At 70.4% G+C, this 57,136-nt stretch carries 53 protein-coding genes, 3 tRNA genes and 1 pseudogene (2 of these 57 running past the window's edge); 31 read left to right on the top strand and 26 right to left on the bottom strand.

Features of this window, described 5'->3' with window-relative positions:
* The 6 genes from murJ to trxA all read left to right on the top strand — a co-directional run.
* Positions 1–581 carry the 3' end of a murein biosynthesis integral membrane protein MurJ gene (gene murJ, locus ACIPM1_RS12460; protein WP_402432663.1) on the top strand. The gene continues 1,759 nt to the left of window position 1, outside the view, so only the last 581 of its 2,340 coding nucleotides appear in the window; its start codon lies off the left edge, out of view; it ends in the stop codon at positions 579–581.
* A gap of 118 nt (positions 582–699) precedes the next feature.
* Positions 700–2,424 (top strand): protein kinase family protein, encoded by a 1,725-nt coding sequence (locus tag ACIPM1_RS12455; protein WP_402432660.1) that lies wholly within the window; start codon positions 700–702, stop codon positions 2,422–2,424.
* Between the two features lie 26 nt (positions 2,425–2,450).
* Positions 2,451–3,188 carry an RNA polymerase sigma factor SigM gene (sigM, locus tag ACIPM1_RS12450; RefSeq protein ID WP_402432657.1) on the top strand — a complete coding sequence of 246 codons (738 nt, stop codon included), beginning with the start codon at positions 2,451–2,453 and terminating at the stop codon, positions 3,186–3,188.
* Positions 3,185–4,141 (top strand): hypothetical protein, encoded by a 957-nt coding sequence (locus ACIPM1_RS12445; protein WP_402432654.1) that lies wholly within the window; start codon positions 3,185–3,187, stop codon positions 4,139–4,141. The genes sigM and ACIPM1_RS12445 overlap by 4 nt, the downstream gene beginning before the upstream one ends.
* A gap of 169 nt (positions 4,142–4,310) precedes the next feature.
* The gene (trxB, locus tag ACIPM1_RS12440) at positions 4,311–5,282 is read left to right on the top strand and encodes a thioredoxin-disulfide reductase (protein WP_402432651.1); all 972 of its coding nucleotides are present in this window, start codon (positions 4,311–4,313) and stop codon (positions 5,280–5,282) included.
* A 44-nt stretch (positions 5,283–5,326) separates the two neighbouring features.
* Positions 5,327–5,659, top strand: coding sequence for a thioredoxin (trxA, locus tag ACIPM1_RS12435; protein ID WP_030049453.1), 333 nt, complete (start codon positions 5,327–5,329; stop codon positions 5,657–5,659).
* Positions 5,660–5,760: 101 nt separating this feature from the next.
* On the opposite strand, the gene ACIPM1_RS12430 is transcribed toward trxA, so the two are convergent.
* The 3 genes from ACIPM1_RS12430 to ACIPM1_RS12420 all read right to left on the bottom strand — a co-directional run bounded on the left by ACIPM1_RS12430 (position 5,761) and on the right by ACIPM1_RS12420 (position 8,870).
* Positions 5,761–6,378: a GNAT family N-acetyltransferase gene (locus ACIPM1_RS12430; protein ID WP_356181405.1), complete on the bottom strand. Its 618-nt coding sequence runs from the start codon at positions 6,376–6,378 to the stop codon at positions 5,761–5,763.
* 327 nt (positions 6,379–6,705) lie between these two features.
* Positions 6,706–7,800, bottom strand: a complete 1,095-nt coding sequence (locus ACIPM1_RS12425; RefSeq protein ID WP_402432646.1) for a ParB/RepB/Spo0J family partition protein — start codon at positions 7,798–7,800, stop codon at positions 6,706–6,708.
* Positions 7,797–8,870: a ParA family protein gene (locus ACIPM1_RS12420; protein ID WP_356181670.1), complete on the bottom strand. Its 1,074-nt coding sequence runs from the start codon at positions 8,868–8,870 to the stop codon at positions 7,797–7,799. Before ACIPM1_RS12420 ends, ACIPM1_RS12425 begins: the two co-directional genes overlap by 4 nt.
* Before the next feature lie 401 nt (positions 8,871–9,271).
* On the opposite strand from ACIPM1_RS12420, the gene ACIPM1_RS12415 reads away from it, so the two are divergent.
* Positions 9,272–9,619 carry a hypothetical protein gene (locus ACIPM1_RS12415; protein ID WP_402432643.1) on the top strand — a complete coding sequence of 116 codons (348 nt, stop codon included), beginning with the start codon at positions 9,272–9,274 and terminating at the stop codon, positions 9,617–9,619.
* 71 nt (positions 9,620–9,690) lie between these two features.
* Here ACIPM1_RS12415 and rsmG read toward each other — a convergent pair whose 3' ends face one another.
* From rsmG to rpmH, 6 genes are all read right to left on the bottom strand, one after another.
* Positions 9,691–10,407, bottom strand: coding sequence for a 16S rRNA (guanine(527)-N(7))-methyltransferase RsmG (rsmG, locus tag ACIPM1_RS12410; protein ID WP_356181414.1), 717 nt, complete (start codon positions 10,405–10,407; stop codon positions 9,691–9,693).
* A gap of 187 nt (positions 10,408–10,594) precedes the next feature.
* On the bottom strand, positions 10,595–11,107 hold the full coding sequence (locus ACIPM1_RS12405) for a R3H domain-containing nucleic acid-binding protein (RefSeq protein ID WP_356181421.1): 513 nt from the start codon (positions 11,105–11,107) through the stop codon (positions 10,595–10,597).
* Between the two features lie 15 nt (positions 11,108–11,122).
* Complete coding sequence (yidC, locus tag ACIPM1_RS12400; protein ID WP_402432639.1) at positions 11,123–12,415, bottom strand: membrane protein insertase YidC; 1,293 nt, start codon at positions 12,413–12,415, stop codon at positions 11,123–11,125.
* Positions 12,416–12,418: 3 nt separating this feature from the next.
* Positions 12,419–12,772, bottom strand: coding sequence for a membrane protein insertion efficiency factor YidD (gene yidD, locus ACIPM1_RS12395; RefSeq protein ID WP_356181426.1), 354 nt, complete (start codon positions 12,770–12,772; stop codon positions 12,419–12,421).
* Positions 12,769–13,140, bottom strand: coding sequence for a ribonuclease P protein component (gene rnpA / locus ACIPM1_RS12390; RefSeq protein ID WP_356181429.1), 372 nt, complete (start codon positions 13,138–13,140; stop codon positions 12,769–12,771). The genes yidD and rnpA overlap by 4 nt, the downstream gene beginning before the upstream one ends.
* Before the next feature lie 21 nt (positions 13,141–13,161).
* Positions 13,162–13,299 carry a 50S ribosomal protein L34 gene (gene rpmH / locus ACIPM1_RS12385; RefSeq protein WP_003956500.1) on the bottom strand — a complete coding sequence of 46 codons (138 nt, stop codon included), beginning with the start codon at positions 13,297–13,299 and terminating at the stop codon, positions 13,162–13,164.
* A 376-nt stretch (positions 13,300–13,675) separates the two neighbouring features.
* Between rpmH and dnaA the strand changes: the two genes are divergently transcribed.
* The 9 genes from dnaA (at position 13,676) to ACIPM1_RS12340 (ending at position 26,728) form a co-directional block, all read left to right on the top strand.
* A complete protein-coding gene (gene dnaA, locus ACIPM1_RS12380; RefSeq protein ID WP_402432635.1) occupies positions 13,676–15,709 on the top strand; it encodes a chromosomal replication initiator protein DnaA in 2,034 nt (677 codons plus the stop codon).
* Between the two features lie 970 nt (positions 15,710–16,679).
* Entirely contained in the window at positions 16,680–17,810 is a 1,131-nt protein-coding gene (gene dnaN / locus ACIPM1_RS12375; RefSeq protein WP_356181436.1) for a DNA polymerase III subunit beta, read from the top strand.
* 199 nt (positions 17,811–18,009) lie between these two features.
* Positions 18,010–18,885, top strand: a complete 876-nt coding sequence (gene gnd / locus ACIPM1_RS12370; RefSeq protein ID WP_402432631.1) for a phosphogluconate dehydrogenase (NAD(+)-dependent, decarboxylating) — start codon at positions 18,010–18,012, stop codon at positions 18,883–18,885.
* 119 nt (positions 18,886–19,004) lie between these two features.
* On the top strand, positions 19,005–20,126 hold the full coding sequence (gene recF / locus ACIPM1_RS12365; protein WP_402432628.1) for a DNA replication/repair protein RecF: 1,122 nt from the start codon (positions 19,005–19,007) through the stop codon (positions 20,124–20,126).
* On the top strand, positions 20,123–20,656 hold the full coding sequence (locus tag ACIPM1_RS12360) for a DUF721 domain-containing protein (RefSeq protein ID WP_402432625.1): 534 nt from the start codon (positions 20,123–20,125) through the stop codon (positions 20,654–20,656). Before recF ends, ACIPM1_RS12360 begins: the two co-directional genes overlap by 4 nt.
* Positions 20,657–21,041: 385 nt before the next feature.
* Entirely contained in the window at positions 21,042–23,126 is a 2,085-nt protein-coding gene (gyrB, locus tag ACIPM1_RS12355; protein ID WP_402432621.1) for a DNA topoisomerase (ATP-hydrolyzing) subunit B, read from the top strand.
* 42 nt (positions 23,127–23,168) lie between these two features.
* Positions 23,169–25,766, top strand: coding sequence for a DNA gyrase subunit A (gyrA, locus tag ACIPM1_RS12350; protein ID WP_402432618.1), 2,598 nt, complete (start codon positions 23,169–23,171; stop codon positions 25,764–25,766).
* An 18-nt stretch (positions 25,767–25,784) separates the two neighbouring features.
* Complete coding sequence (locus ACIPM1_RS12345) at positions 25,785–26,552, top strand: DUF3566 domain-containing protein (RefSeq protein ID WP_402432615.1); 768 nt, start codon at positions 25,785–25,787, stop codon at positions 26,550–26,552.
* Between the two features lie 99 nt (positions 26,553–26,651).
* A tRNA-Ile gene (locus tag ACIPM1_RS12340) sits at positions 26,652–26,728 on the top strand.
* Between the two features lie 347 nt (positions 26,729–27,075).
* Here the strand turns inward: ACIPM1_RS12340 and ACIPM1_RS12335 are convergent.
* Positions 27,076–27,435: a DUF6344 domain-containing protein gene (locus ACIPM1_RS12335; protein WP_402432612.1), complete on the bottom strand. Its 360-nt coding sequence runs from the start codon at positions 27,433–27,435 to the stop codon at positions 27,076–27,078.
* A gap of 338 nt (positions 27,436–27,773) precedes the next feature.
* Here ACIPM1_RS12335 and ACIPM1_RS12330 point away from each other — a divergent pair, with 338 nt between their 5' ends.
* Both ACIPM1_RS12330 and ACIPM1_RS12325 read left to right on the top strand, forming a co-directional pair.
* Positions 27,774–27,902: a DLW-39 family protein gene (locus ACIPM1_RS12330; RefSeq protein WP_003999697.1), complete on the top strand. Its 129-nt coding sequence runs from the start codon at positions 27,774–27,776 to the stop codon at positions 27,900–27,902.
* Positions 27,903–28,124: 222 nt separating this feature from the next.
* A complete protein-coding gene (locus ACIPM1_RS12325) occupies positions 28,125–29,471 on the top strand; it encodes a hypothetical protein (RefSeq protein ID WP_402432608.1) in 1,347 nt (448 codons plus the stop codon).
* A 31-nt stretch (positions 29,472–29,502) separates the two neighbouring features.
* On the opposite strand, the gene ACIPM1_RS12320 is transcribed toward ACIPM1_RS12325, so the two are convergent.
* Together ACIPM1_RS12320 and ACIPM1_RS12315 are read right to left on the bottom strand one after the other, a co-directional pair.
* Positions 29,503–31,218 (bottom strand): protein kinase, encoded by a 1,716-nt coding sequence (locus tag ACIPM1_RS12320; protein WP_402432605.1) that lies wholly within the window; start codon positions 31,216–31,218, stop codon positions 29,503–29,505.
* 172 nt (positions 31,219–31,390) lie between these two features.
* Entirely contained in the window at positions 31,391–31,939 is a 549-nt protein-coding gene (locus ACIPM1_RS12315; RefSeq protein ID WP_356181465.1) for a DNA-binding protein, read from the bottom strand.
* A 185-nt stretch (positions 31,940–32,124) separates the two neighbouring features.
* Here ACIPM1_RS12315 and ACIPM1_RS12310 point away from each other — a divergent pair.
* Positions 32,125–32,197: transfer RNA gene (locus ACIPM1_RS12310), tRNA-Ala, on the top strand.
* An 84-nt stretch (positions 32,198–32,281) separates the two neighbouring features.
* Here the strand turns inward: ACIPM1_RS12310 and ACIPM1_RS12305 are convergent.
* Positions 32,282–32,995, bottom strand: a complete 714-nt coding sequence (locus ACIPM1_RS12305) for a DUF5324 family protein (protein ID WP_356181468.1) — start codon at positions 32,993–32,995, stop codon at positions 32,282–32,284.
* A 411-nt stretch (positions 32,996–33,406) separates the two neighbouring features.
* Here ACIPM1_RS12305 and ACIPM1_RS12300 point away from each other — a divergent pair, with 411 nt between their 5' ends.
* Together ACIPM1_RS12300 and ACIPM1_RS12295 are read left to right on the top strand one after the other, a co-directional pair.
* Positions 33,407–33,940, top strand: a complete 534-nt coding sequence (locus ACIPM1_RS12300) for a peptidylprolyl isomerase (protein WP_402432601.1) — start codon at positions 33,407–33,409, stop codon at positions 33,938–33,940.
* Positions 33,941–34,059: 119 nt separating this feature from the next.
* Positions 34,060–34,968, top strand: coding sequence for a rhomboid family intramembrane serine protease (locus tag ACIPM1_RS12295; RefSeq protein ID WP_402432598.1), 909 nt, complete (start codon positions 34,060–34,062; stop codon positions 34,966–34,968).
* 268 nt (positions 34,969–35,236) lie between these two features.
* Here ACIPM1_RS12295 and crgA read toward each other — a convergent pair whose 3' ends face one another.
* Positions 35,237–35,491, bottom strand: coding sequence for a cell division protein CrgA (gene crgA / locus ACIPM1_RS12290; protein ID WP_356181474.1), 255 nt, complete (start codon positions 35,489–35,491; stop codon positions 35,237–35,239).
* A gap of 141 nt (positions 35,492–35,632) precedes the next feature.
* Here crgA and ACIPM1_RS12285 point away from each other — a divergent pair, with 141 nt between their 5' ends.
* The 6 genes and pseudogenes from ACIPM1_RS12285 (at position 35,633) to ACIPM1_RS12260 (ending at position 39,577) form a co-directional block, all read left to right on the top strand.
* Positions 35,633–36,421, top strand: coding sequence for a DUF881 domain-containing protein (locus ACIPM1_RS12285; RefSeq protein ID WP_402432594.1), 789 nt, complete (start codon positions 35,633–35,635; stop codon positions 36,419–36,421).
* 66 nt (positions 36,422–36,487) lie between these two features.
* Positions 36,488–36,684, top strand: a pseudogene (locus tag ACIPM1_RS12280) (class E sortase); the annotation flags it as partial.
* A 52-nt stretch (positions 36,685–36,736) separates the two neighbouring features.
* Positions 36,737–36,898, top strand: a complete 162-nt coding sequence (locus ACIPM1_RS12275) for a hypothetical protein (RefSeq protein WP_046727640.1) — start codon at positions 36,737–36,739, stop codon at positions 36,896–36,898.
* Positions 36,895–37,533 (top strand): aminodeoxychorismate/anthranilate synthase component II, encoded by a 639-nt coding sequence (locus tag ACIPM1_RS12270; protein ID WP_402432591.1) that lies wholly within the window; start codon positions 36,895–36,897, stop codon positions 37,531–37,533. Before ACIPM1_RS12275 ends, ACIPM1_RS12270 begins: the two co-directional genes overlap by 4 nt.
* Positions 37,530–38,789, top strand: coding sequence for a class E sortase (locus tag ACIPM1_RS12265; protein WP_402432588.1), 1,260 nt, complete (start codon positions 37,530–37,532; stop codon positions 38,787–38,789). The genes ACIPM1_RS12270 and ACIPM1_RS12265 overlap by 4 nt, the downstream gene beginning before the upstream one ends.
* A 14-nt stretch (positions 38,790–38,803) precedes the next feature.
* Positions 38,804–39,577, top strand: coding sequence for a class E sortase (locus ACIPM1_RS12260; RefSeq protein WP_402432585.1), 774 nt, complete (start codon positions 38,804–38,806; stop codon positions 39,575–39,577).
* A 138-nt stretch (positions 39,578–39,715) separates the two neighbouring features.
* Here ACIPM1_RS12260 and pknB read toward each other — a convergent pair whose 3' ends face one another.
* From pknB to ACIPM1_RS12230, 6 genes are all read right to left on the bottom strand, one after another.
* Complete coding sequence (gene pknB / locus ACIPM1_RS12255) at positions 39,716–41,722, bottom strand: Stk1 family PASTA domain-containing Ser/Thr kinase (protein ID WP_402432582.1); 2,007 nt, start codon at positions 41,720–41,722, stop codon at positions 39,716–39,718.
* Positions 41,723–41,891: 169 nt separating this feature from the next.
* Positions 41,892–43,376 carry a penicillin-binding transpeptidase domain-containing protein gene (locus ACIPM1_RS12250; RefSeq protein ID WP_356181489.1) on the bottom strand — a complete coding sequence of 495 codons (1,485 nt, stop codon included), beginning with the start codon at positions 43,374–43,376 and terminating at the stop codon, positions 41,892–41,894.
* On the bottom strand, positions 43,373–44,809 hold the full coding sequence (locus ACIPM1_RS12245) for an FtsW/RodA/SpoVE family cell cycle protein (protein WP_356181492.1): 1,437 nt from the start codon (positions 44,807–44,809) through the stop codon (positions 43,373–43,375). Before ACIPM1_RS12245 ends, ACIPM1_RS12250 begins: the two co-directional genes overlap by 4 nt.
* 27 nt (positions 44,810–44,836) lie before the next feature.
* Entirely contained in the window at positions 44,837–46,384 is a 1,548-nt protein-coding gene (locus tag ACIPM1_RS12240; RefSeq protein ID WP_402432577.1) for a Stp1/IreP family PP2C-type Ser/Thr phosphatase, read from the bottom strand.
* Between the two features lie 120 nt (positions 46,385–46,504).
* Entirely contained in the window at positions 46,505–47,026 is a 522-nt protein-coding gene (locus tag ACIPM1_RS12235) for an FHA domain-containing protein (protein ID WP_356181497.1), read from the bottom strand.
* Positions 47,027–47,036: 10 nt separating this feature from the next.
* Positions 47,037–47,900 (bottom strand): DUF3662 and FHA domain-containing protein, encoded by an 864-nt coding sequence (locus ACIPM1_RS12230; RefSeq protein ID WP_356181499.1) that lies wholly within the window; start codon positions 47,898–47,900, stop codon positions 47,037–47,039.
* Between the two features lie 660 nt (positions 47,901–48,560).
* On the opposite strand from ACIPM1_RS12230, the gene ACIPM1_RS12225 reads away from it, so the two are divergent.
* Positions 48,561–48,644: transfer RNA gene (locus tag ACIPM1_RS12225), tRNA-Leu, on the top strand.
* A 382-nt stretch (positions 48,645–49,026) separates the two neighbouring features.
* Here ACIPM1_RS12225 and ACIPM1_RS12220 read toward each other — a convergent pair.
* Complete coding sequence (locus ACIPM1_RS12220; protein WP_402432572.1) at positions 49,027–50,238, bottom strand: acyltransferase family protein; 1,212 nt, start codon at positions 50,236–50,238, stop codon at positions 49,027–49,029.
* A gap of 405 nt (positions 50,239–50,643) precedes the next feature.
* On the opposite strand from ACIPM1_RS12220, the gene ACIPM1_RS12215 reads away from it, so the two are divergent.
* The 3 genes from ACIPM1_RS12215 to ACIPM1_RS12205 all read left to right on the top strand — a co-directional run bounded on the left by ACIPM1_RS12215 (position 50,644) and on the right by ACIPM1_RS12205 (position 53,580).
* Entirely contained in the window at positions 50,644–52,227 is a 1,584-nt protein-coding gene (locus ACIPM1_RS12215) for a DUF2252 domain-containing protein (RefSeq protein WP_402432961.1), read from the top strand.
* A 117-nt stretch (positions 52,228–52,344) separates the two neighbouring features.
* Positions 52,345–53,193, top strand: a complete 849-nt coding sequence (locus ACIPM1_RS12210; RefSeq protein ID WP_356181553.1) for a hypothetical protein — start codon at positions 52,345–52,347, stop codon at positions 53,191–53,193.
* 57 nt (positions 53,194–53,250) lie between these two features.
* Entirely contained in the window at positions 53,251–53,580 is a 330-nt protein-coding gene (locus ACIPM1_RS12205) for a rhodanese-like domain-containing protein (RefSeq protein ID WP_356181677.1), read from the top strand.
* A 74-nt stretch (positions 53,581–53,654) separates the two neighbouring features.
* Here the strand turns inward: ACIPM1_RS12205 and ACIPM1_RS12200 are convergent, their stop codons facing one another.
* The 5 genes in view from ACIPM1_RS12200 to paaA are tightly spaced (each overlapping or abutting the next) and all read right to left on the bottom strand, a layout consistent with a single transcriptional unit that may run on beyond the window.
* Positions 53,655–54,719, bottom strand: a complete 1,065-nt coding sequence (locus ACIPM1_RS12200) for a 2Fe-2S iron-sulfur cluster-binding protein (protein ID WP_402432568.1) — start codon at positions 54,717–54,719, stop codon at positions 53,655–53,657.
* Positions 54,719–55,264, bottom strand: a complete 546-nt coding sequence (gene paaD / locus ACIPM1_RS12195) for a 1,2-phenylacetyl-CoA epoxidase subunit PaaD (RefSeq protein ID WP_402432958.1) — start codon at positions 55,262–55,264, stop codon at positions 54,719–54,721. The genes ACIPM1_RS12200 and paaD overlap by 1 nt, the downstream gene beginning before the upstream one ends.
* The gene (gene paaC / locus ACIPM1_RS12190; RefSeq protein ID WP_402432565.1) at positions 55,261–55,980 is read right to left on the bottom strand and encodes a 1,2-phenylacetyl-CoA epoxidase subunit PaaC; all 720 of its coding nucleotides are present in this window, start codon (positions 55,978–55,980) and stop codon (positions 55,261–55,263) included. The genes paaD and paaC overlap by 4 nt, the downstream gene beginning before the upstream one ends.
* On the bottom strand, positions 55,977–56,264 hold the full coding sequence (gene paaB, locus ACIPM1_RS12185; protein WP_266824692.1) for a 1,2-phenylacetyl-CoA epoxidase subunit PaaB: 288 nt from the start codon (positions 56,262–56,264) through the stop codon (positions 55,977–55,979). Before paaB ends, paaC begins: the two co-directional genes overlap by 4 nt.
* Positions 56,261–57,136, bottom strand: the 3' portion of a protein-coding gene (gene paaA / locus ACIPM1_RS12180; RefSeq protein ID WP_402432561.1) for a 1,2-phenylacetyl-CoA epoxidase subunit PaaA. 132 nt of this gene lie beyond the right edge of the window; only the last 876 of its 1,008 coding nucleotides appear in the window; the start codon falls outside the window, past its right edge; its stop codon occupies positions 56,261–56,263. The genes paaB and paaA overlap by 4 nt, the downstream gene beginning before the upstream one ends.

The raw sequence follows: 57,136 nt of genomic DNA, 5'->3' as shown, positions 1-57,136 counted from the left end.
TGGGCATCCCGATGTGCACCCTGATCTTCGGCTCCTCCGGCACCGGCGCCGCCACCAACATGGGCTACATGCTGATGGCCTTCGCCCTCGGCCTGATCCCCTACTCGGTGCAGTACGTCGTCCTGCGCGCCTTCTACGCGTACGAGGACACCCGGACGCCCTTCTACAACACGGTCATCGTGGCGGCGGTCAACGCGGGCGCCTCCGCGCTCTGCTACCTGCTGCTTCCGCCCCGCTGGGCCGTCGCCGGCATGGCCGCCGCGTACGGCCTCGCGTACGCGATCGGCGTGGGTGTCGCCTGGCGCCGGCTGCGCGTGCGGCTCGGTGGCGACCTCGACGGCTCCCGTGTCATGCGGACGTACGCACGGCTGTGCATCGCCTCGGTGCCGGCGGCGCTGCTCAGCGGCGCGGCCTGCTACGCCATCGGCCATGCCCTGGGCCAGGGCGTCCTCGGGTCGTTCGCGGCGCTGCTGGCCGGCGGGGCCCTGCTGCTCGGGGTCTTCTTCGTCGCAGCCCGCCGTATGCGCATCGAGGAACTCAACTCGCTCGTGGGCATGGTCCGCGGGCGCCTGGGGCGTTGAGGCGGGGGTAGGCGCACAACCATCGTCCGCGGCCGTGTGTCGTGCATAGCAGCGGACTGTGGGCACAATTGGTTTCGGCGTCGGACAGCGCGCAATGGATGGGGAGGCAGGAGCGACGGTGGCGGAACGGAGCACGGCTGCCGTCGACGTGGCAGAGAACAGCGGCGACGAGCCGCTGACCGCGAAGGCGGACCAGGCCACGGCCGACGGGGTGGCCCAGAACCGGGAGCGGGACACGGACAACGACGAGCCACAGGGGAGCGCAGGGACCGGGGGTCCCGGAGAGAAGGCCTCACCGCCCGAACTGCACAGCGGTCACAAGCTCGCCGAACGCTACCGCCTCGAAGAGTGCGTCACCCGTCTGGACGGGTTCAGCAGTTGGCGAGCGGTGGACGAGAAGCTCCGCCGCGCCGTCGGCGTCCACATCCTGCCCGCGGACCACACGCGCGCCCGCTCCGTGCTGGCCGCGGCCCGCTCCTCGGCCCTGCTGGGCGACCCGCGCTTCGTCCAGGTCCTGGACGCCGTCGAGGAGAACGACGTCGTCTACGTGGTCCACGAATGGCTGCCCGACGCCGTCGAACTGACCACGCTGCTGTCCGCCGGCCCCATGGAGCCGCACGACGCCTACCAGTTGGTCAGCCAGGTCGCCTCCGCCATGGCCGCCGCGCACCGCGAAGGCCTCGCGCATCTGCGCCTGAACCCCAACGCGGTGCTGCGCACCTCCTCGGGCCAGTGGCGCATCCGCGGCCTCGCCGTGAACGCGGCGCTCCGCGGCGTCAGCTCCGACACCCCGCAGCGCACGGACACCGAGTCGATCGGCGCCCTGCTGTACGCGGCGCTGACCCAGCGCTGGCCGTACGAGAGCGACGCCTACGGATTGTCCGGCCTGCCCAAGGACATCGGCCTCATCCCGCCCGACCAGGTGCGGGCCGGGGTGCACCGCGGCCTGTCCGAACTCGCCATGCGGGCCCTCGCCAACGACGGCGCCACCGCCTCCCGCCACGAGTCCCCGTGCACCACGCCGGAGGAATTGGTGAAGGCGATCGGCGAGATGCCGCGCATCCGCCCCCCGGAGCCCTCCTTCGCCGCCCCGCCGGAGTACCAGCACACGGCCTACCAGCAAGGCTCCTACGGTCGTACGACGCCGCACCACGGTGTCACGCAGGCGGTGGCCCCGCCGCCGCCCCCGCTGCAGAGCCGCACCGGCAAGGCGCTGAAGTGGGCCGTCTCGGCCCTCCTCATCGCCGCCCTCGGCCTGGGCAGCTGGCAGCTCGCGGACGCCCTGATGGACCAGGGCGGCAACTCCGACAACGGCAACCAGACGCAGACGACGGACGGCAGTGACAAGGACGGCAAGCAGCCGAAGCCGGTCAGGCCGATCGCGATCCAGGGCGCCCAGGAGTACGTCGTCAAGGGCGACGCCCAGCACCCCGGCGACGTCGGCAGGACCCATGACGGCGACAACTCGACGTTCTGGAAGACCAACACCTTCATAGACGGTCCGGCCCTCGCGCCCTACAAGCCGGGCGTCGGCATCGTCTACGACCTCGGCTCGCCGCACGCGCTCTCCACCGCGTCCATCGGTCTGCGCTACGCGGGCGATCACACGACGGTGGAGCTGTACGCGTCCGACTCGCTGGCGTCGGCCTCGCTGACCTCCGCGCAGCGGCTGGGCACGGCCCGGACGACCGGGAACACCGCCACGGTGAAGATCACCAAGCCCGTGAGGACGCGGTACGTCCTCGTCTGGCTCACCGCCGTGCCGTACTCCGGCGCGGACGCGAGCGCGTACACCGGCGCCGGCTACAAGCAGGCCATCACCGAAGTGAAGTTCACGGGCTGACGTCTCACCGAGGGGGAGGGGGTCGGATGGCAGAGGGCAGCGCTCACGGCGACCTGAGCGATCACGACCTCCTGTCCCGCCATGTGGAGGGCGACCCCGACGCCTTCGGTGAGCTCGTGCGGCGCCACCGCGACCGCCTCTGGGCCGTCGCCCTGCGGACGCTGGGGGACCGCGAGGAGGCCGCCGACGCCGTCCAGGACGCCCTCGTCTCCGCCTACCGGGCCGCCCACACCTTCCGCGGGCAGTCGGCCGTCACGACGTGGCTGCACCGGATCACGGTGAACGCCTGCCTCGACCGCGCCCGCAAGGCCGCCTCCCGGAAGACCTCGCCGGTGGACGACACCGAGCGCCTGGAGCAGTTGCTGGAGCCGCACGAGTCGGCCTCGGCGCCCGCCGAGCGGAACGACGTCCAGCGGCAGCTCATCGAGGCGCTGGGCACCCTCCCGGCCGACCAGCGGGCCGCTCTGGTCCTCGTGGACATGCAGGGCTACCCCGTGGCCGAGGCGGCCCGGATCCTCGACGTGCCGACCGGGACGGTGAAGAGCCGCTGCGCCCGGGGCAGAGCCCGGCTCCTGCCGCTGCTCACCCATCTGCGGCCGGGAGGCGCGGCGGAAGGTACGGGAGAGGACAAGGAACCGGACACAGGACGGAACCGGGTGCAGGGGACATCCGTCCCACCGGCAGCGCATCCTCTGGACACGGGTCCACGGAGCGCGGGGCCGGACGATTCGACTGCTGTGAAGGGCGGAGGTGGGCGGGCGTGACATCCACGACGGACAGGGCCGGGCACCCGGACGTCACCGAGATCTCCGACCTCACCGAAGGCCTGCTGGCGCCGTCCCGCAGCACGGACCTCCGGCGGCATCTGGACGCCTGCGAGCTGTGCGCCGACGTCTACACGTCCTTGGAGGAGATCCGCGGCCTGCTCGGCACGTTGCCGGGCCCGCCCCGCATGCCCGACGACGTCGCGGGCCGTATCGACGCCGCCCTCGCCGCCGAGGCCCTGCTCAGCGCCACGGCCGTCGGGGGCACGGCTGAGCCCGAGGCCACGGGCAGCCCTGCCGCTGTGGGCACCTCCCGCCCCGAGGCCGACGCCGACGACAGCGACAGCACGCACGTTTCACGTGAAACATCGACCACGGACCGCCCCATGGGCCACCCCCGCGCCTCCACCGCTGGGCCGGGTCGCAAGACCCGTACGCGGCACGCGCGCCGCAGGATCGCCGTCCTGGGGTCCGTGGGCATGCTCGCCGTCCTCGGCGTCACGTCCGTGGTGCTGGCCTCCCTGCACGACGGCAAGGGCTCCGGCACCACCGCGCACGGCCGGCCGACCGCCTCCCCGGACACCTTCGCCGAGGGGACCCTGGAGAGCCGGGTCTCGGACCTCCTCACCAAGGCTCAGAAGCAGCAGGGCGACACACGCGCCCCGCACAGCTTCGGCGTGGATTCCGCCCCGGACACCGATCGGCCGCGGGTCCTCAAGACCCAGCCCACCGTTTCGGTCCCTCCGTGTGTCCAACAGGGCATCGCGCGCGAGGACACGGCGCTCGCCGCCCAGCACGGCACCTACGACGGCAAGGAAGCCTTCCTGGTCGTGCTCCCCGACGCCTCCGGCGAGAGCACACGGGTCACGGCCTATGTCGTCGACGCCACCTGCGTCCACCACCCCGCGACGGCCGCGAAGGTACTGCTGAAGCGTTCCTACACGCGTTCCTGAGCGCGCAGGCCTGGTCCACGCGCTGCGTGATGTCCCGTACGCTGGCGCGCCTCCGTGTGCCCGGCCACACCGGGAATGCGCGCCCCGTAGGATCCGTTGGGTGGGGTGAGAGCTGTGAGAGAGGCTCCCACCGGCCGTACGACACAGTCCAGAGACGAGGAATCAAGCCGTGAGCGACGTCCGTAACGTGATCATCATCGGCTCCGGGCCCGCAGGCTACACGGCGGCGCTGTACACCGCGCGCGCGTCGCTGAAGCCGCTGGTCTTCGAGGGCGCCGTCACCGCCGGCGGTGCGCTGATGAACACCACCGACGTGGAGAACTTCCCGGGCTTCCGCGACGGCATCATGGGCCCCGACCTCATGGACAACATGCGCGCCCAGGCCGAGCGCTTCGGCGCCGAGCTGATTCCGGACGACATCGTCTCCGTCGACCTGACCGGTGAGATCAAGACCGTCACCGACACCTCGGGCACGGTCCACCAGGCCAAGGCCGTCATCGTCACCACCGGCTCCCAGCACCGCAAGCTCGGCCTGCCCAACGAGGACGCCCTCTCCGGCCGCGGTGTCTCCTGGTGCGCCACCTGCGACGGCTTCTTCTTCAAGGACCAGGACATCGCCGTGATCGGCGGTGGCGACACCGCGATGGAGGAGGCCACCTTCCTCTCGCGCTTCGCCAAGTCCGTGACGGTCGTCCACCGCCGCGACACCCTGCGCGCCTCCAAGGCGATGCAGGAGCGCGCCTTCGCCGACCCGAAGATCAAGTTCATCTGGGACAGCGAGGTGGCCGAGATCCAGGGCGAGCAGAAGCTCTCCGGCCTGAAGCTGCGCAACCTCAAGACGGACGAGCTCTCGGACCTGCCGGTGACGGGCCTGTTCATCGCGATCGGGCACGACCCGCGCACGGAACTCTTCAAGGGCCAGCTCGACCTGGACGAGGAGGGTTACCTCAAGGTCGACGCACCGTCCACCCGCACCAATCTCACCGGCGTCTTCGGCGCCGGAGACGTGGTCGACCACACCTACCGTCAGGCGATCACCGCGGCCGGCACCGGCTGCTCCGCCGCCCTCGACGCCGAGCGCTTCCTCGCCGTCCTCGCGGACAACGAGCAGAAGGCCGAGCCCGAGAAGACCACCGTCTGAGACCCCCAACCACCTCACCGCACGAACCAGTTAAGGAGCCCGCCGTGGCCGGCACCCTGAAGAACGTGACCGACGACAGCTTCGAGCAGGACGTCCTCAAGAGCGACAAGCCCGTCCTGGTGGACTTCTGGGCCGCCTGGTGCGGTCCCTGCCGCCAGATCGCTCCGTCCCTCGAGGCGATCGCCAGCGAGTACGGCGACAAGATCGAGGTCGTCAAGCTCAACATCGACGAGAACCCGGGTACGGCTGCCAAGTACGGCGTGATGTCCATCCCGACCTTGAACGTGTACCAGAACGGCGAGGTCGCCAAGACCATCGTCGGCGCGAAGCCGAAGGCCGCGATCGTCCGCGACCTCGAGGACTTCATCGCCGAGTGACGTTTCACGTGAAACACGAAGGGGCCGACCCAGGGTCGGCCCCTTCGCTTTCCGCCGCCTGCCCGCAGCCTGGCGGCCAGGCCGCCACGCCCTCAGCGGGCCTACAGCGGCCGTAGCACCGGTTCCTTCTGCACGGCCCCCAGCAGCCGGTCGATCGCCATCTCCACGTCTTCCTTCCAGGAGAGCGTCGACCTGAGCTCCAGCCGCAGCCGCGGATGAGTGGGATGGTGCCGTACCGTCTTGAAGCCCACCGCCAGCAGATGGTCGGCCGGCAGGATGCAGGCGGGTTCCTTCCAGCGGGCGTCGCCGAACGCCTCGATCGCCTTGAAGCCCCGCCGCAGCAGGTCCTTGGCGACCGTCTGCACCATCACACGCCCCAGTCCCTGCCCCTGGTAGCCCGGCATGATGAAGCCGGTCATCAACTGCACCGCGTCCGGGGAGACAGGACTCGTCGGAAACGCCGTGGAGCGCGGCACATAGGCGGGGGGAGCGTAGAGCACGAAGCCCACGGGAACATCGTCGACATACACGACCCGGCCGCAGGAGCCCCAGTCGAGCAAGACAGCAGAGATCCAGGATTCCTTCTCCAGAGCGGGTGTCCCCGCCTTCACCGCGGCTTCGCCGCTGACGGGATCCAACTCCCAGAAGACACACGCGCGACAGCGCTGGGGAAGATCCTGAAGGTTGTCCAGCGTGAGCGGTACGAGCCTGCGGCCCATGGAGGCTGTTCCTCGCTTCCTTCGCCCGCGGTGTCACGAGCGGCTGCCAGAACACCGCGTTCCCTGCGCAGACTGCCCACGAACCCGCCGACCGCACCCAGTCCCAGACCCGCGCCCACGAGTCCGGTGCGGCTCACCGTTCGCATGGCCTCCGCCTCCCCGTCAGAGGTGCCGCCGGGTGATGCCCTGTCCGAGCAATCGTATCCACCCTGCGACTGCCTCGATACCGTCTGAGAGCAAAGGGCGGGCCGTGTCCGGTACCCACCGGACACGGCCCGCCCTTGTTGATCGACCGAGCCGCAACCCCTTCGTCACAGGGGAGGGGCGTCAGTCGTCCTCTTCCTCCGGCGCACCGTCCAGCAGGCTCCTCTGCAGGACCGGTCCCTCACCCGGGGCCAGCGAGCCGAGAATCCTCTCCAGATCCTCCATGGAGGCGAACTCGACGGTGATCTTGCCCTTCTTCTGCCCCAGGTCGACCTTCACCCGCGTCTCGAACCGGTCGGACAGCCGCGTGGCGAGATCGGACAGCGCCGGGGAGACCCGAGCGCCGGCCCGCGGGCCCTTGGAGCGCGGGGCGCTCTGCGGCCGCGACCCCATGAGGGTCACGATCTCCTCGACGGCTCGCACCGACAGTCCCTCGGCCACGATCCGGTGGGCCAGACGGTCCTGCTCCTCCGAGTCCTCGACGGAGAGCAGCGCCCGTGCATGACCGGCGGACAGAACCCCGGCCGCGACCCGGCGCTGCACGGCCGGCGAGAGCTTCAGCAACCGCAGGGTGTTGGAGACCTGCGGGCGAGAACGCCCGATCCGGTCCGCCAACTGGTCGTGGGTGCAGTTGAAGTCCTTCAGCAACTGGTCGTAGGCGGCCGCCTCTTCCAGCGGGTTCAGCTGCGCACGGTGGAGGTTCTCCAGCAGAGCGTCGAGGAGGAGCTTCTCGTCGTCCGTGGCGCGCACGATCGCCGGGATCGCCTCCAGCTCCGCCTTGCGGCAGGCCCGCCAGCGCCGCTCGCCCATGATGAGCTCGTAGCGCCCCGCAGCGAGCTGCCGTACGACGACGGGCTGGAGGAGACCGACCTCCTTGATGGAGGTGACGAGCTCGGCCAGGGCGTCGTCGTCGAACACCTCACGCGGCTGGCGCGGGTTCGGCGTGATGGAGTCCAGAGGGATCTCGGCGAAGTGGGCACCCACGGGAGGCGCGGGCGTCTCCGAGGCGTCGACCGTCGCCGGTTCCTCTGTTTCACGTGAAACCTTCGGCAGCGTGGCCAGGTTCGTCGCGGTGAGTCCGCGGTCGCCTGTCGGTGCCGCCGGGGCCGGGGAAGCCGGCCCCCCCACCGCGGGGGGAGCCGACGTCCGCTCTCCGGTCGGGGCAGCGGGGATCAGCGCGCCTAGACCTCGGCCCAACCCCCTCCGTCGCTCGCTCACTGCATCCCCTCCACCATGCTCGGGTCGTTCTGGGCGCCGATGTGGGCCTGCGTCGCGTCGTAGTGGACGCCGACACCCTTCAGCGCGATTTCTCGTGCCGCCTCAAGATAGGAGAGGGCACCGCTCGATCCTGGATCGTAAGTCAGCACCGTCTGCCCATAGCTCGGCGCCTCCGAGATACGGACGGAGCGGGGAATGCTCGTCCGCAGGACCTCGTCGCCGAAGTGGCTGCGTACCTCTTCCGCGACCTGGGACGCAAGACGTGTCCGGCCGTCGTACATGGTGAGCAGGATGGTCGACACATGCAGGGTGGGGTTGAGGTGTCCCCGTACCAGGTCGACATTGCGCAGCAGTTGGCCCAGGCCCTCCAGCGCGTAGTACTCGCACTGGATCGGGATGAGGACTTCCTGCCCGGCCACCAGCGCGTTGACCGTGAGGAGGCCCAGCGAGGGCGGGCAGTCGATGAGGACGTAGTCCAGCGGCTGCTCATACGCCTGGATCGCCCGCTGGAGCCGGCTCTCACGCGCCACCAGGGACACCAACTCGATCTCCGCACCGGCGAGATCGATGGTGGCCGGGGCGCAGAAGAGGCCCTCCACATCGGGAACGGGCTGGACGACGTCCGCGAGCGGCTTGCTCTCCACCAATACGTCATAGATGGAGGGAACTTCGGCGTGGTGATCGATCCCCAGCGCGGTGGACGCGTTGCCCTGAGGGTCGAGGTCGATCACCAGGACACGGGCGCCGTGCAGAGCCAGGGAAGCGGCAAGATTGACGGTCGTCGTCGTCTTGCCCACCCCGCCCTTCTGATTGGCGACCACCATGACCCGGGTCTGGTCGGGCCGAGGGAGACCCTCGCCGGCACGGCCCAGAGCCTCGACCGCCAGTTGGGCAGCACGACCGATGGGAGTGTCGTCCATCGGGGGCGGTGTTTCACGTGAAACATCCTCCCCCGTCGACTCGGTACGGGGACCGGGGACCGGATCGGTCATCGGTCCCGCGATGTTGGCGTCGGACCGCAAGGATTCACTCTCCTCGACTTCAGGCTCGCAATGAACAGAGCCTCCCATGCCTTCGGGGTCATGAACCAGTGAGGCCTGGCGTTCTGTGGAGAAATCCACCTCTGTGGACAACTCCGCACCCTCTCTGAGTGAACCGAGCGACTGTCGGTCGCGAGGTTGGGCCGCAGCGCGACCACGGTTGATGATGCCGTGCAGCAGTGAGCGACGTTTCACGTGAAACACGATCGCAACTATTTGTCACCTATGTCCGCGACACTCCGCCCACCACTCCACCGGCATCCGCCTTAATGCCTAAGCCGGCAACCGAGATCACCCTGTTATGATCAAAAACATACGGGGGCGGGGGACCTTATGCCGCATGACCAGCGGCACATACATCGCTTCCTTCGCCAGCGCGCCGGGCTCATCCGCGCGGCCGACCCATTCGACCAAGCAGGGAAGCAAACGCAATGACCTCTAAGACCATTGGGCGTTTCATAGCAGCCGCGCTCGGCGTCGGCGTACTGGCCACGGCTACGCCCGCCTTTGCCGACCAGGACATCAAGGTGATCTGGGGCCATGGCTACCGCGTCAACAGCGATCACGGCGTGGCGGCCGTCAAGGATCTCGCCGACGACAACAACGCCGTCTACGTCCAGTACACCCGAGCGGGCCACGGGGATGAGATCTTCACCCTGTGGAACAAGAAGGGAAGCGGCACGACCGCCCACAGTGGCCACGGCGGCACCGTGACGATCAAGAAGGTGTGCCGTTCGATCTCCCTGCGCCCGGACGTCTGCTTCACGAAGACCCCGTAAGCGCAGCAGGCACAGGCCGGAGGCGTTCTCCACAGAGTGGGGAACGCCTCCGGTGGTTCCGCATCCGTCGGTCAGGGGCGACGGCGTGCGCGTCCGGCCCGGGCCGCCTTCGCGCGCTTCGCCGCGAACCGCACACCGCCCGGGCTCTCGCCGACCTCGACCCGCACCACGGTGGACAGGGGATCCACGATGCCCTCACCCACATGCAGGATGGACGTCTCCACCGCGCCGAGCTTGCTCAGCGCAGCCGAGGCGCTCTTCAGCTCCTCCTCCGCGGTGTCCCCCTTGAGGGCGAGCATCTCCCCATAAGGACGCAGCAGCGGGATGCCCCAGGTCGCCAGACGGTCCAGAGGGGCCACCGCACGGGCCGTCACCACATGGACCGGCGGCAGCTTGCCCATGACCTCCTCGGCACGGCCGCGGACGACGGTGACATGGTCCAGGCCCAGAAGTTCGACGACCTCGTTGAGGAAGTTGGTGCGCCGCAGCAACGGCTCCAGCAGCGTGATCTTGAGGTCGTCGCGGACGAGCGCCAGGGGAATGCCGGGCAGACCGGCACCCGAGCCGACATCGCATACGGTCACCCCCTGGGGCACGACCTCGGAGAGCACCGCGCAGTTCAGCAGGTGCCGCTCCCACAGGCGGGGCACCTCCCGCGGGCCGATGAGCCCTCGCTGCACACCCGCCTCCGCGAGCAGCTCCGCGTAGCGCACCGCATCCGCGTAGCGCTCACCGAAGACCTCGCGCGCCTGCTCGGGCGCGGGGGGAAGCTCCGCTGCCTCCGTCACGGGGTGACCGTCCTTCCGTACGCAAGAGCGCTCTGCGCGCTGACCACCAGGGCTACCAGGATGCGTCAGCCTGCGAGACCAGGCTGACGGGGGTGCGGGGGCGATCCGGTGGCGATGTGCCGGAACAGCCCGACAAAGTTCGGCCCCGCCTGCGCAACAGACGGGGCCGGTCGAACGGGAGAACCGCTCAGGCGGGAAGCACGACGACGAAGCGCTGCGGCTCCTCGCCCTCGGACTCGCTGCGCAGCCCCGCGGCCTTGACCGCGTCGTGCACGACCTTGCGCTCGAACGGGGTCATCGGCTTCATCTTCACGGGCTCGCCGCTGCTCTTGACCTCGGCCGCGGCCTTCGCGCCCAACTCGGACAGCTCCGACCGCTTCTTCGCTCGGTAGCCGTCGATGTCCAGCATCAGGCGGCTGCGGTCGCCGGTCTCCCGGTGCACGGCCAGGCGCGTGAGCTCCTGCAGGGCCTCCAGCACCTCGCCGTCACGCCCGACCAGCTTCTGCAGGTCGCGGCTGCCGGCCTCGCTGATGATCGAGACGGACGCGCGGTCGGCCTCGACGTCCATGTCGATGTCGCCATCGAGGTCGGCGATGTCCAGCAGACCCTCGAGGTAGTCCGCCGCGATCTCGCCCTCCTGCTCGAGGCGGGTCAGGGCGTCTGCGCCCTCGGCAGCGGCGGAGGTGGTGCCTTCCGTCACGGGATGGGCTCCTTCTTACTTCTTGGACGGGGACTTGGGGCGCTGCGGACCCTTGCGCTGACCGGACTGGGCCCTGCTGCGCGTGCTGTTGCCGGGCTTCGCGGAAGCCTGCTCGGCAGCGGCGGGCTCGTCGCCCTGCGGCTGGTCGGCCTTGCTGAGCGAGGTGGACGGCGTGGTCTCACCGGCCGGCTTCGCCGTACCCGACTGGCGCTGGGCCTTGGTCTGCCGCTTGGGCTGCTGGCGCCGGGGGGCCGTCGCGGTGGCGGTGGCGGTGGCGGAGGTCGCCGTACCGTCCGTGGCCTGCGCGGCTGCGGCGCCCTCGCTCTTCACCACGGTGCCGTCGGCCTGGGCCGCCAGGCCCGCCTTGTTCAGACCGTTGACGAACTTGCGCTCGAACTCGTTGCGGTCCCGGCCCTTGGCGACGATCGCCTTCACGATGGCGCGCTCGCGGCGGTTGCGGGCCTTGCCGTGGTGGGTGACGTGCTTGTGCAGGCGCTCCAGGTACGCGGCCTGGGCCTTGGAACCCGGGGTCGGGTTGTTGTGGATGACGTACATCTGCTGGCCCATGGTCCACACGTTGGTGGTCAGCCAGTAGACGAGGACACCGACCGGGAAGTTGATGCCGAAGACGGCGAACATGACCGGGAAGACGTACATCAGCATCTTCTGCTGCTGCATGAACGGCGTCTTCACCGTGGTGTCGACGTTCTTCGTCATCAGCTGGCGCTGCGTGTAGAACTGCGACGCCGACATCAGGACGATCATGACCGCGGTGACGACCCGGACGTCCGTGATCGAGGCATTCAGCGAGGCGACCTTGTCCGCGCTGTCCGTGAACTTCGCGGCGAGCGGGGCACCGAAGATGTGCGCGTTACGGGCGCTGGCCAGCAGCGACTCGTTGATGACGCCGATCGTCTTGCCCGTCGCGATGGCGTTGAGCACGTGATACAGGGCGAAGAAGAACGGCGACTGCGCCAGGATGGGAAGGCACGAGGAGAGCGGGTTGGTACCCGACTCCTTGTACAGCTTCATCATCTCTTCGGACTGGCGCTGCTTGTCGTTCTTGTAGCGCTCCTGGATCTTCTTCATCTCGGGCTGGAGCGTCTGCATCGCCCGCGTCGCCTTGATCTGCTTCACGAAGAGCGGGATCAGGCAGATACGGATCAGAACCACCAGGGACACGATGGACAGGCCCCAGGCCCACCCCGTGTCGGGACCGAAGATCGTCCCGTACACCGAGTGGAATTGGACGATGACCCAGGAAACAGGTGTCGTGATGAAGCTGAAGAAGCTGGCAATCGTGTCCACTAATCATGCTCCTTGGGCATGGGACGGTGTCTCTGCGGCCGGGCTCGAAGGGATCTCCCCGTCGGTGGCCGTTTCGGCGGCGGAGGGCCCGCCCTTGCGTGCGCTCCAGGCGTTGCGCAGCATTTCGTGCCACCGCGGGCGCTTGCGCGGCGGGACATGGTCCACACCGCCCAGCGACCACGGATTGCATCGCAGGATGCGCCAGGCGGTCAGTGCCGTTCCCTTGATCGCACCGTGCCGGTCGATGGCCGTGTAGCCGTAGTGGGAACACGACGGGTAGTACTTGCACACCGGCCCGAGCAAGGGGCTGATGGTCCACTGGTACAGCTTGATCAGCGCCAGCAGCGGGTACTTCATCGGGCGCCCCCTCCCAGCAGCCGCTGAAGGGCGGCATCCAGGTCTCGGGCCAGTTGTGCGTGCTCGGCGTCACCCGCACCGGGCAGCGCTCGTACGACTACCAGGCTACCGGGGGGCAGCAGAGCGACTCGGTCGCGCATCAGATGGCGAAGCCTGCGCTTCACCTTGTTGCGCACGACCGCTCCACCCACGGCCTTGCTCACGACGAAACCCGCACGCGTCGGGGGAGCGCTCTCCCCAGGCGCGTGCGGGTCCGTTGCACCGCTACGAAGGTGGACGACGAGGAGCGGGCGTCCGGCCCGGCGCCCCCGTCGTACCGCGGTCGCGAAGTCCTCGCGCCGCCTCAGCCGGTTCTCGGTGGGCAGCACGACGTCATGACCTGATCGGGATCAGGCGGACAGGCGGGCGCGACCCTTGCTACGGCGGGACGCGAGAATCGCGCGGCCGGCACGGGTGCGCATACGCAGCCGGAAGCCGTGGGTCTTCGCGCGACGACGGTTGTTCGGCTGGAAGGTGCGCTTGCTCACTCGGGGGCTCCAGAAAGGTTCGGGTAGTGGCGGGGTGCCGTCCTGGCTGTCACCGTGCGCCCACGAGTAGCTCGCAGTTACGCCCGAGTGCACCGCTTACCGATCACCTGACGTGACCTGTGCCCTTCGGAGGCAGGCGGCAGCAGCCATCGACAACTCGACCTGGTTACGGTACGCGGGGCTACGCCATCCGGTCAAACCGGCAGCCACCGAGGGACACTGTCCACAGCCTGGGGACAACAACTTGAACCGTACCCGTCGCGCTGACTACCGTGACTGGACTCCGATTCGTTCCCTTGTCCCCCGCGCCACCCGATTTACATCCCGACCCGTCCCGCAACCACACGTTCGTGGGACCTGTGAGAGAGCGTGCCCTGTGGCTGACGTACCTGCCGATCTTGCCGCAGTATGGCCACGAGTACTCGATCAGCTGCTCGGTGAGGGCCGCGGACAGGGCGTCGAGGTCAAGGACGAGCACTGGATCCGGCGCTGCCAGCCGCTGGCGCTGGTCGCCGACACCGCCCTGCTCGCCGTTCCGAACGAATTCGCCAAGGGCGTGCTCGAGGGCCGCCTCGCCCCGGTCGTCAGCGAGACGTTGAGCCGTGAGTGCGGCCGCCCCATCCGTATCGCGATCACGGTGGACAGCTCCGTCGGCGAGCCCCAGCCACAGGCACCCGCCGCCCCGCGCTACGAGGAGCAGGAGCCGCCCGCCGGCCAGGGCCAGGGCGGGTACGAGGGCTACGGCCGGCACCGGGCCGACAACCACGGCCCGGCCCACCGCTCCGGCCGCGGCGACCAGCACCCGGGCGAGCCGCTGCCGCTCCCGCGCACGGGCCCGCAGTCGGGCGAGGGCGGCGACCCGCTGCCGACCGCCCGCCCCGCGTACCCCTCCGAGTACGCCGACTACCAGCGCCCCGAGCCCGGCGCCTGGCCGCGCCCGGCGCAGGACGACCACGGCTGGCAGCAGCAGCGGTTCGGCTTCCCCGAGCGGGACCCGTACGCGTCCCCCTCACGCGACACGTACGACCGGCAGGACTCCTACGGCAAGCAGGACACGTACGACAGGCAGGACTCCTACGGCAAGCAGGACTCCTACGACCGGCAGGACACGTACGGCAAGCAGGACACGTACTCGCCGTCCCAGGACTACCGTCCGCAGCCGATGGACCGCCCGTCGTACGACCAGCAGCGCTCCGAGTACGAGCCCTCGCGCGGCGACTACGACCAGCGCGACCCCGGCCGGCGCAACCTGCCGGAGCCGCCGGCCGGCTCCGGCCACGTGCACCGCGGCGGCCCGGTGGGCCCGAACCTGCCCACCACCGGCGCCCCCGGCCCGCTGGCCGCGCAGCCCGCCCCGGCCACCGGGCCCGGCGAGCCGACCGCCCGCCTGAACCCGAAGTACCTCTTCGACACCTTCGTCATCGGCGCCTCCAACCGGTTCGCGCACGCGGCCGCGGTCGCCGTCGCCGAGGCACCCGCGAAGGCGTACAACCCCCTGTTCATCTACGGGGAGTCCGGACTCGGCAAGACCCATCTGCTGCACGCGATCGGGCACTACGCCCGCAGCCTCTACCCGGGCACGCGCGTGCGGTACGTGAGCTCGGAGGAGTTCACCAACGAGTTCATCAACTCCATCCGCGACGGCAAGGGCGACAGCTTCCGCAAGCGCTACCGCGAGATGGACATCCTGCTCGTCGACGACATCCAGTTCCTCGCGGACAAGGAGTCGACGCAGGAGGAGTTCTTCCACACGTTCAACACGCTCCACAACGCCAACAAGCAGATCGTGCTGTCCTCCGACCGGCCGCCCAAGCAGCTGGTGACGCTGGAGGACCGGCTGCGCAACCGCTTCGAGTGGGGGCTGATCACCGACGTCCAGCCGCCCGAGCTGGAGACGCGCATCGCGATCCTGCGCAAGAAGGCCGTGCAGGAGCAGCTCAACGCCCCACCGGAGGTGCTGGAGTTCATCGCCTCCCGGATCTCTCGCAACATCCGCGAGCTGGAGGGCGCGCTGATCCGGGTGACGGCGTTCGCCTCGCTCAACCGGCAGCCGGTGGACCTCGGCCTGACGGAGATCGTCCTCAAGGACCTGATCCCCGGCGGGGAGGACAGCGCCCCGGAGATCACGGCGCCGGCCATCATGGCGTCGACGGCCGACTACTTCGGGCTCACCGTCGAGGACCTGTGCGGCACCTCGCGCGGCCGCGCCCTGGTGACGGCACGCCAGATCGCCATGTACCTGTGCCGTGAGCTGACCGACCTCTCACTGCCGAAGATCGGCGCGCAGTTCGGCGGCCGCGACCACACGACGGTGATGCACGCCGACCGCAAGATCCGCGCGCTGATGGCGGAGCGGCGGTCCATCTACAACCAGGTCACCGAGCTGACCAACCGCATCAAGAACGGCTGACGGCCACCCCACACGCCGCACGGCGCCATCACACGCGCCGCCACGCCCTGCCGCCACGTCGGCACACGCGCCGCCACACCCTGCCTGCACGTCGCCACACGCGGCCACGCCTGCCGCCACACGCGCCACCGAGGGCGCCCCGGGGATGCCCCGGGGCGCCCTCGGCCGTCTCTTCGGACGTCTCCCGGCCTCTCGCGCCCGCCCTCGTCTGTTCGAATCCGGGCCGGGTTACGGTCTCCCTCCACAGATTCGCCGACTTTCTTGCGTCCACACGGTGGGGACGGCGAAGTTGTCCAGATCGCATCCACAGGCTGTGCTGTCGGCAGATCATCCGCCCAGCTCAGCTGCCTGTGGAATCGTGGACGAACGATCTCCACAGACTGTGGACGACGGATCGGTCCACAGGGTGTGCGCCAAGTTGTCCACGGGCTTCCCACAGGAGAGAGCCGGTTGTCCCCAGTGATCGGCGGCTTCTCCACACCCCTGTCCACTGTTCGGCAACGCGACGCAGCAGATCACCGCGCCGAGTGAAAGGCGTCACACGAAGGTGCCGGGGCGGGGTGTGGGAAACGGGGGTAAACCTGGGGACGGAGCTGGGGAGAACCGCCCTCAGGCTGTGGGCGACGTGTGCAGAACTTCCCGTTCTCCACAGAACCGCTGGGTTGTCCACGGGCTCCACCCACAGGGGACGTGGACAAAATATCCGCGCTGAGCTGGGCAAACGTGGTTATCCACGGTATCCACAGGCCCTACTACTACTCCCGACTAGAGAGAGCGTGGAATCCGTTTCGAAGCGGGTCCTGTGCACAACTCGAGCTCGGAGCCCCGACCGCCCCTCGGAGCGACTTGACCCCGACAGGCACCTACTGTCAGTGCGGTGCGTCAGACTGGTCCCCGGTGTCCTTCCCGTCGCAGTGGGCGGTGACACCGAGTCGGAGGACTCAGTAGCAACAGCAGGAGGCGGCTTACGGTGAAGATCCGGGTGGAACGCGACGTACTCGCGGAGGCAGTGGCCTGGGCGGCACGCAGCCTCCCGGCCCGTCCGCCGGCGCCTGTCCTCGCCGGCCTGCTGCTGAAGGCCGAGGACGGCCAGCTGAGCCTGTCGAGCTTCGACTACGAGGTCTCCGCGCGCGTCTCCGTCGAGGCCGAGGTCGAGGAGGAGGGCACGGTGCTCGTCTCCGGCCGCCTGCTCGCCGACATCTCCCGCGCCCTCCCCAACCGCCCGGTGGAGATCTCCACCGACGGTGTGCGGGCGACCGTGGTCTGCGGCTCCTCCCGCTTCACCCTCCACACCCTGCCGGTGGAGGAGTACCCGTCGCTCCCGCAGATGCCCAACGCGACGGGCACGGTCCCCGGCGAGGTCTTCGCCTCCGCCGTGCAGCAGGTCGCGATCGCCGCCGGCCGCGACGACACGCTGCCCGTCCTCACCGGTGTCCGCATCGAGATCGAGGGCGACACGGTCACGCTGGCCTCCACCGACCGCTACCGCTTCGCGGTCCGCGAGTTCCTGTGGAAGCCGGAGAACCCGGACGCCTCCGCGGTCGCCCTGGTGCCCGCCAAGACCCTGCTGGACACCGCCAAGGCGCTGACCAGCGGTGACAGCGTCATCCTGGCGCTCTCCGGCTCGGGTGCGGGCGAGGGCCTGATCGGTTTCGAGGGTGCCGGGCGGCGCACGACCACGCGTCTGCTGGAGGGCGACCTCCCGAAGTACCGCACGCTGTTCCCGACGGAGTTCAACTCGGTCGCCACCATCGAGACCGCCCCCTTCGTGGAGGCCGTCAAGCGCGTGGCCCTGGTCGCCGAGCGCAACACCCCGGTGCGGCTGAGCTTCGAGCAGGGCGTGCTCATCCTGGAGGCCGGCTCCAGCGACGACGCACAGGCTGTGGAAAGGGTCGACGCGCAACTCGAGGGCGACGACATCTCCATCGCCTTCAACCCGACGTTCCTGCTGGACGGCCTGAGCGCCATCGACTCCCCGGTGGCCCAGCTCTCCTTCACGACGTCCACCAAGCCCGCGCTGCTGAGCGGCAGGCCCGCGGTGGACGCCGAGGCGGACGAGGCCTACAAGTACCTGATCATGCCGGTGCGCCTGAGCGGCTGACGCCCGCGCCCGCACGGGCGGCGGCGCGGCGGTCCACAGGCCGCGCGGATCTGTGGACCATGCGGTGGGCGAGGCCGCGGGCCGGGGCGTACGTATGAGCGCGTATGCCCACGGATGTGCGCGAGCGTCCGGGTTTAGGCTCGGACGCGGGCACGGAAGTGCCGCAACGCCACGTCGTGACACCTAAGGAACGCAACTGATGGAGCTCGGTCTCGTCGGCCTCGGCAAGATGGGCGGCAACATGCGCGAGCGGATACGCCGCGCGGGCCACACCGTCATCGGATACGACCGCAACCCCGACCTCGCGGACGTCCACAGCCTGGAAGAGCTGGTGGGCAAGCTCGAGGGCCCCCGGGTGGTCTGGGTGATGGTCCCGGCCGGCGACCCCACCCAGCACACGATCGACCGGCTCGGCGAGCTGCTGGAGCCCGGTGACGTGGTCGTGGACGGCGGGAACTCCCGCTGGACCGACGACGAGAAGCACGCCGGGGAGCTGGCGGCCAAGGGCATCGGCTTCGTCGACTGCGGCGTCTCCGGCGGCGTCTGGGGCCTGCAGAACGGCTACGCGCTGATGTACGGCGGCGACGCCGAGAACGTGGCGAAGGTCCAGCCGGTCTTCGACGCGCTGAAGCCCGAGGGCGACTTCGGTTCGGTGCACGCCGGCAAGGTCGGCGCGGGCCACTTCGCGAAGATGGTCCACAACGGCATCGAGTACGCCATGATGCAGGCCTACGCCGAGGGCTGGGAGCTGCTGGAGAAGGTCGACTCCGTCACGGACGTCCGCGAGGTCTTCCGCTCCTGGCAGGAGGGCACCGTCATCCGCTCCTGGCTGCTGGACCTGGCGGTCAACGCCCTCGACGAGGACGAGCACCTGGACAAGCTGCGCGGTTACGCCGAGGACTCCGGCGAGGGCCGGTGGACCGTGGAGGCCGCCATCGACAACGCCGTGCCGCTGCCCGCGATCACGGCCTCGCTCTTCGCGCGGTTCTCCTCCCGTCAGGAGGACTCGCCGCAGATGAAGATGATCGCCGCGCTGCGCAACCAGTTCGGCGGTCACGCGGTAGAGAAGAAGTAGTCCACACCCTGGGGGTGCCCGCCCTGGCACCTCTCGGGAGCGGTCCGGTCCGTCCACAGGCGGTGGACGGACCGGGGAAACCGAAGCACCACCACGTTGGGGGAGGTCGGCGCACGACCATGCACGTCACGCATCTCTCGCTGGCCGACTTCCGCTCGTACGCCCGGGTGGAGGTCCCGCTGGACCCCGGCGTCACCGCCTTCGTGGGCCCCAACGGCCAGGGCAAGACGAACCTCGTCGAGGCCGTCGGCTACCTCGCCACCCTCGGCAGCCACCGCGTCGCCTCCGACGCCCCCCTGGTCCGCATGGGCGCCGAGCGGGCGGTCGTCCGGGCGCAGGTCCGGCAGGGCGAGCGGCAGCAGCTGGTCGAACTGGAGATCAACCCGGGCCGCGCCAACCGCGCCCGCATCAACAGGTCCTCGCAGGTCAAGCCGCGTGACGTGCTCGGCATCGTACGCACCGTGCTGTTCGCGCCGGAGGACCTCGCCCTGGTGAAGGGCGATCCCGGCGAGCGGCGCCGCTTCCTCGACGAGATGATCACCGCCCGCTCCCCGCGCATGGCGGGCGTGCGGTCGGACTACGAGCGGGTCCTCAAGCAGCGCAACACCCTGCTGAAGTCGGCCGCGCTGGCCCGCCGGCACGGCGGCCGCTCCATGGACCTGTCCACGCTGGACGTGTGGGACCAGCACCTCGCGCGCGCGGGCGCCGAACTGCTCGCCCGGCGCCTGGACCTGATCGCGGCGATCCAGCCGCTCGCCGACAAGGCGTACGAGCAGCTCGCGCCCGGCGGGGGCCCCGTGGCGCTGGAGTACAAGCCGTCCGCGCCCGGCGAGGCGCACACCCGCGAGGCGCTCTACGAACAGCTGACGGCCGCGCTCGCCGAGGCCCGCAAGCAGGAGATCGAGCGCGGTGTGACCCTGGTGGGACCGCACCGGGACGATCTGGTGCTCAAGCTCGGTCAGCTGCCCGCCAAGGGGTACGCGTCGCACGGCGAGTCCTGGTCCTACGCGCTGGCGCTGCGCCTGGCCTCCTACGACCTGCTGCGCGCGGAGGGCAACGAGCCGGTGCTGATCCTCGACGACGTCTTCGCCGAGCTGGACGCCCGCCGGCGCGAGCGGCTGGCGGAGCTGGTCGCGCCCGGCGAGCAGGTCCTGGTGACCGCCGCGGTCGACGACGACGTTCCGCACGTCCTGGCGGGGACGCGGTTCGCCGTCGCCGAGGGGACGGTGGAGCGGGCGTGAGCACGGACGAGCCGGGCCCCCGGAAGAACCCCGAGCCCTCCGGCGTCGACCTCGCGCGGGTGGCGCTGAGGGCGGCCAAGGAGGCGGCACGCGCGCGGGGCGACGCGGCGCAGCAGAAGAAGCAGGCGCGGCGCGGTGGTCTGCGCTCCGGTGCGCGCGCCGACGGCCGCGATCCGATGGCGCTCGGTTCGGCGATCAACCGGCTGATCACCGAGCGCGGCTGGGAGACCCCGGCCGCGGTGGGCGGTGTGATGGGGCGGTGGCCGCAGATCGTCGGCGCGGACGTGGCCAAGCACTGCGTGCCGGAGCGTTACGACGAGGGCGAGCGGGTGCTGACCGTGCGCTGCGACTCGACGGCCTGGGCGACGAATCTGCGGCTGCTCGCGCCGACGCTGGTCGCCCGTCTCAACGAGGATCTCGGGCACGGTGCGGTCCGGTTGATCAAGGTGTTCGGACCCGGCGGCTCCGCCCGCCGCTACGGCCCGCTGCGCGCTCCGGGCAGCACGGGGCCGGGCGACACCTACGGGTGACAGACATCACATCGAGTCCCCGTGGCGGACCGTTCGGCGGGGTCACGCGGGGTTCGGACAGGGGTCCGTCGTACGCCTGTGCGCGCTTGTGCATCCCTACCTGACCCTTGAGTAGCGATGGGTTGACGTCCCGAAGCGCTGAGTGCCGCTGTGAGCCTCTTGGAGACCCCTTCCGTATATCGGGACCCGGCGGAGACCGGTTCAGGGCGCCACATGCGGACTCAGGTACCGGCAAACCCCCATCACTGTCGGCGCTACCGGTAGACTGGAAGGCAATCCCGCCCCAAACGTGGGGACCGTCCGGGAAAAGCTGAGCAACGCTGATCAAGGCTGACCAACGCAACATGCCGCAGCCGCTCCGGCAACCCGCCGACGAGCCCGGCTCGTGCTGTGCCAGAAAGGGCGCTTCGTGGCCGATTCCGGCAACCCCAACGAGAACATCCCCTCCACCGACGCCGGCGTGAACGAGGCCGCCTCCTCGAACGGCGAGGTCACGGCCTCCTCGTACGACGCCACCGCGATCACCGTCCTCGAGGGGCTGGACGCGGTCCGCAAGCGACCCGGTATGTACATCGGCTCCACCGGCGAGCGCGGCCTGCACCACCTGGTGCAGGAGGTCGTCGACAACTCCGTCGACGAGGCGCTGGCCGGGCACGCGGACACGATCGACGTCACGATCCTCGCCGACGGCGGTGTGCGGGTCGTCGACAACGGCCGCGGCATCCCGGTGGGCATCGTGCCCTCCGAGGGCAAGCCGGCCGTCGAGGTCGTGCTGACCGTGCTGCACGCCGGCGGCAAGTTCGGCGGCGGCGGGTACGCCGTCTCCGGCGGTCTGCACGGTGTCGGCGTCTCGGTCGTGAACGCCCTGTCGACCAAGGTGTCCGTCGAGGTCAAGACCGACGGGCACCGCTGGACGCAGGACTACAAGATGGGCGTCCCGACGGCGCCGCTGGCCAAGCACGAGGAGATCGAGGAGACCGGTACCTCGGTCACCTTCTGGGCCGACCCGGAGATCTTCGAGACCACCGATTACTCCTTCGAGACGCTGTCGCGGCGCTTCCAGGAGATGGCGTTCCTCAACAAGGGCCTGACCATCCGGCTCACCGACGAGCGCGAGTCGGCGAAGGCCACCACCGGGGCGGACGAGGCCGGCGCGGACGTGAAGGACGAGGTCAAGTCCGTCGCGTACCACTACGAGGGCGGCATCGTCGACTTCGTGAAGTACCTCAACTCCCGCAAGGGGGAGGTCGTGCACCCCACGGTGATCGACCTGGAGGCCGAGGACAAGGACAAGAACCTCTCGCTCGAGGTCGCGCTCCAGTGGAACAGCGGCTACAGCGAGGGCGTGTACTCCTTCGCCAACATCATCCACACCCACGAGGGCGGCACGCACGAGGAGGGCTTCCGCGCGGCCCTGACCTCGCTGATCAACAAGTACGCGCGCGACAAGAAGCTGCTGCGCGAGAAGGACGACAACCTCACCGGCGACGACATCCGCGAGGGTCTGACCGCGATCATCTCGGTCAAGCTGAGCGAGCCGCAGTTCGAGGGCCAGACCAAGACCAAGCTGGGCAACACGGAGGCGAAGACCTTCGTGCAGCGGGCGGTCTACGAGCACCTCAACGACTGGCTGGACCGCAACCCGGTCGAGGCCGCGGACATCATCCGCAAGGGCATCCAGGCGGCCACCGCGCGCGTGGCGGCCCGCAAGGCCCGCGACCTCACCCGCCGCAAGGGCCTGCTGGAGTCGGCGTCCCTGCCGGGCAAGCTGTCGGACTGCCAGTCCAACGACCCGACCAAGTGCGAGATCTTCATCGTCGAGGGTGACTCCGCCGGCGGCTCGGCCAAGTCCGGCCGCAACCCGGAGTACCAGGCGATCCTCCCGATCCGCGGCAAGATCCTCAACGTCGAGAAGGCGCGGATCGACAAGATCCTGCAGAACCAGGAGATCCAGGCGCTGATTTCCGCCTTCGGCACCGGCGTGCACGAGGACTTCGACATCGAGAAGCTCCGCTATCACAAGATCATCCTGATGGCGGACGCCGACGTCGACGGCCAGCACATCAGCACGCTGCTGCTGACCTTCCTGTTCCGCTTCATGCGGCCGCTGGTCGAGGCCGGGCACGTGTACCTCTCCCGCCCGCCGCTCTACAAGATCAAGTGGGGCCGGGACGACATCGAGTACGCCTACTCGGACCGCGAGCGCGACGCGCTGATCGAGATGGGCCGCCAGCGCGGCAAGCGGGTCCGGGAGGACTCCATCCAGCGCTTCAAGGGTCTCGGCGAGATGAACGCCGAGGAGCTGCGCGTGACCACCATGGACCAGGAGCACCGGGTCCTCGGCCAGGTCACCCTCGACGACGCCGCCCAGGCCGACGACCTGTTCTCGGTCCTGATGGGCGAGGACGTCGAGGCCCGCCGCCAGTTCATCCAGCGCAACGCCAAGGACGTCCGCTTCCTCGACATCTGAGTCGGTCTCAGCTGACCGCACCAGGAAGGATCCTCACCAGCAATGGCCGACGAGAACACTCCTGTCACCCCCGCAGAGGGCGGCGAACTCGCGATGCGCGTCGAGCCCGTCGGGCTCGAGACGGAGATGCAGCGCTCGTACCTGGACTACGCGATGTCCGTCATCGTGTCCCGTGCGCTGCCCGACGTCCGCGACGGTCTCAAGCCCGTCCACCGCCGCGTCCTGTACGCCATGTACGACGGCGGCTACCGCCCCGAGCGCGGCTTCTACAAGTGCGCCCGCGTCGTCGGCGACGTCATGGGCAACTACCACCCGCACGGCGACTCCTCGATCTACGACGCCCTGGTGCGCCTCGCCCAGCCGTGGTCGATGCGGATGCCGCTGGTGGACTCCAACGGCAACTTCGGCTCCCCGGGCAACGACCCGGCGGCGGCGATGCGCTACACCGAGTGCAAGATGGCGCCGCTGTCCATGGAGATGGTCCGTGACATCGACGAGGAGACCGTCGACTTCACGGACAACTACGACGGCCGCTCCCAGGAGCCGACCGTCCTGCCGGCCCGCTTCCCGAACCTGCTGATCAACGGCTCGGCCGGTATCGCGGTCGGTATGGCGACCAACATCCCGCCGCACAACCTGCGTGAGGTCGCGTCCGGCGCCCAGTGGTACCTGGAGAACCCCGAGGCGTCGCACGAGGACCTGCTGGACGCGCTCATGGAGCGCATCAAGGGCCCCGACTTCCCGACCGGCGCCCTCGTGGTGGGCCGCAAGGGCATCGAGGAGGCGTACCGCACCGGCCGCGGCTCCATCACGATGCGGGCGGTCGTCGAGGTCGAGGAGATCCAGAACCGCCAGTGCCTGGTGGTCACGGAGCTGCCCTACCAGGTCAACCCCGACAACCTCGCGCAGAAGATCGCCGACCTGGTGAAGGACGGGAAGATCGGCGGCATCGCGGACGTGCGCGACGAGACGTCGTCCCGCACGGGCCAGCGCCTGGTCATCGTCCTCAAGCGGGACGCGGTCGCCAAGGTCGTGCTGAACAACCTCTACAAGCACACCGACCTGCAGACCAACTTCGGCGCCAACATGCTGGCGCTGGTCGACGGCGTGCCGCGCACCCTGTCCCTGGACGCGTTCATCCGCCACTGGGTGACGCACCAGATCGAGGTCATCGTGCGCCGGACCCGCTTCCGGCTGCGCAAGGCCGAGGAGCGCGCCCACATTCTGCGCGGTCTGCTGAAGGCCCTGGACGCCATCGACGAGGTCATCGCGCTGATCCGGCGCAGCGAGACCGTCGAGATCGCGCGCGGGGGCCTGATGAGCCTCCTGGAGATCGACGAGATCCAGGCCAACGCCATCCTCGAGATGCAGCTGCGCCGGCTGGCCGCCCTGGAGCGCCGGAAGATCGTCCAGGAGCACGACGAACTCCAGGCGAAGATCAACGAGTACAACGAGATCCTCGCCTCGCCGGTCCGACAGCGCGGGATCGTCAGCGCGGAGCTGGCCGCGATCGTCGAGAAGTACGGCGACGACCGCCAGACGAAGCTGATCCCCTACGAGGGCGACATGTCCATCGAGGACCTGATCGCCGAGGAGGACATCGTCGTCACGGTCACCCGCGGCGGCTACGTCAAGCGGACCAAGACCGTCGACTACCGCGCCCAGAAGCGCGGCGGCAAGGGCGTGCGCGGCACGAAGCTGAAGGAAGACGACATCGTCGACCACTTCTTCGTCTCCACCACGCACCACTGGCTGCTGTTCTTCACCAACAAGGGCCGGGTCTACCGGGCCAAGGCCTACGAGCTTCCGGACGCCGGCCGGGACGCGCGCGGGCAGCACGTGGCGAACCTGCTGGCCTTCCAGCCGGACGAGGCGATCGCCGAGATCCTCGCGATCCGCGACTACGACGCGGCGCCCTACCTGGTGCTCGCCACCAAGGCCGGCCTGGTCAAGAAGACCCCGCTGAAGGACTACGACTCGCCGCGCTCCGGCGGTGTCATCGCCATCAACCTGCGCGAGCAGCAGGACGGTTCCGACGACGAACTGATCGGAGCCGAACTCGTCTCGGCCGACGACGATCTGCTGCTCGTCAGCAGGAAGGCGCAGTCGATCAGGTTCACCGCGTCCGACGACACATTGCGCCCGATGGGCCGTGCGACCTCGGGCGTCAAGGGCATGAGTTTCCGCGAGGGAGACGAGCTGCTCTCGATGAATGTTGTTCGACCCGGTACGTTCGTGTTCACTGCCACCGACGGCGGGTACGCGAAGCGCACCCGTGTCGACGAGTACCGCGTCCAGGGTCGCGGCGGCCTGGGCATCAAGGCCGCCAAGATCGTCGAGGACCGCGGATCGCTCGTGGGCGCGCTGATTGTCGAGGAGAACGACGAGATCCTCGCCATCACGCTCTCGGGCGGTGTGATTCGTACGCGGGTCAATGAGGTCAGGGAGACGGGCCGTGACACCATGGGCGTCCAACTGATCAACCTGGGCAAGCGCGATGCCGTGGTCGGCATCGCTCGCAACGCCGAGGCGGGACGCGAGGCGGAGGAAGTCGACGGCGACGTGGCCGTGGACGAGACCGCCGAGGACGACGTCGCGATCCTCGGCACGGACGAGGGTGAGGCGCCCTCGGACGAGTAGCACGAGGAGTGAGTCATCGTGAGCGGAGCCACGGGCGCCGGATCGGCCGGTAATTCCCCCAGCAGGGAGGCGGACGGCGGCGGCCGTGGCTCCGCCGCGCAGACGACGGACTCGCACACGACCAACCTCAAAGCGATCAAGTCGCCCGCGACCGACGCGCACACGTCCCACACTCACGCATCCCAGGGGGGAACGGTGACCGACACCCGAGGCCCGCAGGCCCAGCCCCCGGCCGGTCAGCAGACCGCTCCTCCGCCCCAGGCGGCAGCCCAGGAGCGCCCGGCCTCCCCGCTCCCGGGGGAACGGCAGCCGCAGCAGCCCGCAGGCCCGTACCACCCGCCGCAGGCCTATCCGTCGGCTCCGGCGTCCACCGGCGCGGTGCGCCGGCCGCGCACGGGCGCCCGCACCGTGCCGCGCACCCGCAAGGCACGGCTGCGCGTGGCCAAGGCCGACCCGTGGTCGGTGATGAAGGTCAGTTTCCTGCTCTCCATCGCGCTCGGCATCTGCACGGTCGTCGCCGCGGCCGTGCTGTGGATGGTCATGGACGCGATGGGCGTGTTCTCCACGGTCGGCGGGACCATCTCGGAGGCGACCGGCTCCAACGAGTCGAACGGCTTCGACCTGCAGTCCTTCCTGTCCCTCCCGAACGTTCTGATGTTCGCGTCGATCATCGCGGCCATCGACGTCGTCCTCGCCACGGCCCTGGCGACCCTCGGCGCGTTCATCTACAACCTGTCCGCCGGCTTCGTCGGCGGCGTCGAGCTGACGCTGGCCGAGGACGAGTGACGTACCCGGGCTCCGGCCCGGGAGAACCGATTTTGGGACTGCCCCCGTCGTGCGCTAATCTTCAGGAGTCAGCGCGCGGGACACACCGCAGAGCGCGGCGGGGCTATAGCTCAGTTGGTTAGAGCGCATCCCTGATAAGGATGAGGCCACAGGTTCAAATCCTGTTAGCCCCACCAGCGAGAAGACCCCCGGTCCATCAGGATCGGGGGTCTTTCGACGTCCAGGGGCGACGTCGGCCCGCGCGGCACCGGGCGCCCGGGAGCGGGCCGGATGCGACGGCTGAAGCGGTGGCTGGGGCGGGGCCGGTGGGGATGGCCGGTGCTCATCCACGGCTGGGGACGGCCGGTGTTCATCGGCGGCCAGGTCTCCCTTGGGGCGGCGCGCCCGGGGCAGAGCCGTACATGGCGAAGATCCCCGGTCGGGGTGACCGGGGATCTTCGAGGGTGACGTGTGGTGCGGTACGCAAGTCTCGCCGTGACGTCATGGATGCGGGAGTGGCGCCGGGAGTCCCGGGCCGGCTCTGTCAGCGTTGCAGGGGGATGGTCGGCTTGACCGGCGGGGCGTCGGAGGCGCACAGCGGGTCCGTCGCGAGGGACTGCGCGTCGCCGGGCGAGCGGTGCCGGCAGGTGGGTGTCCTGCCGTGGGCCTCGGCCCGGATGCGCTGCTTCATCGTGGGGGGCAAGGACCTGGCATGGATCCGGGACCGGTGGGGTGTCGTCTGTGCCGGGACCCGGGCGGTGCTCTCGGGCGCGGTCTTCGACCGGGGCTGCGGAGCCGCCGAGGTCGTGGTGGCGGTCGTGGTGACGACTCCCAGCGCCGTGCACAGCGCGAGGAAGGCGGTGACGATGGCGGTCCACAGCTTCATGAGCTTGTTCTGGTCCATGGCCCCTCACTTTCAGGTCGGGCGATTTGCGTACCTTCCTCATGATGTGTATGTGGCTCGCGAAGTGGTGGACCGACGCCCGTGGCGCGTCGATCTTCGGATGAACACCACTCGGATGGACGCAAGAGTGCAGAAAACGTGCAGAGGCGGGGCGAGGGTGGCCAAAAGTGACCGTCCGTGGGGGTGTGATCACCCTCCGGCCGGAGCGGTCGCGTCCGCTCCTACTGGGAGTCCGCGCACGGCAGTTGACGGCGGACGCAGGTCACCGATCGGTATCGGTCGGTGTGTATAGTCGGGCGCCAGAGGTCCCCTACGTCAAGGAAAGACGAGGTCGCGCGGTGAAGAAGCTTCTCCTGGTCGCACTGGCCGCCATCGGCGGGCTCCTCGTGTACCGCCAGATCCAGGCGGATCGCGCCGAGCAGGATCTGTGGACGGAGGCGACCGACTCCGTGCCCACGGGTTCCTGAGCACCGACACCCGAGAGCCAACAGACCCCGACCGCCGTAGCGGTCGGGGTTTTGTCTTGCGCGGGGTCCCGTGTTGCGGGGGCGGAACGTCTGGGGTAGCGCGGGGGACGGAGCGCCGGGTGAGCCGGGCGTTTCGGACGCTCGTACGGAATGCGCGGATGGCGCAACGGTGCTCGGGGCAGGATGGGCGACGTCCTGAGCGGTGGGGAGGGGTGGCGCGGCATGGTGTGGCGTACGGGGACGGGTCAGCGGTCGGGGACGGCGCGCGGCCGCGGCGGTCGCCGCCGGCCGTACGCCGGGTACGCCGTCGTACGCGCTGCCCTCGCGGCGGCGGTGCTGGCCCTGGCGGCCGCCGTACCGGTCCCGCCCGCGGCCGCGGCCGACGGGGCGGCCCCGTACGCGTACGCCGACGGCTCCCGGCCCGTCACCGGCGCCACGACCACCACGGATGCCGAACGCCTCGACCCCGGGCACACGTACCGGAGCTCGCTGCCGAAGAACGGCAAGCTCTACTACCGCCTCGACCTCGACGCCACGTCGACCGCCTACGTCTCCGTCACCGCCGTCCCCCGCGCGGGCACCGCCGTCGCCGCCACCGACGGCCTGCGGGTCTCGGTGCAGGACGCCGACAGCAACTCCTGCTCCCTGCAGTCCACGCGCTTCGGCGGAAGCCGCAGCCCGCACCCCATCGCCGCGTGGGGAGCGCGCGAGACGGGCCCCCGCAACGTGCTGTGCCGGGGAGCCGGCACCTACTACGTCGTCGTCGAACGCATCGACGACACGGAGTCCTCCCCGGACACCTGGCCCCTGGAGCTCTTCGCCGCGTCCGAGCCGCCCCTGAAGCGGACCGGCGCGACCAGGGCGCCCGACGTGTGGGACTCGGCCTCGCCCGCGCCCGTCACCGGCCAGGCGGTGGACCGGGCGGGCGGCGCGGGATTCGCCGGGGCGAGCACGGTCGGGCCGGGAAGCTGGCGGGACCGGATCCGCCCCGGCCAGACCCTCTTCTACAAGGTGCCCGTCGACTGGGGACAGCAGCTGAACGCCACCGCGGAACTGGGCAGTTCGAGCGGCGGCAGCGGCTATGTGATCGGCGCGCTGTCCCTGGCGCTCTACAACCCGGTGCGCGGCTACGTCGCCGAGGCGGCCGACGGCTACACCGGCAGACAGGCGTCGGCCGCGCTGGCCCCCCTCCCGCCCGTCGCCTACCCCAACCGCTACGGCTTCGCGGACCAGGTGAAGGCCATGCGGTTCGCCGGCTCGTACTACCTCGTGGTGCACCTCGCCGCGCAGACCGCCCAGCAGTTCGGTGACGGTCCCTTCGGCGTGATCCTCCGCGTCCGCACCGACGGCGCCGCCCGGTCCGCACCGGGATACGACGGCACCGCGACCCCGCGGAGCCTCTTCGAGGTCACCGACCGCGACCGCGCCGCGGCCACGCCGACCGGGACGGCGGGCGGCTCACCGGGGCTGCGTGCGCTCGCCGTGGGCGGAATCGGCACGGGGACCCTCCTCCTGGCCGTCCTCGGTGCCTGGACTCTCGTCGCCCGGCGCAGGGCCGGGGCCTGGTAGGGCCCGCCGCCCACCGCGCTCGGCTCACACCTCACATGCGGGACAGCGCCCAGAAGCCCACGGCGTAGCAGGCCAGCGCGAGGAGCAGGAGCGGGACGGCCGCCTTCGCGGGCGGCCCCGGGCGGCGGGGACGCTCGGCCCGGTGCCGTGACGTCTGCCGCGCCGTGGCGGGAGCCGGTACGGGGGCCGGTGGGGCCCCGGCCGTGTACGAAGCGGCCGTGTACGAAGCGGTGGCGGCGTCTGCGCGCTGCCACGCCGAGGGAACGGTCGGCCCTGACGGGTGCCGGGGCGGATACGGCCCGGGGGAGGCCGGCGCGGGGGTGGGGCCGTGGGGGGAGACGGGGCCCGCGGGCGGCGGCTGGACGCGACGTTCCTGCGCGGCGATCGACGGCGACGGCGGGGGCGTGGGATCGGGCGGCGGCAGGTGGAAGCTGCCCGTGTCCGACATCGTGCCCGGCCGGTCGGGCACCGGCGTGCTGCCGTGGGGACCGGCAGACGGGGGAGAAGGAACGGGGGAACCCACGGAACCGGCAGCGGCGGAGCTGGTGGAGGGAGTGGCGGAGGCGGAGGGAACAGGGGGGTGCGAGGGCTCCGAGGAAGCGGACGCGGAGCCGCCGGCGGTGTCCGGCCGAGCCGGGACGCCCGTGCTGCCGGTACCGCCGCCGCTGTCGCCGAAGCCCCCGGAGCGGCCGGCACCTCCGAAACCCTCAACGCCCCCAGAACCCCCAGAACTTCCAGAACCCCCAGAACCCCCAGAACCTCCCGAGCCCCGAAAGTCCTCAGAGCCTTCAAAGCCCTCAGAGCCCCCGGTCCGCGCCCCCCTGCCCGTCTCCCTCACGTGGACCAGGGCCACCCCCGGGCTGCGTTCGAGCGGGCCGTCGGGCCCGAAGCCCGGCGGGATCGGGCCGAGCTGGTCGAAGATCTCGATCAGCTCGTCGTCGGGACCCGGCTCCGGCAGCAGCTCGGCCGCCGCCGCGAGCGCCTTGCGCGCGCCGGTGGCCGTACGGAATCGGGCCGCCGGATCCGGCTGCACCAGTGTCGCCACGACCTGCCACAACGGCTCCGGAACGCCCTGGGGCGCACGCGGTGTCCCGTGCTCCGCGAAGTACTCCACGAGCGCCTTGGCGTCCGGCTTGGCGCCTTCCAGCAGATAGAGGGCGACCAGACCGACCGCGAACAGGTCGGCGGGGAAGTCCGGTTCCGCGCCCATCATCTGCTCGGGCGCGAGATAACCCGGCGTGCCCACCACGAGGTTGGTCTCCGTCAGCCGCGGTTCGCCCAGGCGCATGGCGATGCCGAAGTCGGACAGGCGCAGCCTGGGCCGGCCGGTCCCGGTGGCCTCCAGCAGCACGTTGGCGGGCTTGATGTCACGGTGGACGACGCCCTCCGCGTGCACCGCGGCCAGCCCCGACAGCAACTGGTCGATCAGAGTGCAGACGAACACCGGGGGCAACGGCCCGTAGTCCCCGACGAGATGGACCAGCGATCCCCCGGCCACCAGGTCCATGGTGAACAGGACCTTGTCGTCGTCGGCCGCCCAGCTGGCCGGAGCGAGCACATGGGGGTGGTCGATCCGCAGCGCCTGTTCCCGGACGAAGCGCAGCAGCGAGTGGGCGTCGCGCTGCTGCAGGACCTTGGCGGCCACGTACCGGCGGCGGCGGTGGTCCCAGGCGCGCCACACCGCGCCGACCCCGCCGCGTCCGATCGGGTCGACCAGTTCGTACCGGCCGGCGAAGACCTCACCCATGGCTGTGCGTCGCTCCTCCCCCTGCGGTTACCCACTGGCCTGCCCCGCGGCGGGTGGCACGACTCCCGCGCCCTGACGAGCGGGGCGAGCGGTACGCCACTCCAAGTCCGCGTTCCCCCGCCCGCGTTCGCCTGGCTGTCCAACTCCCCCGCACCGGAAGGGCGGTGGGATGTCAGCTCTGGTGGGACTGGTAGTGCGCGACCGCGTCGGAGGTGCGGCCCGCGCCGTAGACGCGGAGGAACTCGGCCAGTTCGGGGTGCGTGCCGGCGAGCGTGTCGGCCGCCTCGATGATGTCACCGGCGGCGGCGACGGACCGGAGCAGCGACTGGATCTCCCGGACCACCCGCTTGACCGTGGGCGCCCCCGAACTGTTCGTCGACTGCGTGGTGTTGCTGAGCACCGAGCCCCCCTGCGACCGCTTGATCTCGTCCATGCGCTCGGTCGCCTCGGCCGCGCTGACGCTGCCGTCCGCGACCTGCCCGGCCAGCTCCTGCAGGAGCTGCACTCGCTGCACCACCGCAGGGTTGCCGATCTTCGCCCGCTGCCCGCTCATCAGCTGCGACAGCATCGGCGCGGACAGTCCCAGTACCCCCGCAAGCCGGGCCTGGTTGAGCCCGAGGTCCTCTATGAGCTTGCGGAACAGTGCCCCCAAGGGCTCCCCGTACCAGTTCCGCTGCAGTTCCCGCGCTCTTGCGGTGGCTTCCTGCTGTGCGGCGTCCATTGCGTCTCCCCATCGCTTCCCCTAGTACCGCGGTTCGCTGTAGCGAACCGCGCGGAGTGCATCTTACGGAGAGGGGTCGGTCACGGGGACCCCCCATCTTTTTGCGAGATGTGGGGGGTGAACCGGTACTCTGGTCTGCGGCACCCGACCGGAACGCGGTTCCTCCGGCCGGATGCTCTGTTCCAGGGGCCTTAGCTCAGTTGGTAGAGCGCTGTCTTTGCATGGCAGATGTCAGGGGTTCGACTCCCCTAGGCTCCACTCCCCGCACTCGACGAAAGCCCCTCCGACCGGCGCAGAAACCGGGCGGAGGGGCTTTCGTCATGCTGGGGCGGCGAGGGAAGGTCAGCCGCGCTCTTCGCGGTCCGCCCCCTCCTCCTCGGCCTCCTTGGCCTGGACCTCCGGGTCCAGTACGGACTGGCCGCTGCCGTCCACCGAGGCCAGCGAGCCCGCCTCGGGGACCTCGGTCGCCGCCGGCGGCTCCACCAGCCAGTCCGGGTTGGCCTGCTTGTCCCACCACTTCCAGGCGGCGAAGGCACCGCCCGCGAGCGCCCCCAGGACCAGAAGCGTCTTCGCGGCGCGGCCGGCCCGCGACCGCCGGTTGTGCTTGCGGGCGATCTTCTGGATCTCCTTGGCCGAGAGCTGCCCGCGCATCGCGGCCAGCGCGGCGCCCGCGGCGGCGGCACCGCGGGCGGCGGCCTCGTCGGCGACGGGCTGGGCCGCCGCCACCGCCTGCTCGATCCTCGGCCGGGAGTACTCGGCGGCCTGCCGTGCGGCCTTGCGGGTGCGGGCCGCCGCCTCGTGGGCGGCCCGGTCCATCTTGGGCGGGACATGGGCGCGAGCCTGCTCCAGCCGGGGTGCGACATGGGCGTCGTACTGGACGCGGGCCTGGTCTGCGGCGAGCGACACCTTGGGCGCGAGCCGTACGCGGGCCTCGTGTGCGTAGTGTGCGGCCCTGTCCTTGGCCGTGTCGGCGTAGGGCGCCACCACTTCCGCGGCGTGCAGCACGCTGTCCTTCGCCGAGCCGGTCGCGGCGCGCACGCTGTCGATGCGGGTCACGGGTTCCTCCTCCTCGGTGGCGTACGGTAATCGACTTTCCACCCTTTTACGGATCATGCCTGCCGACACGCCCGAGGGCATGTGCGGACCGGCATCCGGGTCACGGGCGGCGGCTCCGGTTGCCGCGCGGCTCCTCCGTTCCGGCGCGCCCGCCGTCCCGGTGGGTCCGCGCCGTTGCCGGCGGCGCCACCCGAGAGACGATCACATGCGATAACGGATGAATACGGGGCAACACGAGCTTGGGGCCGACAATGCCACGGATTGCCGACCCGCGCTCCCCTCTTCGGGACGAACGGCGAGGTTTTCGCAAGCGGATCCGGCAGATCTGAGCCCGGAGGCCGCCGCCGGGCGACGCACGGCACGGACCGTGCGAGGATCTGGGAGCACAACCCAGCCAACGGAAGGCACCTCGTGGCAGAGCACCTCCACGCCACCCTGAAGACCAACCACGGGGACATCGACGTCCGGCTCCTGCCGAACCATGCCCCCAAGACGGTCCGGAACTTCGTCGAGCTCGCCACGGGCGAGCGGGAGTGGACGCACCCCGCCACGGGTGAGAAGACCACGGCGAAGCTCTACGACGGCACCGTCTTCCACCGGGTGATCAGCGGCTTCATGATCCAGGGCGGTGACCCGCTCGGCAACGGCACCGGCGGCCCCGGCTACCAGTTCGCGGACGAGTTCCACCCGGACCTGTCCTTCGACCGGCCGTACCTGCTGGCGATGGCCAACGCCGGCCCGGGCACCAACGGCTCCCAGTTCTTCATCACGGTCTCCCCGACGGCCTGGCTGAACCGCAAGCACACCATCTTCGGCGAGGTCACCGACACGGCGAGCCAGAAGGTGGTCGACGCCATCGCGGCCGCGCGGACCAACCCGCGCACCGACCGCCCCGTCGACGACGTCGTGATCGAGACGGTCGTCGTGGAGACCCGCGAGGGCTGAACCCGCGCGCCGTCCCGCGACGGGAACCAATCGCCCCGCTCGTCCGTAAGGATGAGCGGGGCGGTGCGTTGCCACGACGGGCCGCGGCGCACCGCCCACGACGAAGCCGAGGGGACCCCATGGATCAGGCACCAGGCAGCCCGCAGGGCCCGACGGACCAGGGCTCGCAGGACGCTCAGCGCGTGCCCACCTGCTACCGCCACCCGGACCGCGAGACCGGCATCCGCTGCACCCGCTGCGAGCGGCCGATCTGCCCCGAGTGCATGGTCGACGCCTCCGTGGGCTTCCAGTGTCCGGACTGCGTCCGCACCGGCTCCGGCACGGGCCACGCCCCGTCCGCGAGCCGGCCCCGGACCCTGGCGGGCGGGAGCATGGCCTCCGACCCCCGGCTGGTCACCAAGATCCTCATGGGGATCAACATCGCGGTGTTCATCGCGGTCCACGTCGACTCCTCGCTGCTGGACCACCTGGTTCTCATCGGTGCGTGGCCGTCGCCGCCGTCCACCGCCACGGCGGGAGTCGCCGGCGGCGAGTGGTACCGCCTGGTGACCTCGATGTTCTCGCACTGGGAGGTGTGGCACATCGCCTTCAACATGCTCAGCCTGTGGTGGCTCGGCGGCCCCCTGGAGGCGGCCCTCGGCCGGGCGCGCTACCTCGCGCTCTACTTCGTCTCGGGGCTGGCGGGAGGTGCGCTGACCTATCTGCTGGCCTCGCCGAGCCAGGCGTCGCTCGGCGCCTCCGGCGCCATCTTCGGCCTCTTCGGCGCGACCGCCGTCCTGATGCGCCGGCTCAACTACGACATGCGGCCGATCATCGCGCTGCTGGTGATCAACCTGATCATCACCTTCGGCTGGGGCAGCATCGCCTGGCAGGCCCACATCGGCGGGCTCGTCGCCGGTGTGGTGATCGGCTACGCGATGGTGCACTCCCCGCGCGAGCGGCGGGCCCTGGTGCAGTACGGCACCTGTGCGCTGGTGCTCGCGGTCGTCCTGGTGATGACGCTGGTCAGGACGGTCCAGCTCGGTTGATACCGAACCGTTGTCCACAGCGGGTGTCGGATCTTGTGCATAGGGTGCGGGCACAGGTGTGCCCCCTGCCGCCCACATGAGTTCATGCAGGTCAGGCAGGGGGCGTAGAGCTCCCGGAGTGCCGGTCCGACAGTCCTACCGGCGTCAACGGCAGACGGGTTATCCACAGATCAGCTGTCTTTTCCCCAGGAGCTGTGGATATTGATCCGCCCTGTGGATAACTCAGCGGATAGCCCTGGGGAGAGCTGGATTCACCGGGAGACCGCGCCTACTTCCACTGCGTGGAGACGCCGAAGCCGGCGGCGATGAAGCCGAAGCCCACCACGATGTTCCAGTTGTCCAGGGCGTCGATGGGCAGCGAGCCGTCGGTCACGTAGAAGACGACGATCCAGGCCAGACCGATGAGGAACATGGCCAGCATGACGGGCGCGACCCAGCCGCGGCTGTCCAGCTTGACGCTCGTCGCCTGCTTCGCCGGCGGCGGCGTGTAGTCGGCCTTCTTGCGGATACGTGACTTCGGCACGAGGGTCTCTCCTGTCGATGCGCTGCGTGGCCGCGCAGGGAACTGAACTGGCTCCGGAGCAGCGTACAAGGGGACTCTGAGGGCTCCCCCGGGCGTCCGTTAGCGTAGTGCTTCCGCGGCGCCGAAGGAGATAAGGGTACGTTGAGCAATTCTGCCGACTTCCCGGGGACGGATTCCAGTCCCGGGCGCACCCGCCGTATGCGGCCGGTGCGGATCCTCACCGCGGCCGTCTTCGCCCTGGCGGGACTGATCTTCGTCACGAGCTTCAACACGGCCAGGGGCACCAACCTGCGCACGGACACCTCCCTGCTGAAGCTGTCCGACCTCATCCAGGAGCGCAGCCGCAAGAACAAGGGGCTGGACGAGTCCAACGCGGCCCTGCGCCACGACGTGGAGTCCCTCGCCGAACGGGACGACGGCAGGACCACGGCCCAGGACGAGAAGCTCACGCGGCTGGAGAAGAACGCCGGCACCCAGCCCGTCAAGGGCAGGGCGGTCACCGTCACCCTGAATGACGCACCGCCGAACGCCACCGCCAAGCTGCCTGGCTACCCCGAGCCGCAGCCGGACTACCTGGTCATCCACCAGCAGGACCTGCAGGCCGTGGTCAACGCGCTGTGGGACGGCGGCGCCAAGGGCATCAAGGTCATGGACCAGCGGCTGATCTCCACCAGCGCGGTGCGCTGTGTGGGCAACACGCTGATCCTGCAGGGCCGCGTCTACTCGCCGCCGTACCGCATCACGGCGGTCGGCGACCCGGAGCGGCTGCAGAAGGCGCTCGCGGACTCCCCGGCCATCCAGAACTACATGGTCTACGTCAACGTCTACGGTCTCGGCTGGAAGGTCACCGAGAACGGGACGGTGACTCTCCCCGGCTACTCGGGCACGGTGGACCTGCACTACGCGAAGCCCGCGGAGCAGGCGCCGTAGCAGGAGCCGCCGGAGCGCGTGATCGTCGGAACCGCCGGCGGCGCACGCTGAAGAAGGGGTTCGGCAGGCCCATACGAAACCGTGCCCTCGGTCGTTGAGGTGATCGACCCCGTGCCACGTAAGTCCGGGTACACGCGTCCGGGCCGCTGCCCGGCCCCCCGTGTGATCCGGAATGGGGACATGGCGACCAGCTGATCGTCCGGGCGCATCAGGATTTCGCCCAGCCTGTGGAGGCCGGGAAACCGGAGGCGCCGCGCCGTTAGTCTGGTGACACACGGCGCTCGTCCGGTGCCGTGGCGAGACGGAAGGGACGGCATGTACGGCTGGATCTGGCGGCATCTGCCGGGGAACGTGTGGGTCAGGGCGCTGATCTCACTGGTGCTGGTCCTGGCCGTCGTCTACGTCCTGTTCCAGTACGTCTTCCCGTGGGCCGAACCGCTGCTTCCCTTCAACGATGTGACGGTGGACAACCAGTGAGCGCGCGGATTCTCGTCGTCGACAACTACGACAGCTTCGTCTTCAACCTGGTCCAGTACCTCTACCAGCTGGGCGCCGAGTGCGAGGTGCTGCGCAACGACGAGGTGTCGCCGGCGCACGCCCAGGACGGCTTCGACGGCGTGCTGCTGTCGCCGGGTCCCGGCACGCCCGAGGAGGCCGGGGTCTGCGTCGACATGGTGCGCCACTGCGCCGCCACCGGGGTGCCGGTCTTCGGCGTCTGCCTGGGCATGCAGTCGATGCAGGTGGCCTACGGCGGTGTCGTGGACCGGGCGCCCGAGCTGCTGCACGGCAAGACCTCGCTGGTGGAGCACGAGGGCAAGGGCGTCTTCGCGGGACTGCCGTCGCCGTTCACGGCGACCCGCTACCACTCGCTGGCGGCCGAGCCGGACACCGTGCCGGGCGAGCTGGAGGTCACCGCGCGCACCCAGGACGGCATCATCATGGGCCTGCGCCACCGTGAACTCCCCGTCGAGGGCGTGCAGTTCCATCCCGAGTCGGTGCTGACCGAACACGGGCACCGGATGCTGGCCAACTGGCTGGTGGAGTGCGGCGACCAGGGTGCCGTGGCGAGGTCGGCGGGGCTTGCCCCGGTGGTGGGCAGGGCCACGGCGTGACCGCGCTGCGCCCCGAGCGCGAGACCGACACCTCGTACGGGCAGCAGTCGTACGGGGAGCCGGGCGCGTTCGAGGAGTGGTACGGCTCCGCGGCGCAGGAGTGGTACGGCTCCCCGGCGGCGCAGCGCGGGCAGCAGCAGCCGTACGGGGAGGCCCAGCCCTACGGGGAGCCGCAGCCGTACGGGGAGCAGCAGCCGTTCGACCCGCAGCAACAGCCGTATGCGCAGCCGCGGCAGCCCTACGAGGACCCGTCCCCCTACGCGGCTGCGCCGCCTCACGGACCGTCTCCGGTGCCGCCTCCGAGTGACCAGGAGACGATGGCGCTGCTGGTGCCCGAGCCGCCGCCGGCGGACGCGGACCGGGCGGGGCGTGGGACGGCCTCTCGGGCCTCGTCCGTCACACCGGTGACAGGAACCACTCCGGGCGGGCGCGCGGCCCGCAGGAAGGCCGCCAAAGGCCGTCACGGGCGGCACGGCGGCTCGGGCGGGGCGACCGGGGCGTCCGCGGAGGGCGACAGCGCGTCGGGCGGTCCGTCCGCACCGCTGTCGCGTGTGGAGGCCCGGCGCCGGGCGCGGGCGCAGAAGCCCAGTCCCGGGGTCCTCGCCAGCCGGATCATCGGCGAGGCGTTCATCACCACGGGTGTGGTGATGCTGCTCTTCGTGACCTACCAGCTGTGGTGGACCAACATCCGGGCGCACGCGCAGGCGGGCAGCGAGGCGCACCACCTGCAGGACGACTGGGCGAGCGGCAGGCGCAACCCGGGGACGTTCGAGCCGGGGCAGGGCTTCGCCATCCTGCACATCCCCAAGCTGGACGTGGTGGTGCCGATCGCCGAGGGCACCAGCAAGGAGAAGGTGCTCGACAAGGGCATGGTCGGGCACTACGGCAAGGGCGATCTCAACACGGCGATGCCGGACGCGAGGACGGGCAACTTCGGGCTCGCGGGCCACCGGAACACGCACGGCGAGCCGTTCCGGTACATCAACCGGCTCACGCCGGGCGACGCGATCGTCGTGGAGACCCAGGACACGTACTTCGTCTACAAGATGGCGTCGATGCTGCCGGTGACCCCGCCGAGCAACACGAGCGTGCTGGACCCCGTTCCCCGGGGGTCGGGTTTCACCGGACCCGGCCGCTACATCACGCTCACCACCTGCACGCCGGAGTTCACCAGCAAGTACCGGTTGATCGTCTGGGGCAAGATGGTCGAGGAACGGCCGCGCAGCAAGGGCAAGCCGGATGCGCTCGTCAGTTAAAGGGCAGATGAACAGTGGCAGCGACCACGGACGGCACGGCAGAGCACACCCACGGCGGCGAAGGACACGGTGACGCGTACGGCGCCGGCTCCGCACCGCCTCGCCGGCGCCCTGGCCGGCTGGCCTTCGCGGTCAGCGTCTTCGGCGAACTCCTCATCACTGCGGGCCTGGTCCTCGGCCTGTTCGTCGTCTACTCCCTGTGGTGGACGAACGTCCTCGCCGACCGCAGGGCCGATCAGCAGGGCCACCGGATCCGTGACGAGTGGGCCCACTCCGGCTCCGGCGCGCCCGGCGCGCTCGACACCAAGGACGGCATCGGCTTCCTGCACGTGCCGTCGATGGACAACGGCGAGGTCCTGGTCAAGAAGGGCACGTCGACGGAGGTCCTGAACGACGGCGTGGCCGGCTACTACGCGGACCCCGTCAAGGCGACCCTCCCGACGACCGGCAAGGCGGGCAACTTCACCCTCGCCGCCCACCGCGACGGCCACGGCGCGAAGTTCCACAACATCGACAAGATGCGCAAGGGCGACGCGATCGTCTTCGAGACCAAGGACAAGTGGTACGTCTACAAGGTCTACGCCATCCTCCCGGAGACCTCGAAGTACAACGTCGAGGTCCTGTCCGCGATCCCGAAGCAGTCGGGCGTCACCGAGCCCGGCCACTACATCACCCTGACGACGTGCACCCCGGTCTACACGTCCCGGTTCCGGTACGTCGTCTGGGGTGAACTGGTCCGCGTGGACAAGGTGAACGCCGAGCGCACACCGCCGAAGGAACTGCGGTGAGTGACTGAGTGACGGGAAGGACCTCAGTCCTTCAAGACACGATCGACATGTGCACGGGTGTGTGTGGGGGGAACGGGTGAGCCCCGGCGCCTTGGTAGGTGCCGGGGCTCACCCGTTCGTCGGGGGCGGGACGGGCGGTCAGCCGAAGATGCCTCCTGGGCCGCCTCCGCCGCCTCCGTTGTTGCCTCCGTTGTCGCCTCCGGCACCGAAGGTGGTGAGGGTGATCACCGTGCCGCCGGGGTTGTCGACCTGCTGGTTCCCCTTGGGGTCCTGCTTGACGACAAGGGCCCCGTCGCTCTGGTCGCTGCCGCCCGCGAACTGGATCTGGGTGAAGCCGGCTGCCGCCAGTGTCTGCTTGGCCTGTCCCACCGTCTGGCCGACGACGCTGGGCACCGGCGTCTTCTGCTGCGCCGGCTGCTTGCCGATCTGCATGGTCACAGTCGAGCCCTTGTCGACCTGGGCCCCGGCCTGCGGAGAGGTCTGGATGACCTTGCCGACCTGGTTGGGGTCGTTGGTCTCCACCTCGGTGCAGTTTCCGGTCAGGTTGCTGGCCTGCATCTGCTGCTTGGCGGCGTCGCAGGACTGGCCGGTGACGTCCGGCACGGTGCTCTTCTCGGCCGCCTTGGCGACGACGAGGGTGATCGTCGTGCCCTTCTGGACTTCCTTGCCGGCCACCGGGTTCTGATCCAGGACGCTGTTCGGGTCCTCGCTCGACTCCCGGTACTTGGTGACGACGTTGAACTTGTAGTCGTCGCCCTCCAGCTTCGACTTGGCCTCGTCGAGGCCGAGGCCGATCACGCTCGGGATGGCCACCTTCGGCGCGCCGGTCGACACCACCAGGTTGATGGTGTCGCCCTTCTTGACGTCGGTGCCCGCCGTCGGGTCCTGGGAGCAGACGTTGCCCTTTGGCTGCTGCTCGCAGGGCTTGCGGGTGGGCGGGGCCAGCTTCAGGTCGGAGTTCTCGGCCATCCGCTGGGCGTCGCTGTAGCTCTGGCCGACGAAGTTCGGCGCCTGGAGGGTGCCGTCGCCCGCGTTGCCGCCGCCGAACGCCCACTTGCCGATCAGGATCGCGCCGATCAGGACCAGGACACCGGCGACCACCAGCAGGATCGTCGAGTTGTTGGACTTCTTCTGGCGGCGCCGGTCGGGGCGGTCGTCGTAGCCGAAGCCGCCGTCGTCCGGGCTCATCGGCGGCAGCATCGTCGTGGCGCCGGCTCCGGCGTCCGAGCGCAGGGCCGTCGTCGCGTGGTCGTCGCCGTAGCCGCCGTAGCCGACCGCGCCCAGCGCGGCGGTGGCGGCGACCGGCTGCCCGTCGAGGCAGGCCTCGATGTCGGCGCGCATCTCGTCGGCGGACTGGTAGCGGTAGTCCGGGTCCTTGACCAGCGCCTTCAGCACGATCGCGTCCATCTCGGACGTGATCTCGGGGTCGAAGACGCTGGGCGCCTGCGGCTCCTCGCGGACGTGCTGGTAGGCCACCGCGACCGGGGAGTCGCCGACGAAGGGCGGGCGGACCGTCAGCAGCTCGTAGAGCAGGCAGCCCGTCGAATACAGGTCCGAGCGGGCGTCGACCTGCTCGCCCTTGGCCTGTTCCGGGGAGAGGTACTGGGCAGTGCCGATCACGGCCGCCGTCTGCGTCATGGTCATGCCGGAGTCGCCCATGGCGCGGGCGATGCCGAAGTCCATCACCTTGACCTGGCCGTTGCGCGTCAGCATGACGTTCGCCGGCTTGATGTCGCGGTGGACGATGCCGCTGCGGTGGGCGTACTCCAGACCCTGGAGGATGCCGATGGTCATCTCCATGGCCCGCTCGGGCAGCAGCTTGCGGCCGCTGTGCAGGAGTTCACGGAGGGTGGACCCGTCGACGTACTCCATCACGATGTACGGGATCGAGACCCCGTCGATGTAGTCCTCGCCCGTGTCGTAGACCGCGACGATCGCGGGATGGTTGAGCGAGGCGGCCGACTGGGCCTCCCGGCGGAACCGGGCCTGGAAGGACGGGTCGCGCGCGAGGTCCGCGCGCAGCGTCTTCACTGCCACGGTGCGGCCGAGGCGGGTGTCATGCGCGAGGTAGACCTCCGCCATGCCACCACGACCGAGCACCTGGCCCAGTTCGTACCGGCCGCCGAGGCGACGCGGCTCTTCCATAGCTACCTACCAGCCCTCTCCGTCGGTCCCGAGCGGCACCCGTGTGCCGCCTGAGGCTGCCGTCCGGGCCTACCGTACCCGGCTCGTTCTGTGTGACCTGGCCAAGCCCGTCACCCGATACAGGACCGGTATCGCAACGTGCACCGATGTGAAGGCGACGTGACAGGGGTCACTTCTTGGAGTTGATGACCGCCTCCATCACCCGCTTCGCGATGGGGGCCGCGAGGCCGCCGCCGGAGATGTCGCCGCGGTTGGCGTTCTCGTCCTCCACGACCACGGCCACCGCGACCGGCGAGCTGCCGTCGGGCATCTTGGCGTAGGAGAGGAACCAGGCGTAGGGGTTCGCGCTGTTCTCGACGCCGTGCTGGGCGGTACCGGTCTTGCCGCCCACGGTGACGCCGCCGATCTGCGCCTTCGTGCCCGTGCCCTCCTTGACCACCGTCTCCATCATCGACTGGAGGATCTGCGCGTTCTGCGGCGTCAGCGGCCGGCTCAGCTCCTTCGGCTCCGTCTTCTCGATGGGGTCGAGGTTGTGCGACTGGAGCTCGTCGACCATGTACGGCTTCATCAGCTTGCCGTCGTTGGCGACGGCCGAGGCGACCATGGCCATCTGCAGCGGGGTGGCGGCGGTCTCGAACTGGCCGATCGAGCTGAGCGCGGTGTTCGGCGCGTTCATGTCCTGCGGGAAGTTGGAGGCCGCGGAGCGGACCGGCACGAACTGCTCGGCGTCGAAGCCGAACTTCTTCGCCTCGGCGAGCATCTTGTCCTTGCCGAGGTCGTACCCCATCTTGCCGAAGACGGTGTTGCAGGAGACCCGCAGCGCCTCCCGCATGGTGGCGTTCTTGCAGGGGATGTTGCCCTCGTTCTTCAGCTCCGTGGTGCTCTGCGGCAGGATCCACGGCAGCGGCGACCTGGTGGGCGTGTCCGCCGAGCTGTAGAGCCCGTTCTCCAGCGCGGCCGCCGCGGTGACCACCTTGAAGGTGGAGCCCGGCGGGTAGGTCTCGCGCAGCGCCCGGTTCAGCATGGGGTCGTTGGCGTCGGATTTCTTCTGCAGCTTCTTCCAGGCCTCGGCGTCCTTGTCGGACGTGCCCGCGAACGCCGACGGGTCGTACGACGGGTAGGACGCCAGCGCGAGGATCTTGCCGGTGGCCGGGTCCAGCGCCACCGCGGCGCCCTTGCCGCCCTGGTTCTTCAGGCCGTCGTACGCCGCCTTCTGCGCGGCGGGGTTGAGGGTGGTCACCACGTTGCCGCCCTGCTGGGTCTTGCCGGTGACCATGTCGAGGGTGTTGCGGAAGAAGAGCCGGTCGTCGTTGCCGGTGAGGATGCCGTCCTCGATGGACTCCAGCTGGTTGGCGCCGAAGGCCTGCGAGGCGTATCCGGTGACCGGCGCCCACATGGGGCCGTCCTTGTAGGTGCGCTTGTACTTCAGGTCGTTGAGACCGTTGCGCTTGGTCTCGGTGGACCCGGTGACGGGATTGCCGCCGACGATGATGTCGCCGCGTGGGGTGGAGTAACGCGCGATCGTCACCCGGCGGTTCTTGTCGTCGTTCTTGAGGTCGTCGGCCTTGACGTACTGGAGCCAGTTGTCCCGGATGAGCAGGGTGAGGACGAGGAGTCCGCAGAAGATCGCGATCCGGCGCAGGGGCTTGTTCACGGGCGGACCACCTGGGTCATCTCGGCGTCGGGGTTGGAGGCGGGGGCGGGCGCCGGGCGGCGCGCGGTGTCGCTGATCCGGATCAGGATGCCGACGAGGGCCCAGTTGGCGATCACGGACGAACCGCCGTACGCCACGAAGGGCATCGTCATACCGGTCAGCGGGATGAGGCCCATCACACCGCCGGCGACGACGAAGACCTGGAGGGCGAACGCGCCCGAGAGGCCGATGGCGAGCAGCTTGCCGAAGGGGTCGCGCGCGGCGAGGGCGGTGCGCACGCCGCGCTCCACGATCAGGCCGTAGATCAGCAGGAGCGCCATGATGCCGGCCAGTCCGAGCTCCTCGCCGAAGGTGGCGAGGATGAAGTCGGAGTTGGCGGCGAACCGGATGAGGTCGGAGTGGCCCTGGCCGAGGCCGCTGCCGAGGGTGCCGCCGGAGCCGAACGCCCACAGTGCCTGCATGGCCTGCTCGGAGTGGCCGCCGACGCCCTGCTGGCTGAGCGTGTACTCCTTCATCGGGTCGAGCCAGGCCTGGACGCGCTGCTGGACGTGCGATTCGAAGGAGGCCACGCCGACGGCGCCGACCGCGGACATCAGCAGACCGAAGACGATCCAGCTGGTCCGCTCGGTGGCGACGTACAGCATGACCACGAACATGCCGAAGAACAGCAGCGACGTACCGAGGTCGGTCTCGAAGACCAGGATGAGGATCGAGATGAACCAGACCACCAGGATCGGGCCGAGGTCGCGGCCGCGGGGCAGGTAGAGGCCCATGAAGCGGCGGCTGGCGAGGGCCAGCGCGTCGCGCTTCACCATCAGGTAGCCGGCGAAGAAGATCGCCAGCACGATCTTCGCGAACTCACCGGGCTGGATGGAGAAGCTGCCGATGTGGATCCAGATCTTCGCGCCGTAGATGTTGGCGCCCAGGCCCGGGACCAGCGGCAGCAGCAGCAGGACCAGCGCGCCGACCATGGAGATGTACGTGTAGCGCTGCAGGACGCGGTGGTCCTTGAGGAAGACCAGCACCACGGCGAACAGGGCGATGCCCATGGCCGTGTACATCAGCTGCCGCGGCGCGGCCGCGCCCGCCTGCTTGATCGACTGCAGCAGCTTGGACTGGTCCAGCCGCCAGATGATGACCAGCCCGAGTCCGTTGAGCAGGGTGGCCAGCGGCAGCAGCAGCGGGTCCGCGTACGGGGCGAACTTGCGGACGACGACATGTCCGACGCCGGCCAGCAGGCCGAGGCCCAGGCCGTAGCTCAGCAGACCGGACGGCACCTCGTTGTTGATCGCCAGGCCGACGTTGGCGTAGGCGAACACCGGGATGACGACGGCGAACACCAGCAGCGCGAGCTCGGTGTTGCGTCTGCTGGGCGCTCCGATGGCGCCGATGGTGGACGTGTGGTGCGTCGACGGGTTGGAAGTACTGCTCATCGTGTGACAGGGCCTCTCACGGCTTGCCTACTGCTTGCCGCACAGCGAGACGACCTTCTGCTCTTCCTCCGAGAGAGTGGGGCCGGGGCTGGGAGTGGGCGCGGCGGACGTGGACGGAGACGGGGACGACGGTGTCTTCGACGCCGACGGATTCGGTGTCGGTGTCGCCTTGGACGTGAGGGAGGTGCGGGTGGTTCCCGTGGTGCCTCCGGCCTGGCCCTCGCCCGTCTTGGCGTTGTTCTGGCTCTCTGCGGTCCGGCGCTCGGACTCCTTCTTGCACGCGGAGGCCTGCACGGACAGTTCGTCGATCTTCTTCTGGGCGGACGCGAGGCCGCCCTGCGCGATCGTCGCCTTGACCTGCTTCTGCTGGTAGGGAGGCAGGTACTTGAGTTCGATCTCGGGGTGGTCCTTCTCCAGCTTCGACAGCTTCACCCACGCCAGGTCCTGGCTGATGCCCTGGTAGAGGGCGAGGTGCTCCTCGTTGGCGCCGACGTAGTACTGGGTCTGGGTCCAGCGGTAGCCGCCGTACAGACCGCCGCCGATCACGGCCAGCGCGAGCACGCTGTAGAACGATCTCTTCAGCCACCGGCGGCCCTTCCTGGGCTTGACGAAGTCGTCGTCGCTGTAGCCGCCGAAGCTTCCGGTGGGGACGTAGCCGGTGGTGTCGCCGGAGCCGGGCGGGCCGAACTCGCCGCCTCCCTGGCCCTGTCCGGGGACCTGGCGGCCGAGGCCCGAGGCCCGGCCGGCGGGGGTCTGCATGATGCCGTTGTCGTTGAGGTGGAGCTGGTTCTCGGCGACCGCGCCGACCACGACGGGGGTGTCGGAGAGCTGCCCGGCGAGGGTGTCGCCGGTGTCCAGGTCGAGGACGTCGGCGACGATGACGGTGATGTTGTCGGGGCCGCCGCCGCGCAGCGCGAGCTGGATCAGCTCCTGCACGGTCTCCTGGGGGCCCTGGTAGCTGGCGAGGGTCTCCTCCATCGTCTGGTGGGAGACGACGCCGCTGAGGCCGTCGGAGCAGATGAGGTAGCGGTCACCGGCGCGGACCTCGCGGATCGACAGGTCGGGCTCGACGTGCTCGCCGCTGCCGAGGGCGCGCATGAGGAGGGCGCGCTGCGGATGGGTGGTGGCCTCCTCCTCGGTGATGCGTCCCTCGTCGACGAGGCGCTGCACCCAGGTGTGGTCCTGCGTGATCTGCGTGAGCACACCGTCGCGCAGGAGGTAGGCGCGCGAGTCGCCGACGTGCACCATGCCGAGCCGCTGGCCGGTCCACAGCAGGGCGGTGAGCGTGGTGCCCATGCCCTCCAGCTGGGGGTCCTCCTCGACCATCGCGCGCAGCTGGTCGTTGGCACGCCGCACGGCCGCGCCGAGCGAGGTGAGGATGTCGGAGCCGGGCACGTCGTCGTCGAGCGCGACGATGGTGGAGATCACCTCGGAGGAGGCGACCTCGCCGGCGGCCTGGCCGCCCATGCCGTCGGCGATCGCGAGCAGGCGCGGGCCGGCGTAGCCGGAGTCCTCGTTGCCCTCGCGGATCATGCCTTTGTGCGATCCGGCGGCGAAGCGCAGTGACAGACTCATGCGCACCTCGCCCGTCGGCTCCGGGTACATCCGCACGGTGCCCACCCTCCGGTCGGGAGCGCGCCGCGGCCCGGGGTGCCGGCCGCCACTGCGTGCTCGCTCCGCTCGCTCATTGTCGTACTACTTCCGCAGCTCGATGACGGTCTTGCCGATGCGGATCGGCGCGCCCAGCGGGATCGGTGTGGGGGTCGTCAGCCGGTTCCGGTCCAGGTACGTGCCGTTGGTGGATCCGAGGTCCTCGACGATCCACTGGCCGTCGCGGTCCGGGTAGATCCTGGCATGGCGGCTGGAGGCGTAGTCGTCGTCCAGCACGATCGTGGAGTCGTGCGCGCGGCCCAGGGTGATCGTCTGGCCCTGCAGCGCGACCGTGGTGCCGGTGAGGGTGCCCTCGGACACCACGAGCTTGGTGGGGGCGTTTCGGCGCTGTCGGCCGCCGCCGCCCTGCTGGCCGCGCTGCTGCGGCGGAGCGGCCGCCGCCTGGCGCGCGGCCTGCTGCGGCCGCGCGGCCTCGCGGCGGCCTCCCCGCTGGGTGACGCGCGTACCGAACAGGTCGCTGCGGATGACCTGCACGGCCACGATCACGAACAGCCACAGTACGGCCAGGAAACCCAGCCGCATGACCGTGAGGGTCAGCTCTGACATTGCCCCCGGTTCACCCTTCGGCTTGCCTATAGATAACGGTGGTGCTGCCCACGACGATCCGCGAGCCGTCGCGGAGCGTAGCGCGGGTGGTGTGCTGCCCGTCCACCACGATGCCGTTGGTGGACCCGAGATCCTGGATCGTCGAGGGCGTTCCGGTCCGGATCTCACAGTGCCGGCGGGAGACGCCGGGGTCGTCGATCCGCACGTCGGCTTCGGTGCTGCGGCCCAGCACCAGCGTCGGGCGGGAGATCTGATGGCGATTGCCGTTGATCTCGATCCAGTGGCGGGTGCGGCCGCCGCTCGCCGGGGCGTTGGCGGGCCGCTGCGCGGCGGGCTGCGGGTAGCCGTACCCGCCGGGCCGGCCGCCGGGCGGCGGCGCGGACGGCATGGGCGGCGCTCCCGCGGGTCCTGCGGCCTGCGGGTGGCCGTAGCCGCCCTGGGCGCCGGAGCCCGGGCGTCCGCCCTGGGCGGACGGGGACGAGGGCGCCTGCTGGCTGCTGGAGGAGGCGAGCGTCCGGCTGCGGACCCGGTAGAGGCCGGTGTCCAGGTCGTCCGCCTTCTCCAGGTGGACCTTGATCGGTCCCATGAAGGTGTAGCGCTGCTGCTTGGCGTAGTCGCGCACCATGCCGGCGAGCTCGTCGCCGAGCTGGCCGGAGTAGGGGCTCAGCCGCTCGTAGTCCGGCGTGCTGAGCTCCACGATGAAGTCGTTGGGTACGACGGTCCGGTCGCGGTTCCAGATGGTCGCGTTGTTGTCGCACTCGCGCTGGAGCGCACCCGCGATCTCCACGGGCTGGACCTCTGACTTGAAGACCTTGGCGAAGGTGCCGTTGACCAGACCTTCGAGACGCTGCTCGAACTTCTTCAGGACTCCCATGGGGCACCTCCTCCGTCGTTGCCGTCGTAGCGGGTCTTGCCGTCGTGCTGCGTACTGCTTACCTGGTACTGCTTACTGATCGTATCCACGCGCCGGTAAATCGGCTGGTTCCCCCTGTCCGCGCCCGTCGACGGGTGTCGACGCACTCTGCGGGGGGTTCCCGCGGAGCTGCCTCCGAGGTTCCCCGCGGAGCTTCTCTCCGAACCTTGCGGGAAGTACTCCTGCGCGTACTTCTGCCCAGGATCGTAGAGGCGGCTGCAGACCAGTGTCCCGCACCCGGCGGTGGACCTGTCCCGGCTCCTGGGGAGACGGGCCCGACCGGTACGAGGTTGATACGTGAACAGGCTCACGTCGAGACGGAACGAAAGCTTCCGGGGCTCCTGGGGGCGGGGCGGGTCCGGGGGTGGGCCGGGAGCGGTCCGGGAGTGGCTCGGGGGCGGGCTGAGCGGGGGCTGAGGCGGAAGGCGTGGGGCGGCGAGGCCGCGGTGGCGGGGCGGTGAGGCCGTCGTGGTGGGGGCCGGCGCGGGGACGGTCCCGGTCGCCGGGGCGGGGGGTGGGCCCCGAGGAAGGGATGTGAACCCACCCTCTCCTACGTGCTAATGTTCTGGATGTCGGAAGGCGCCCGCCCCCAAGGGGCAGGAGCCGGAGGACACACCCAATGCGCGGGTGGCGGAATAGGCAGACGCGCTGGATTCAGGTTCCAGTGCCCGCAAGGGCGTGGGGGTTCAACTCCCCCCTCGCGCACAGAGAAGAACCGATGAACGGGTCTCTGACAGTGACGAAAGTCCTGCAGGGGCCCGTTTCTCGTTGCTGCCGCCGGATGTGAGGCATCGCACGGTCCAGGGTGAGACGCCCAGGGGCCCCGATGCGTGAGGTATCTCACGTCGAGTTGGACGGTCTGGCCGCGCGGTGTGCGGCCCCCGGGCGTTCCGTCACTTCTCGGTCCTGCCCGCGCGTGATCCCGCCTGCCCGATCCGGCTCCGCCCGCCGCCCCGCCGGCTACGCGTGCCGACGGTGATCGGGCAGCGGCGAGGTTGCCGCACCGGGCATATGGGCTGCCGACCGCCGGAGTTGGCGAACGGGATGCGGTGGCGGGCCGCGATCCGGGCTTCCTCGAGGCGGCCGCTCAAGGGCGCAGCGCCGGAGCCCGCAGGCGGAACGTGGCGGTGTTCAGCGAGCGTCGCAGGGCCAGAGCGATCGGGCGCTCGACGAACCGGTGCGCCAGATACGACAGTACGACCAAGCCGCTTGCCACGACCGCGACCAGGGCCAGGGGATCGACACGGTCGCCGTAGTGGTGCGCGAGGCTCATCCCGATCGTGTCGTGCAGGAGGTACAGCGGGAACGTCATCGTGCCCGCGACGGTCAGCCCACGCCATCGGATCCGGTTCGTCCAGCCCAGTGCGATGGCGCCGACCAGCAGGAAGAACAGGGTGACCACCAGGATCAGCCAGCCGCGCGACGGCGACCAGGTGAGCCAGTTGTTGCGGCCGCCGGTGGGCGCCAGCAGGAAGTGCAGCGCCAGGAGCCACGACATGGCGACGATGCCCCACAGCAGGGGGGTGGGCCGGTACCGGTACATCAGGTAGAAGGCCAGGCCCGCGATGAAGTACGGGGCGGACGGCGGGTTCACCAGGAGTGTGAGCAACGGGATCTGCGCGGCCGGCGCGAGCACCGTGGCGAGCGTCCAGGACCCGCAGAAGAGCACCACCCGTTGGTAGCTGAGGCCCTTCCACACCACGACCGAGAACGTGAGGTAGAAGGCGAGTTCCGGCCAGAGCGTCCAGTAGACCGAGTCCAGGTTGGCCACACCGAGCGGCGTCTGCAGCATCGTGAGGTTCGCGAAGAGCACCCGCGGGTCAGGGGGCCCGAACGGACTGTCGGCGAAGTAGAGGACGCACGCCGACACCACGACCGCGATCCAGTACATCGGGAACAGACGGGTGACGCGTGAGATGAAGAACTCACGTGGGCTGCGCCCCCACGCGCTCATGCAGATGACGAAACCGCTGATCAGGAAGAACAGGTCGACGCCGAGTCGTCCGAAGGCGAAGTAGGGGTGCAGGCCGGGGAAGGTGGCCTGGTACGGGCGGCCCCAGATCCGCTGCATCGTTCCGGGGGTCTGGCCGATGAAGTGGAAGAGCACCACCGACAGCGCCGCCAGGAACCGCAGTCCGTCCAGTGCGGCGAGCCGCTCCCTTCGCACGGCGCCCGGCCCGGTCACGATCGCCCGCGCCGGGCGGGCCGCCCGAGACGGCGGCACGTCCTGCGCGGCCGGCTCGCGGCTCGGCGGCTTCGTGGCCGTGCCGGCCGCTGCCCTGTGATCCGTCTGGGTCATGCATCTCCCGTCCCAGGAAGTCGTCTTCCGGCAAGGCCCCGCAATCCGACCGCACGGCCGCCGAGCGGATGCGCACATGCCCGGTCGGCACGCCTTCCGTTCGGGGCGGGTGACGGTACGGTCCCGGCCCACGGGGCTGCCCCTACCCGCTGCCGACCATGCGATACAGGGCCGCCGAGGTGAGAAGGCCCTCCCCGGGACCGCGCCGTCGCACGCGTGTGTCCGCGTCGGCGAGGAGGGTGCGTCCGCCGGTCGCGGAGCCGTGTCCGGGGCTCGGTGCTGTCCACAGTCGCCGAGTTGTCCACAGGGTCTGACGTCCTCGGGCCGAGGGCGGTACGGTCGCCACGAGTTGATGTTCGTCTGGGCACGGGTGCGGATGTGCGCGCGGCGGGGGAGGCGGTCGTGGTGACCGAGATCGGTGCGGGAGCGGCGGGTACGGTGCCGGCGCGGCAGGGGGCCGCTCAGGAGGCGCGGCAGGAGCCTGGGCAGGAGACCCGGGGAGCGACCGGGCGGCAGGCGGGGCCGGAGACCCGGCAGGAGGCGCTTCAGGACGGGGCCGACGGCGGGCGTGCGCGCCGGCTGCCGCGGGTGCGGGGCTTCGCCCGGTGGCCCGGGCAGGGATCCACCGCGGTGGACGGGTCGCCGGAGGGCGGGTCGCCCAAGAAGAAGGGGAAGGCGCTGCGCCACCGGGTGCCGCGTTCCGCGCACGCCGCTCTCGATCCGGACGGCTCCCGTCCCGACGCGGTGACGGCGGTCGAGCAGTCCAACCACGGCCGGATACCGGAGCTGACCCCGATACGGGTGGGCCGGATGGCGGCGACGCCGTTCGCCTTCCTGCGCGGTTCGGCGGGCCTCATGGCCCACGACCTGGCCCGTACGCCCATGACCGGGGCGGCGGCACAGATATGCGGGGACGCCCACGCGGCCAACTTCGGCCTGTACGGCGACGCCCGCGGCGGCCTGGTCATCGACCTGAACGACTTCGACGAGACGGTCCACGGCCCCTGGGAGTGGGACCTCAAGCGCCTGGCCACCTCGCTGGTGCTGGCCGGCCGGGAGGCGGGCTGCGACGAGGAGCGCTGCCGCGAGGCCGCCCACGACGCGGTGGGCGCCTACCGGCGCACCATGCGGCTGCTGGCCAAGCTCCCGGTCCTGGACGCGTGGAACGCCATCGCGGACGAGGAACTGGTCTCCCACGCCGACGCCCACGACCTGCTCGGGACGCTCGAGCGGGTCTCGGAGAAGGCGCGGGCCAACACCAGCGGACGCTTCGCGGCCAAGTCGACCGAGCCCACCGAGGACGGCGGTCTCCGCTTCGTGGACGCCCCGCCGGTGCTGCGGCGGGTGCCGGACGCGGAGGCCGCGGCGGTGGCCGCCTCGCTCGAGCAGTACCTGACCACGCTCTCCGAGGACCGGCTGCCCCTGCTGGCCCGTCACGCGGTGCACGACGTCGCCTTCCGGGTGGTCGGCACGGGCAGTGTGGGCACCCGGTCCTACGTGGTGCTGCTGCTGGACCACCGCGGCGAGCCGCTGGTGCTGCAGGTGAAGGAGGCGAGGCCCTCCGCCCTGCTGCCGCATCTGGCGACGGCCGGTTTCGAGGTGCCCGAGGTGGCGCACGAGGGCCGGCGGGTGGTGCTCGGCCAGAAGCGGATGCAGGTGGTGAGCGACATCCTGCTGGGCTGGACGACGGTCGACGGACGGCCTTTCCAGGTGCGGCAGTTCCGCAATCGCAAGGGCAGCGTCGACCCGGCCGCGCTCGCCGCGGACCAGATGGACGACTACGGCCGCATGACCGGCGCCCTGCTGGCCCGCGCCCACGCCCACAGCGCCGATCCCCGCCTCATCGCCGGCTACTGCGGCAAGAACGAGGAACTCGACGAGGCCGTCGCCGCCTTCGCCGTCGCCTACGCCGACCGCACGGAGGCGGACCACGCGGACCTGGTGGCGGCGGTGCGGGCAGGCCGGATCGCGGCGGAGACAGGGGTGTGACGAAAGACCGGGGGCTGTGACGGAGGACCGGGGTGTGACGGGGGCGGCCTGCGGGGCGGACCGTCCTTTCGGGGCGCGACGAGGGAGGGCGGCGCCCGCGTGGCCTAGGCTGGTCGGGTGACGACCCCGGAAGCTGAGCAGGGTGACGTCGCCGGGGAGGCTCGGGCGACGTCCGACGGTGCTGCGGCGCGTCCCGAGGAGCGCCTGGAGCGGGCCGTACGGGCCGCCGAGCAGGCGCTGATCGAGTACGAGATCGCGGTGGAGACCTTCCGTGTGGAGGTCGAGAACTTCTCCCGGCTGCACCAGCAGAGACTCGGCCCTCTCTACGCCCGCCTCGAAGAGCTGGAGGCGCAGATCGCCGAGGCCACGGCGGCACGCACCGGCGACCCCGAGGACCGGCGCAGGGCGGACGAGGCCCGCGCCCGGCTGATGCCGATCCCCGGTGTGGAGGAGCTGCTGCACGGCTGGATGGACGGGGAAGGCCTGTTCCCGGAGGCCGCGGCGATGCTCACCGACCAGCCGGTGCGGTCTCCGCAGCGGGTGCGCCCCAGCGAGGAGGCCCGCAGGCTCTACCGCGAGCTGGCCCGCAAGGCCCACCCCGACCTGGCGCAGCGGGAGGAGGAGCGCAAGCGGCGCGAGGAGTTCATCACCCGCGTCAACGCCGCCTACGCCCGGGGCGACGAGACGGAGCTGCGGGAGCTGGCGGCGGAGTGGGCCGCGGGCCCGGCGCCCGCCGAGCGGGAACCGAGCCCCAGCGAGGAGCTCTACGCCCGTCTGGAGTGGCTCGCGCAGCGCAAGGAGCTGCTCACGATGCTGGCGAAGGAGCTGGAGGACAGCGCGATCGCCTCGATGCTCCGCCTGGCCCCCGACGACCCCGACCGGCTCCTGGAGGAGATCGCCGAGCAACTGCGCGGCGACGTGACGGCCCGCGAGGCGGAACTGGCCGCGCTGCTGGGCCAGGGCTGAGACGGCGTCCCCGCGCCCGTTTCGGGTAGCGTCGGGGTCATGCATTTCGGAGCTGGTGTGCCCACGGTCGAGGTCGGCGATCTCAAGGACGACGACTTCCTGCTGGACGTCCGCGAGGACGACGAGTGGCAGGCGGGCCACGCCGAGGGGGCGCTGCACATCCCCATCAGCGAGTTCGTGGCGCGCTACGGCGAACTGACCGAGGCGGCGCCCCAGGACGGGCGCGTCCATGTGATCTGCCGCTCGGGCGGACGCTCGGCCCAGGTCGCGATGTATCTGGTCCAGCAGGGCGTCGACGCGGTGAACGTGGACGGCGGCATGCAGGTGTGGGCGGCCTCCGGCCGGCCGGTCGTGACCGACGAGGGCGAGCCGGGCCACGTGCTCTGAGCCTGACGGTGCGAGGCCCGGAGAAAAGGGCACCGTGCTGCGGCCGCCTCCCGCGCGCGGCAGGCGGCCGGTTATCAGCGGTCGAAGTCCAGCTCCACCTGCTCGGTCGCCGGATGCGACTGGCACGCCAGCACGTATCCCGCCTCGGTCTCCTCCGGCTCCAGCGCGAAGTTGCGGTCCATGCGCACCTCGCCCGCCACCAGGAAGGCCCGGCAGGTGCCGCACACGCCGCCCTTGCAGGCGTAGGGCGCGTCGGGCCGGTTGCGCAGCACCGTCTCCAGCAGGGTCTCCCCGTCCTGGACCGGCCAGCTTCCGCCGCGGCCGTCGAGCCGGACGGTGACCGTGCTGTGGGCGGGGGCCGCGGCCGTCGGGACGGGAGCCGTCCCCGCGTCCACGTGGAAGATCTCCTGGTGGATCCGGGTCCGGGCCACCCCGAGCCCGTGCAGGGCCCGCTCGGCGCCCTGCACCAGCCCGTACGGCCCGCACAGGAACCAGCCCGCCACGTCCCCCACGGGCAGCAGCGCCGGGAGCAGCTCCGTGAGCCGCTCCTCGTCGAGCCGGCCGGACGGCAGGCCCGCCTGCTGCTCCTCCCGGGAGAGCACCGTCACGAGGTGCAGCCGGTCCGGGAAGCGGTCCTTCAGGTCGGCGACCTCCTCCAGGAACATCGTCGAGGCGGTCGTGCGGTCGCTGCGGATCAGGCAGAAGCGTGCTCCGGGCTCACGCGCCAGCAGGGTCGACGCGATCGACAGCACCGGCGTGATGCCGCTGCCGCCGACCACCGCCGCGTAGTGGCCGGGAGCGGGCTCCAGCGTGAAACGTCCCGCCGGGGTCATCACCTCCAGCTCGTCGCCGACGTTGATCTCCTTGAGCGCGTACGTGGAGAACGCGCCGCCCTCCACCAGCCGCACGCCGACCCGCAGCGTCCGCGGCCCGTCGCCGCCGGGCTCCGGTGCGGGGGAGCAGATCGAGTACGTCCGCCGTATCTCCGTCCCGTCGGCCGTCCGCCGCAGGGCGAGGTGCTGCCCCGGTGCGTGCCGGTACTCGGCGCGCAGCTCCGGCGGCACCGCGAGGGTCAGGGCCACGGAGTCGTCGGTGAGCCGGTCGACCGCGGTCACCCGCAGCGGATGGAAGCGGGCCATCACACCTCCTTGAAGTGGTCGAACGGTTCGCGGCAGGACAGGCAGCGCCGCAGCGCCTTGCACGCGGTGGAGGAGAACCGGCTGAGCAGCTCGGTCTCGGCCGCACCGCAGTGCGGGCAGGGGACGGGGGCGGCCGCGGCTACCGGGTCCGGTGCCGGGGACAGCGTGCGCGCCGGGCCGAGCTCCAGCGCGACCGGTCCCGAACCGTCGCGCACACGCGGCGGCGCTATGCCGAACTCCCGCAGTTTGCGGCGTCCTTCGTCGGAGATGTCGTCCGTCGACCAGGCGGGCGCCAGCACCGTGCGGACGGTGACCTCCCGCAGGCCGTGCTCGCGCAGCACCCGCTCGATGTCCTGGGACATCGCCTCGATCGCCGGGCAGCCGGTGTAGGTCGGGGTCAGCTCGACCTCGACGGCGTCCGCGCCGCGCAGGTGCACCGCGCGCACCACGCCCAGCTCCTGCAGGGTCAGCACGGGCAGCTCGGGGTCGGGCACCGAGCCCGCGAGGCGCAGCAGCTCGGTCTCCAGCGGGGTCGCGGTGGTCACCATGACGCCCCCGGGTGGCTGCGGTGCAGGTGCTGCATCTCGGCGAGCATCCGCCCGAACGGCTCGGTGTGCAGGCCCTGCCGGCCCGCGCCCGCCGCCCACGCCCCCGACTGCGGGCCCTCGGGCAGGGGCAGGGTGGCCCGGCGCAGCACGTCGCTCACGGACTCCGTCCAGGCCGACCGGAGCGCCGCCCAGTCGACGTCGAGTCCCTCCACCGGCTGGAACATCTCGCCGGTGAACCGCCACAGCGCCTGGCAGGCCCGCCCCATCCGCTCGTGGCTGACGTCCGTGCCGTCGCCGAGCCGCAGCGTCCACTGCTCGGCGTGGTCGCGGTGGTAGGCGACCTCCTTGACGGCCTTCGCGGCGAGCGGGGCGAAGACGCCGTCGCCGGCGGCCAGCCGGGCGTACAGAAGGTGCTGGTAGGTGGAGAAGTAGAGCTGGCGGGCGATGGTGTGCGCGAAGTCGCCGTTGGGCTGCTCGACGAGCTGGAGGTTGGTGAAGGCGCGCTCCTCGCGCAGATACGCCAGCTCGTCCTCGTCGCCGACCATCGACAGCAGCACGCGGGCCTGTCCCAGCAGGTCCAGCGCGATGTTGGCGAGGGCGACCTCCTCCTCCAGGACGGGGGCGTGCCCCGCCCACTCCCCCAGGCGGTGGGAGAGCACCAGGGCGTCGTCGCCCAGGGCGAGGGCGGCCGTCGTCGCGACAGTGGCGGTCACAGGTGCTTCACCCCGTCCGGGATCTCGTAGAAGGTCGGGTGCCGGTAGGGCTTGTCGGCGGACGGCTCGAAGAACGGGTCCTTCTCGTCCGGCGAGGACGCGGTGATCGCCGAGGACGGCACGACCCAGATGGAGACGCCCTCGCCGCGCCGCGTGTACAGGTCGCGCGCGTTGCGCAGGGCCAGCTCCGCGTCCGGGGCGTGCAGGCTGCCGGCGTGGGTGTGGGACAGTCCGCGCCGCGAGCGCACGAAGACCTCCCACAGGGGCCAGTCGGTGTTGGTCATGCCTGCTTCACTCCCGTCTCACCGGTGTGCTTGGCGGCGTGGGCCACGGCCGCCTCCCGCACCCACGCGCCCTCGTCATGGGCTCGCCGGCGCTGGGTGATGCGCTGTTCGTTGCACGGTCCGTTGCCCTTGAGGACGTCGTAGAACTCCGTCCAGTCGATGGCGCCGAAGTCGTGGTGCTCCCGCTCCTCGTTCCATTTCAGGTCCGGGTCGGGGAGGGTGAGGCCGAGGCTCTCGGCCTGCGGGACGCAGATGTCGACGAAGCGCTGGCGCAGCTCGTCGTTCGAATGCCGCTTGATCTTCCAGGCCATCGACTGCGCCGAGTGCTGGGAGGCGTCGTCGGGCGGTCCGAACATCATCAGCGACGGCCACCACCAGCGGTTCACCGCGTCCTGGGCCATCTCGTGCTGCTCGGGGGTGCCGCGGCTGAGGGCGAGCAGCAGCTCGTACCCCTGGCGCTGGTGGAAGGACTCCTCCTTGCAGACGCGGACCATCGCGCGCGCGTACGGCCCGTAGGAGCAGCGGCACAGGGGCACCTGGTTGGTGATCGCGGCGCCGTCCACCAGCCAGCCGATCGCGCCGACGTCCGCCCAGGTCAGGGTGGGGTAGTTGAAGATCGAGGAGTACTTCTGGCGGCCGGTGTGCAGCTTGTCGAGCAGCTCCTCGCGGCTGGTGCCGAGGGTCTCGGCCGCGCTGTACAGATACAGCCCGTGGCCCGCCTCGTCCTGGACCTTGGCCATGAGGATGGCCTTGCGGCGCAGGGAGGGGGCGCGGGTGATCCAGTTGGCCTCCGGCTGCATGCCGATGATCTCGGAGTGGGCGTGCTGGGCGATCTGCCGGATCAGCGTCGCGCGGTAGCCCTCGGGCATCCA

Origin of the sequence: Streptomyces sp. NPDC086766 (genome assembly GCF_044746005.1) — a bacterium.
Lineage (GTDB): Bacteria > Actinomycetota > Actinomycetes > Streptomycetales > Streptomycetaceae > Streptomyces.
The sequence above is the reverse complement of the archived record's forward strand: the minus strand, read 5'-3'. Positions and strand labels throughout refer to the sequence as shown.

Bases quoted from the DNA above. Each gene is read 5' to 3' on its own strand.
- ACIPM1_RS12240 (WP_402432577.1), bottom strand. From the start codon at position 46,384: ATGAGTCTGTCACTGCGCTTCGCCGCCGGATCGCACAAAGGCATGATC.
- ACIPM1_RS12235 (WP_356181497.1), bottom strand. From the start codon at position 47,026: ATGTCAGAGCTGACCCTCACGGTCATGCGGCTGGGTTTCCTGGCCGTA.
- ACIPM1_RS12415 (WP_402432643.1), top strand. From the start codon at position 9,272: ATGACCTCTAAGACCATTGGGCGTTTCATAGCAGCCGCGCTCGGCGTC.
- recF (WP_402432628.1), top strand. From the start codon at position 19,005: ATGCACGTCACGCATCTCTCGCTGGCCGACTTCCGCTCGTACGCCCGG.
- ACIPM1_RS12420 (WP_356181670.1), bottom strand. From the start codon at position 8,870: ATGGGAGGCTCTGTTCATTGCGAGCCTGAAGTCGAGGAGAGTGAATCC.
- yidD (WP_356181426.1), bottom strand. From the start codon at position 12,772: ATGAAGTACCCGCTGCTGGCGCTGATCAAGCTGTACCAGTGGACCATC.
- ACIPM1_RS12245 (WP_356181492.1), bottom strand. From the start codon at position 44,809: ATGAGCAGTACTTCCAACCCGTCGACGCACCACACGTCCACCATCGGC.
- ACIPM1_RS12335 (WP_402432612.1), bottom strand. From the start codon at position 27,435: ATGGACCAGAACAAGCTCATGAAGCTGTGGACCGCCATCGTCACCGCC.
- paaB (WP_266824692.1), bottom strand. From the start codon at position 56,264: ATGACCAACACCGACTGGCCCCTGTGGGAGGTCTTCGTGCGCTCGCGG.
- pknB (WP_402432582.1), bottom strand. From the start codon at position 41,722: ATGGAAGAGCCGCGTCGCCTCGGCGGCCGGTACGAACTGGGCCAGGTG.
- ACIPM1_RS12430 (WP_356181405.1), bottom strand. From the start codon at position 6,378: ATGGGCCGCAGGCTCGTACCGCTCACGCTGGACAACCTTCAGGATCTT.
- ACIPM1_RS12200 (WP_402432568.1), bottom strand. From the start codon at position 54,719: ATGGCCCGCTTCCATCCGCTGCGGGTGACCGCGGTCGACCGGCTCACC.
- ACIPM1_RS12275 (WP_046727640.1), top strand. From the start codon at position 36,737: ATGTACGGCTGGATCTGGCGGCATCTGCCGGGGAACGTGTGGGTCAGG.
- ACIPM1_RS12315 (WP_356181465.1), bottom strand. From the start codon at position 31,939: ATGGACGCCGCACAGCAGGAAGCCACCGCAAGAGCGCGGGAACTGCAG.
- ACIPM1_RS12230 (WP_356181499.1), bottom strand. From the start codon at position 47,900: ATGGGAGTCCTGAAGAAGTTCGAGCAGCGTCTCGAAGGTCTGGTCAAC.
- gnd (WP_402432631.1), top strand. From the start codon at position 18,010: ATGGAGCTCGGTCTCGTCGGCCTCGGCAAGATGGGCGGCAACATGCGC.
- ACIPM1_RS12325 (WP_402432608.1), top strand. From the start codon at position 28,125: ATGGTGTGGCGTACGGGGACGGGTCAGCGGTCGGGGACGGCGCGCGGC.
- ACIPM1_RS12220 (WP_402432572.1), bottom strand. From the start codon at position 50,238: ATGACCCAGACGGATCACAGGGCAGCGGCCGGCACGGCCACGAAGCCG.
- ACIPM1_RS12295 (WP_402432598.1), top strand. From the start codon at position 34,060: ATGGATCAGGCACCAGGCAGCCCGCAGGGCCCGACGGACCAGGGCTCG.
- ACIPM1_RS12320 (WP_402432605.1), bottom strand. From the start codon at position 31,218: ATGGGTGAGGTCTTCGCCGGCCGGTACGAACTGGTCGACCCGATCGGA.
- gyrA (WP_402432618.1), top strand. From the start codon at position 23,169: ATGGCCGACGAGAACACTCCTGTCACCCCCGCAGAGGGCGGCGAACTC.
- sigM (WP_402432657.1), top strand. From the start codon at position 2,451: ATGGCAGAGGGCAGCGCTCACGGCGACCTGAGCGATCACGACCTCCTG.